Source organism: Enterobacter cloacae complex sp. 385G4 (assembly GCF_057320665.1).
The window spans coordinates 282,631-340,301 of sequence record NZ_JBXWDD010000004.1; the positions used below are offsets into that span (position 1 = coordinate 282,631).

Genomic DNA, 57,671 nt, shown 5'->3' on the forward strand with positions numbered 1-57,671 from the left:
AAGCGGATTTCTGATGTGAGTTTGCCGGGTGGCGGCTTCGCCTGACCCGGCCTACTTTTGCTACTGCGCCAATGTATTAAACACTTCCGCCACCGCGACCGCCCCCGGGTCCATTACCCCATCCAGATTCTCTTTATTCACATACGATGAGCGCCCTGCTCCGGCTTTCGCCATTTTCGCCGTTGCCTCCGCTCCCTGCTGCGCAGCCTGCGCTGCCGCCTGAAGATCTTTTTTCTTCAAGGCTTCCAGCGCCGGTTGCAGCGCATCGATCAGCGTACGATCGCCGAGATCTGCCCCGCCATACTGCTTCATCTGCGCCAGTCCGCTCAGCAATGCTTCAGGTAGCGGCTGTCCATCGTGAAGCTTTTGCCCCGCCGCCGTGAAGAAGATCGACATGAGTACACCGCTCGATCCGCCCATCACCGTGGCCAGTCGTTCCCCCACCAGCAACAGCAGCTTAGGCACGTCATTCAGCGGGAGAGTGTTTTCTTCCAGGCGCTGCGCAATATCCCGTGCACCTTGCGCAAACGTAGAGCCGGTATCGCCATCGCCCACTTTGGCATCCAGCGCATTCAGGCGGTTTTCAAGCTGTATGAGCGTCTTCGTCACCTGTGAAACAGACTCCTTCACCTGCGGATTGTCGGACGCGTCATATTCCACGCTATCGTGAATAGCGCTTTGCGGAACGGTACGCAGAGGGGCAAACGCCACAGGCTTCTGCCAGCCCAGCGTCTCGACCTCGGCGTGAATCGCCTTTTCAAAGTAATCGTTGAGCTTTAGCAGCGTCAGAGAAAAGCCCTTCATATCCAGCGCGCTCACCAGCGGCGCAGGGCCAATCAGGTACGCAATATTCTCTTTCAGCGCTGAATGTGCCAGCTCTTTGGTGAGCAGAGCCATCTCCAGCGCGGACACGCCGCCGAGGTTGTTGATCAGCACCGCGAAACGTCCCTCGCCCGCCTGCGCTTTGAGCGGCGACACCAGCGTGTCGATAATCGCTTTACTGTTTTGCGTATCAACCACCGAGGCACCCGGCTCCCCGTGGATCCCCAGCCCCAGCTCGACATGGTCCTGTTTGATGCGCCCCTCTTCATCGTCGCTGCCCGGCAGGTTGCAGGTTTGCATCGCAACGCCCAGGCTCCAGAGGTTATCGCAGGCCTGCTGCGCAATATCCCGCACCTCGCTCAGCGATTTTCCTTGCTCCGCTGCATAGCCCGCAATCTTGTGCACCAGCGCCGTGCCGGCAATGCCGCGCGGCTGCTTGTTGTCGGGCAGCGCGATATCGTCCGCCACAATCACCATCTCGACCTTCAGGCCGTAGCGTTTGGCCTTTTCTGCCGCCAGGCCAAAGTTAAGCCGGTCACCGGTATAGTTTTTGACGATCAGCAGGCAGCCGCGATCGCCCGTCACCGCCACAATAGCGTTCAGCACCGCATCCACGCTCGGGGAGGCGAACAGATCGCCACACACTGCCGCCGTCAGCATGCCTTTACCGACAAATCCGGCGTGCGCCGGTTCGTGCCCGGAGCCACCGCCGGAGATCACCGCCACGCGGCTTTTATCCCAGTCGCCGCGGGCGACAACCCTGATAGCTGGATCGATATCAAGTTTGACGAGATTCGCATGTGGCGCAGAAAGCAGTATGCCTTCAATGGCGTCATTGACCAGCTGTTTGCGATCGTTAAAGAAGAATCTGGACATTGTTTTCCACTATTTTATGAACCGTATGCAAAAGCATAGTCCGCGCTGGACAATGCGCCGCAAAGTCAGCAATTTACTCAACCATTTTGCCGTCAGGTTGCCTATACTCCACCCAGGACTAAGAGAGGAAGCGCATCATGAGTACACCATTGTTAATTGCCCGGACGCTGGAAAAAGAGCTGTATCTACTGCCCGCGATGGCGAACCGCCACGGTCTGATTACCGGCGCCACCGGCACAGGGAAAACAGTCACTCTCCAGAAGCTGGCGGAGTCACTTTCAGAGATTGGCGTGCCGGTCTTTATGGCTGACGTGAAGGGCGATTTAACCGGTGTGGCTCAGGAGGGTACAGCGTCAGAAAAACTGCTCGAGCGTCTGAAAAATATCGGTATCACGGACTGGACGCCACACGGCAACCCGGTGGTGGTCTGGGACATCTTCGGTGAGAAAGGCCACCCGGTACGCGCCACCGTTTCCGATCTCGGCCCGCTGCTGCTGGCCCGCCTGCTCAACCTCAACGACGTGCAGTCCGGGGTGCTGAATATTATCTTCCGTATCGCCGACGATCAGGGGTTGCTGCTGCTTGATTTCAAAGATCTGCGCGCCATCACCCAGTATATCGGCGATAACGCCAAATCTTTCCAGAACCAGTACGGCAATATCAGCAGCGCCTCTGTCGGTGCCATTCAGCGTGGGCTACTGACGCTGGAGCAGCAGGGCGCCGAACACTTCTTCGGCGAGCCGATGCTGGATATTAAAGACTGGATGCGCACCGACAGCAGCGGCAAAGGCATCATCAACATTCTGAGTTCAGAGAAGCTCTACCAGATGCCAAAGCTTTACGCCGCCAGCCTGCTGTGGATGCTCTCCGAACTGTACGAGCAGTTACCGGAAGCGGGCGATCTGGAAAAACCCAAACTGGTCTTCTTCTTTGACGAAGCACACCTGCTGTTTAACGACGCGCCGCAGGTGCTGCTGGATAAAATTGAACAGGTTATCCGCCTGATCCGCTCCAAAGGGGTCGGCGTCTGGTTTGTGTCGCAAAACCCGTCGGATATTCCTGACAATGTGCTGGGCCAGCTTGGTAACCGCGTGCAGCACGCCCTGCGCGCCTTTACGCCGAAGGATCAGAAAGCGGTGAAAGCCGCCGCGCAAACCATGCGTGCCAATCCGGCCTTTGATACCGAAGCCGCGATTCAGGCGCTGGGCACCGGTGAAGCGCTGATCTCGTTCCTGGATGCTAAGGGCAGCCCGTCCGTGGTGGAACGCGCAATGGTGATCGCGCCCTGCTCGCGCATGGGGCCGGTTACCGACGATGAACGTAACAGCCTGATTAATCACTCCCCGGTGTACGGCAAGTATGAAGACGAGGTGGATCGGGAGTCGGCGTTCGAGATGCTGCAAAAAGGGGTACAGGCAACCACCGAATCGCAGGATGCTCCACCCGCTAAGGGCCAGTCAGTCGCAGTGGATGACGGCATTCTCGGCGGGCTAAAAGACATTTTGTTTGGCACAACCGGACCGCGCGGCGGCAAGCGCGACGGCGTGGTACAGACTATGGCGAAAAGCGCCGCGCGGCAGGTCACCAATCAGATTGTGCGCGGCATGCTGGGGAGTCTGCTAGGCGGCCGCCGTCGATAGGCGGGGAACCCACGGGCGGCCCAGCGCCGAACCCTGTACGCCGTTTTCCTGAAGATAGCGGTCGATTTCCACCATCCCCGTCCACCGGTTCTCGCACCAGAGCGGTGCCAGAAGCGTTGGACGGCGGGCGCTGGCGGAGATGCGGTGGTAGACAATCTCCGGCGGCGTGTGGCGAATCATCTCTCCCGCCGTCACCGTATAGTCGTCGAGCTCGATACTGCTTAACCGCCCGGCTTCCCAGGCTTTCGCCATTATGCTTCCCTTCACGATATGCAGCGGGTGCAGCTTAATGCCGTCTACGCCGGTTTCCACGACTTTTTCCAGCGTCTCCAGGCCATGCTGCTGCCCTTCTCCGGGCAAGCCGACAATCAAATGCGAACAGACTTTCAGGCCACGCTCGCGGGCGAGACGCGTGGTGCGCTGGTAGCAGGCGAAATCATGCCCGCGATTGATACGGTGCAGGGTTTTATCGTGCGCGGTCTGCAGGCCCAGCTCCAGCCAGATCTCATAGCCCTTCTCTCTGTACTCGCTAAGTAAATCCAGCACCGCCTCCGGTACGCAGTCCGGGCGCGTACCCACGCACAGCCCGACAATGTTCGCCTGAGCAACCGCCTGCTGGTACATGGAACGCAGCACCTGCACCTCCGCCCACGTGCTGGTGTAGGCCTGGAAATAGGCCAGATACTGCTTCGCGCGGTTCACCAGGCTGGCCTGATGGGCGAGCTGTTCTGCGATGGATTTATGCTGCTGGGCTTCGTCAGCAAACGACGCAACGTTACAGAAGGTGCAGCCGCCGCGCCCGATGGTGCCGTCGCGATTCGGGCAGCTAAAGCCGCCGTGCAGCGTCAGCTTATGCACCTTTTGACCGTACCGCTGCAAAAGATCCCCACCAAACATATTGACTAATTTCTGTAACTGCATAATCTGATAGACCGTCCCGAAGAAAGGGGACAAGCCTGCCATTTTTAGCCTCTGTCGGCGATGACCTGGATCAATCGCCCTGGACGGCCTTTATCCATTTGAATAAATAGTCAAGATTACCGAGATTTCATTCACCCGCCACGTAATTACTTTTCCTTATGTTCTGATGGTTTTTTTCATTTATAGCGCCAGGACTGAAAAACAGTGATTTTATGCGGGTTCGAACACTGCACCAGATTATTATTCTGCCATAAATCCGCATTTCAGCACGCTGCATCAATAATACCGCTTTCATATAGTGAGTCAGATCACACTCCCCTACACCTTCCTGGCGCTTTCAGTGGTTGTAAAATTAGTCAAATAACCAATAAAAACAAAATGATAATTACGCTTTAGCACATTTTTGTATAAATAAGATTGCCATTTGACCTGTGTACCAATTCCCGATAAGTTGGAAATCCGCTGGAAGCTTTCTGGATGAGCGGCCTGCTCATCATATTTATGCAGTAATTGAGATTCCCTCTGAAGCAAGTCCTCAAACTTGTTTACCTGCGCGAAAGGATGAAAAAGAGGGCGAATGCGAGGTCCGCGTATGAAACGCTAACCCCGTCGCCATGCTCTTTCTGCGCCTGTGCGCCACGGTAAAGTTCAGTGGGAAGCCCGACGAGCCTGGGGAGGTTCACTGATATGTTGTACGATAAATCCCTTGAGAAGGATAACTGTGGTTTCGGCCTGATCGCCCACATAGAAGGCGAACCTAGCCACAAGGTAGTGCGTACCGCTATTCACGCACTGGCCCGTATGCAGCACCGTGGCGCCATCCTGGCCGATGGTAAAACCGGCGACGGTTGCGGCCTGCTGCTGCAAAAACCGGATCGTTTCTTCCGCATCGTGGCGGAAGAGCGCGGCTGGCGTTTAGCCAAAAACTACGCTGTCGGCATGCTGTTCCTGAATCAGGATCCTGAAAAGGCTGCCGCCTCACGCCGCATCGTTGAAGAAGAACTTCAGCGCGAAACCCTGTCGATTGTCGGCTGGCGCGATGTGCCAACCAACGAAGGGGTGCTCGGTGAAATCGCCCTCTCCTCGCTGCCTCGTATTGAACAGATTTTCGTTAATGCGCCTGCGGGCTGGCGTCCGCGTGATATGGAACGCCGTCTGTTTATCGCCCGCCGTCGCATTGAAAAACGTCTCCAGGACGATAAAGAGTTCTACGTCTGTAGCCTCTCCAACCTGGTGAACATCTATAAAGGTCTGTGTATGCCGGCTGACCTGCCGCGCTTCTACCTGGACCTGGCGGACCTGCGTCTGGAATCGGCCATTTGCCTGTTCCACCAGCGCTTCTCCACCAATACCGTTCCACGCTGGCCGCTGGCTCAGCCGTTCCGCTACCTGGCGCACAACGGCGAGATCAACACCATCACCGGTAACCGCCAGTGGGCCCGCGCCCGTACCTATAAGTTCCAGACGCCGCTGATCCCTGACCTGCACGATGCCGCGCCGTTCGTGAACGAAACCGGCTCTGACTCCAGCTCAATGGATAACATGCTGGAACTGCTGCTGGCAGGCGGAATGGACATCGTGCGCGCCATGCGTCTGCTTGTGCCACCGGCCTGGCAGAACAACCCGGATATGGACCCCGAGCTGCGCGCGTTCTTCGACTTTAACTCCATGCACATGGAGCCGTGGGACGGTCCGGCAGGTATCGTGATGTCCGACGGTCGCTTCGCTGCGTGTAACCTGGACCGTAACGGTCTGCGTCCGGCGCGCTACGTCATCACCAAAGATAAACTCATCACCTGCGCCTCTGAAGTGGGGATCTGGGATTACCAGCCTGACGAAGTGGTCGAGAAAGGCCGCGTCGGTCCGGGCGAGCTGATGGTGATCGATACCCGCGGCGGCCGTATTCTGCACTCTGCGGAAACCGATAACGATCTGAAAAGCCGCCATCCGTATAAAGAGTGGATGGCGAAAAACGTCCGTCGCCTGGTACCCTTCGAAGATCTGTCTGACGACGAAGTGGGCAGCCGCGAGATGGACGACGATACCCTCGCAAGCTTCCAGAAGCAGTTTAACTACAGCGCGGAAGAGCTGGACTCGGTTATTCGCGTGCTCGGCGAAAACGGCCAGGAAGCGGTCGGCTCGATGGGTGACGATACCCCGTTCGCCGTGCTCTCCAGCCAGCCACGCATTATTTACGACTATTTCCGTCAGCAGTTTGCGCAGGTGACCAACCCGCCAATCGATCCGCTGCGTGAAGCCCACGTGATGTCGCTGGCCACCAGCATCGGTCGCGAGATGAACGTCTTCTGCGAAGCCGAAGGCCAGGCGCACCGTCTGACCTTTAAATCGCCGATCCTGCTGTACTCTGATTTTAAACAGCTCACCACCATGACCGAGGAGCACTACCGCGCCGACACGCTCGATATCACCTTCGACGTGACCGAAACGAGCCTCGAAGAGACGGTGAATGCGCTGTGCGACAAAGCCGAGCAGATGGTGCGTAACGGCACCGTTCTGCTGGTGCTGTCTGACCGTAACATTGCGAAAAACCGTCTGCCGGTGCCTGCGCCAATGGCGGTGGGGGCTATCCAGACGCGTCTGGTCGACAAGAGCCTGCGCTGCGATGCCAACATCATTGTGGAAACCGCCAGCGCCCGCGATCCGCACCACTTTGCCGTGCTGTTAGGCTTTGGTGCGACGGCGATCTACCCGTACCTGGCCTACGAAACGCTGGCCCGCCTGGTAGACACCCGCGCCATCGACAAAGATTACCGCACGGTGATGCTGAACTACCGTAACGGCATCAACAAAGGCCTGTACAAGATCATGTCCAAAATGGGCATCTCGACCATTGCCTCTTACCGCTGCTCGAAGCTGTTTGAAGCGGTCGGCCTGCACGACGACGTCGCCAACCTCTGCTTCCAGGGCGTGGTCAGCCGTATCGGCGGGGCAGGTTTTGCTGACTTCCAGCAGGATCTGGTGAACCTGTCGAAGCGCGCCTGGCTGGCACGTAAGCCGCTGGAACAGGGCGGCCTGCTGAAATACGTTCACGGCGGCGAATATCACGCCTACAACCCGGACGTGGTGCGCACGCTGCAACAGGCGGTACAGAGCGGCGAGTACAGCGATTATCAGCAGTATGCCGAGCTGGTGAACAACCGTCCGGCAGCGACGCTGCGCGACCTTATTGCCCTCAATCCGGGCGATGAAGCGGTCAGCGTTGACGAAGTTGAGCCTGCATCCGAATTGTTCAAACGCTTCGATACCGCGGCGATGTCCATCGGCGCGCTGAGCCCGGAAGCGCACGAAGCGCTGGCGGAAGCCATGAACAGCATCGGCGGCAACTCCAACTCCGGCGAGGGCGGTGAAGATCCGGCCCGTTACGGCACCAACAAAGTGTCGCGCATCAAGCAGGTGGCGTCCGGCCGCTTTGGCGTAACCCCTGCCTACCTGGTTAACGCCGATGTGATCCAGATTAAGGTCGCTCAGGGTGCAAAACCGGGCGAAGGCGGTCAGCTGCCGGGTGATAAAGTCACCCCGTACATCGCCAAACTGCGCTACTCGGTGCCGGGCGTGACGCTGATTTCCCCGCCGCCGCACCACGATATCTACTCTATCGAGGATCTGGCGCAGCTCATTTTCGACCTGAAGCAGGTCAACCCGAAAGCGATGATTTCCGTGAAGCTGGTTTCCGAGCCGGGCGTCGGCACCATCGCCACCGGCGTGGCGAAAGCCTATGCGGATCTGATCACCATTGCCGGCTACGACGGCGGTACCGGCGCAAGCCCGCTCTCCTCCGTGAAATACGCGGGCTGCCCGTGGGAGCTTGGTCTGGTGGAAACCCAGCAGGCGCTGGTGGCTAACGGCCTGCGTCACAAGATCCGTTTGCAGGTAGACGGAGGTCTGAAAACCGGCCTCGACATCATCAAAGCGGCGATTCTGGGTGCGGAAAGCTTCGGCTTCGGTACCGGCCCGATGGTTGCGCTCGGCTGTAAATACCTGCGTATTTGCCACCTGAACAACTGCGCAACCGGCGTTGCAACCCAGGACGAGAAGCTGCGTAAGAATCACTATCACGGCCTGCCGTTCAAAGTGACCAACTACTTTGACTTCATCGCCCGTGAAACCCGCGAGCTGATGGCGCAGCTGGGCGTGAAGCGTCTGGTGGATCTGATTGGCCGTACCGACCTGCTGAAAGAGCTGGAAGGCTTCACCGCCAAGCAGCAGAAGCTGGAGCTGTCTAAGCTGCTGGAAACGGCTGAGCCGCATCCTGGCAAAGCGGTTTACTGCACCGAGAACAACCCGCCGTTCGACAACGGCGTGCTGAACGCGCAGCTGCTGCAACAGGCGAAGCCGTACGTGGACGAGAAGCAGAGCAAAACGTTCTGGTTTGATATCCGCAACACCGACCGTTCTGTCGGCGCGTCCCTCTCCGGCTACATCGCGCAAACGCACGGTGACCAGGGGCTGGCGTCGGATCCGATTACCGCGCACTTCAGCGGTACCGCGGGCCAGAGCTTCGGCGTGTGGAATGCCGGCGGCGTTGAGTTATACCTGACCGGCGATGCCAACGACTACGTCGGCAAAGGCATGGCGGGCGGTCTGCTGGCGGTGCGTCCTCCGGTCGGTTCAGCCTTCCGCAGTCATGAAGCCAGCATCATCGGCAACACCTGTCTGTACGGTGCGACCGGCGGTCGTCTGTTTGCCGCGGGCCGTGCGGGCGAGCGTTTTGCGGTGCGTAACTCCGGTGCCATCACCGTGGTGGAAGGCATCGGCGATAACGGCTGCGAATACATGACGGGCGGAATTGTGTGCGTCCTGGGTAAAACCGGCGTGAACTTTGGCGCCGGCATGACGGGCGGTTTTGCCTACGTGCTGGATGAAGACGGTGAGTTCCGCAAGCGCGTGAACCCGGAACTGGTGGAAGTGCTGGACGTTGATTCGCTGGCCATTCATGAAGAACATCTGCGCGGTTTGATTACCGAACACGTGCAGCATACCGGTTCTTCGCGCGGCGAAGAGATCCTGGCGAACTGGCCGGCGTTCTCTGCGAAATTCGCCCTGGTTAAGCCGAAGTCCAGCGATGTTAAAGCCCTGTTGGGTCACCGTAGTCGTAGCGCAGCAGAGCTGCGCGTGCAGGCGCAGTAAGGAATTCAGATGAGCCAGAACGTATACCAGTTTATCGACCTGCAGCGTGTTGATCCGCCAAAGAAACCGCTGAAGATCCGTAAAATTGAATTTGTTGAAATCTACGAGCCGTTTTCAGAAGGCCAGGCCAAAGCACAGGCAGACCGCTGCCTGTCCTGCGGTAACCCTTACTGCGAATGGAAATGTCCGGTCCATAACTACATTCCGAACTGGCTGAAGCTGGCCAACGAAGGGCGTATTTTTGAAGCCGCCGAGCTGTCTCACCAGACCAATACCCTGCCGGAAGTGTGCGGTCGCGTGTGTCCTCAGGATCGCCTGTGCGAAGGCTCCTGTACGCTGAACGACGAGTTTGGTGCGGTGACCATCGGCAACATCGAACGCTATATCAACGATAAAGCGTTCGAGATGGGCTGGCGTCCGGATATGACCGGCGTGAAGCAAACCGACAAGCGCGTGGCAATCGTCGGCGCGGGTCCGGCAGGCCTCGCCTGTGCCGACGTGCTGACACGCAACGGCGTGAAGGCGGTGGTTTTTGACCGTCACCCGGAAATCGGCGGTCTGCTGACCTTCGGTATCCCGGCCTTCAAGCTGGAAAAAGAGGTGATGACCCGCCGCCGTGAAATCTTCACCGGCATGGGCATTGAGTTCAAACTCAACACCGAAGTGGGCCGCGACGTGCAGCTCGACGATCTGCTGAAGGATTACGACGCCGTGTTCCTGGGCGTGGGTACCTATCAGTCCATGCGCGGTGGTCTGGAAAACGAAGACGCGCCGGGCGTTTACGACGCGCTGCCGTTCCTGATTGCTAACACCAAACAGCTGATGGGCTACGGAGAAACTGCCGACGAGCCGTTTGTCAGCATGGAAGGTAAACGCGTTGTCGTGCTGGGCGGCGGTGATACCGCGATGGACTGCGTGCGTACGTCCATTCGTCAGAACGCGGCGCACGTCATCTGTGCTTACCGTCGTGACGAAGAGAACATGCCCGGCTCTAAGCGCGAAGTAAAAAACGCGCGTGAAGAGGGCGTGGAGTTCCAGTTCAACATCCAGCCTCTGGGCATTGAAGTGAACGCCAACGGTAAGGTAAGCGGCGTGAAGATGGCGCGCACGGAGATGGGTGCGCCGGATGCAAAAGGCCGTCGTCGCGCGGAGATCGTGGCAGGCTCTGAGCACGTGATCCCGGCCGACGCCGTGGTGATGGCGTTTGGTTTCCGCCCTCACAGCATGGAGTGGCTGGCGAAGCACAGCGTAGAGCTGGACTCACAGGGCCGCGTGATTGCGCCGGAAGGCAGCGACAACGCCTTCCAGACCAGCAACCCGAAAATCTTCGCCGGTGGTGATATCGTTCGCGGTTCCGACCTGGTGGTTACCGCGATTGCCGAAGGACGTAAAGCGGCTGACGGGATCATGAACTTCCTGGAAGTGTAAGCCCCTCTGACTTCCCGGCAGAAGCATAAAGCGGAACGCCGGGGAGCCTGTTTTCAGTAACCTCCCCTTCTGTTAACGATACCCATTTCCCCACAAATGCAGTGTAAACCCCGGACGTAAACGTTTGCATTGATAAAAAAAATGGATATTATGCGGCGGATTTTTTGGCCAAAATTCAAGGAGGCGTTGTGTCGCAAGATAACAATTATAGCCAGGGCCCCGTCCCTCTGGCGGCGCGGAAAGGCGTGGTTCCACTCACTTTTGTGATGTTAGGGTTAACGTTTTTTTCCGCCAGTATGTGGACCGGAGGCACGCTCGGTACCGGTCTTTCCTATACTGATTTCTTCCTCGCAGTTCTCTTCGGCAATCTCCTCCTCGGTATTTACACTGCTTTTCTTGGCTACATTGGCGCAAAAACCGGCCTCTCAACCCATCTTCTTGCGCGTTACTCGTTCGGTATAAAAGGTTCCTGGCTTCCCTCCATGCTTTTAGGCGGTACGCAGGTAGGATGGTTTGGCGTCGGCGTAGCGATGTTTGCCATCCCGGTGAGTAAAGCCACGGGCATCGACGTGAACGTCCTGATTGCGGTTTCCGGCCTGTTGATGACGTTGACCATTTTTTTTGGCATCTCAGCACTGACGATTTTATCCATCATCGCCGTACCCGCTATCGTCATCCTGGGTAGCTACTCCGTCTGGCTGGCGGTGGACGGCGTGGGAGGGTTGGACCACCTCAAATCCATTGTGCCGCAGACGCCGCTCAACTTTTCCAGCGCGCTGGCGCTGGTTGTAGGTTCGTTTATCAGCGCAGGCACGCTGACCGCCGACTTCGTCCGCTTTGGCCGCAATGCTAAAGGTGCCGTTCTGGTGGCGATGGTGGCATTTTTCCTTGGCAACTCGCTGATGTTTATCTTCGGTGCGGCAGGCGCTGCCGCCGTAGGACAGGCCGATATTTCTGACGTGATGATCGCCCAGGGACTGTTGGTGCCGGCGATTGTCGTTCTCGGCCTGAATATCTGGACCACCAATGACAACGCGCTGTACGCCTCTGGTCTGGGTTTCGCCAATATTACTGGCCTTTCCAGCCGTACGCTGTCGGTGGTGAATGGCATTATCGGTACGCTGTGCGCGCTGTGGCTATACAACAACTTCGTTGGCTGGCTGACCTTTCTGTCGGCAGCGATTCCGCCGATTGGCGGGGTGATTATCGCCGACTACCTGATTAATCGCCGCCGCTATGCCAGCTTCGCCCCCGCAAATTTTGTGTCTGTTAACTGGATTGCCATTTTCTCGGTCGCCCTGGGCGTTGCTGCCGGGCATTATATTCCGGGAATTGTCCCCGTTAACGCAGTATTGGGTGGCGTCTTCAGCTATTTGGTGTTAAACCCATTCGCCAGACGCACCCTTGTCAATCCTTCGGAGGCTTCCCATGCAGAATAATTCCCTCACTATCCGTCAGGCCCGTTTGCAGGGGCAGGAGGGTTTATGGCAGATCACGATTGAGGACGGACGCTTCAGCCGTATCGATCCTCAGGAAACCGCCTCTGCGCCAGTCGGTCAGGTGTTGGACGCCGAATGCGGGCTGGTTATCCCTCCTTTCATCGAACCGCATATCCATCTGGATACAACGCAAACGGCGGGTGAACCGAACTGGAACCAGTCAGGCACCCTTTTCGAGGGAATCGAGCGCTGGGCCGAACGTAAGGCGATGCTCACCCACGAAGACGTTAAAGCTCGCGCGATGCAAACCCTGAAGTGGCAGATCGCCAACGGCATTCAGTACGTACGTACACATGTTGACGTCTCGGACCCCACGCTTACGGCACTGAAAGCCATGCTGGAGGTGAAGCAGGAAGTCGCCCCGTGGGTCGATATGCAAATTGTGGCATTCCCGCAGGAAGGCATTCTTTCTTATCCGAACGGTGAAGCACTGCTTGAGGAAGCCGTGCGTTTAGGGGCGGATGTCATCGGCGCAATTCCGCACTTTGAATTTACGCGTGAATATGGCGTGGAGTCGCTGCATAAAACGTTTTCCCTGGCCAGAAAGTACGACCGCCTGATCGATGTCCACTGTGACGAAATTGATGATGAACAATCGCGCTTCGTTGAAACCGTTGCCGCCCTGGCACATCGTGACGGAATGGGTTCGCGCGTGACCGCCAGCCATACCACGGCGATGCACTCCTATAATGGCGCGTATACGTCCCGGCTGTTCCGCCTGTTAAAAATGTCAGACATTAACTTCGTGGCAAACCCGCTGGTTAACACGCATTTGCAGGGCCGTTTCGATACCTATCCCAAACGCCGCGGCATTACACGCGTCAAAGAAATGCTGGAAGCGGAGATCAACGTCTGCTTCGGTCATGACGACGTTTTCGATCCGTGGTATCCGCTGGGAACCGCGAATATGCTTCAGGTTCTTCATATGGGACTGCACGTTTGCCAACTGATGGGGTACGGGCAGATAAACGATGGGCTTAACCTGATCACTACCCACAGCGCGAAAACGCTTAATTTGCAGGACTATGGTGTGCGCGTTGGGAATTCAGCAAACCTGGTGATCCTCCCGGCAGAGAATGGGTTTGATGCCGTTCGTCGCCAGACGCCGGCACGATACTCTGTTCGCCACGGCAAGGTGATTGCCGAGACGGTGCCCAGCCAGACAACCTTGCACCTGACGCAGCCGGAAGCGGTGACGTTTAAGCGCTAATTCTGGGTTGGAAACCGCGTGGCAAACGTCATCGCGTACATAAAGATATCCTCACGGCGGAGCTAACGCCCTGCCGCTTTTTCCAGCGGATTAACTTTTGCTTTTGGCTAAAGCGCTTTTATCGCCGCCAAACGGGACGGCTCCGCTGAAAGGTTTACCGTCGATGGCGTCGTGGGTTCGAATCGCCTCCGGCCGCAGCCAGCGCTGAACGCGGGACGGCATATCCAGTCCAATCAGCAGGATCACCACAAAGGTAAGGCCGAAGGAGAGCGATCCCAGGGCTGTGCCCAGCGCCATATTCTGCGACAGCAGCGCGCCAATCACCGGGGCGATCGCCCCGCCCAGCGCCCCGACGTTATAGGTAAAGCCCAGACCCGCCGCACGCTGGTCGGTGTCGAAATAACCGCCGATAAGTTTCGGTAAGATCCCCGAGATCCCCTGCCCCAGCATCTGCTGGAAAAAGAGCAGCAGGCCCAGCACCCAGACATTTGCGCCACCGATCGCAAAGACGGGAACGATCAGCAGCTGTGAGGCCAGCAGGCTACAGACGTAGGCCTTCCGGGTGCCCAACCAGTCGCCGAGAAAACCACCCACGCAGCAGCCTACAGCCGCGCCGAAGCCGCTAAAGAATAGCACCTTCGCCACCGTTGACGGATCATAGGCCAGGTCGGTTTTCAGATACGTGGGTAATAGCGCCTGAATCGGCCAGGAGTAGAGGAACGCGAAGAGCACGACAACCATCAGCGTGACGCCCGTAGGCCAGCGTTTACCGCTGCTTTGCACCATAAAGCTGATAAACACAATGGCGCACAGCAGGCCGAGAATAACCACCAGCCCGGCGTTGTTGAGTTCGCCGGCAAAGCAGAACCACAGCGCCGTGCCGGCAAACAGCGTCATCGCCATATTGATCAGGCGGTATTTGCCGCGATAAAGAATATCAACCATTGTACGTACCGGCGCCTGACCTTCGTGCTTCGCTTTCCAGTCTTCAGCCTCCGGAATATTTTTCCGCAGCCACAGGGCAAAGACGATGGGCAGGATGCCGATAAAGAACAGCGCTCGCCAGCCCCAGACGGGCACGACAAGGCTGTAGACCTGGGCCGCAACCACGGCACCGATGGAGAAGCCAGAAATCAGAAAACCACTCGCCTTATTGCGCAGGTGTTTCGGCCAGCTTTCGATGACGTAGGTTGCGCTGGAGCCGTATTCCCCCGCCATCCCCATACCAATCACCATGCGGGCGATAAACAGGGTGACGTAACCCGGTGCAAAACCGCAGGCCAGCGTACCGCAGGAGAAGAGTACGATGCTGGTTATCATTGCCAGCTTGCGGCCATAGCGGTCGCCCATGGCGCCCAGCAGCAGGCCGCCGAACCAGCGCGAAATAAAGGCCGCCGAAATGAGGCTCGCCGCTTCAACGGTCGTGAGGCCAAATTCACTTTTAATTTCTGTCAGGACTAAGGCAATCAGAACAAAATCGAAGCCATCAAGCAGATATCCCAGCCAGGCGGCGGAGAAGGCGCGCCACTGAGGGCGGCTTAGATGGCGGTACCACGGGATGCTTTGGGTAGACTTACTCATTTCACTCTCCCGACGATTTCTCTGTCGTTTTGCCGGATGACGGCTGCGCCTTATCCGGCCTACGTATCGCGTTTTTGTAGGCCGGATAAGCGACGCGCCATCCGGCAGTGCGTTAGCGTTTTTCCGCCATTAACTGCTCCGCCAGCGCCTTCAGCGCCGGCACGAATCTCTCGTCTACAGGGGCAAACGGTTTACGGCACAGCGGCACGGACACCACGTCCATGTAGTGCAGAACCGTTTTCAGACCACGGAAGACCCCGGCTTTAATCAGCAGGTCGATGACCTTGTTGCATTCGCTTTGCAGGCGCTGTGCGGTGGCGTTATCCCCCTCACGAACCGCGTTGGCGATAGCCCGGTAGCGCCAGCCCATAATGTTGTAGGTGCTGCCGATCCCCCCGTCCGCGCCGGCCAGCAGGCCGGAGGCAAAGATTTCGTCATAGCCGTTGTAGAGCACCAGATCCGGATGCTCACGGCGGATCTGCTCCATCTGGAACAGATCGCCGGAGGTTTGTTTTAACGCGCCGACGCCGGGCAGCGTCACCAGAGTGTTGACCTGATCCAGGCTTAGCTTCACGCCGCTTAACGCCGGGATGTTGTAGACCACCATCGGCAGACCATCCGCCGAATCAATAATTGCACGGTAGTGATCGCAATGTTCTTCAAAGCTAAAGGGGTAATAAAACGGCGTGACGGCGGACACGGCGTCAAAGCCCAGGCGGGCTGCGGCGGTGGCCAGCTGCTGGCTTTCCGCAGTGCTCACGCAGCCAACGTGGGCAATGAGCGTGATTTTTCCTTTCGCCTCCTCCGCCACGATCTCCATCACCAGCTCGCGTTCAGAAAGGCTTTGGACAAAGGCTTCCCCCGTTGAACCGCCGACATAAAGCCCGTCGATGCCCTGCGCAATATTGAACTGCACCAGACGGCGCAGGCTCTCCTTATCCAGCGCCTGCTGTTGGGTAAACGGAGTCAGAAGGGCGGCCATTACGCCGCGGAGTTGCGTTGCCATAGATACCTCAATCATTCGTGTGTTTGTTATAGCGATATACCTTTATACCTGTTATACCAGATCAATTAAGCAGCAGTGGAATACAGAACGCTTATATTGCGATCTGCTTCACTAAAGGATCGTTACTTTTTAACTTTTGAATGCTGGCCGAAGGCGTGCCAGGTAGCGGAAACGCTGTTGAGGTGAGTTTGCAACGCCCGATCGGCTTCATCGGGATCGCGGCGGCGGATCGCGTCAACGATCGCGATATGCTGGCGATAGCTGGCTTCGTTATGCTGATAAAGCTCAGCGTCCGGCACTGTAGGACGCGCCGCGATTAGCCAGTCGAGCAGCGCAACGTGGATCGCGTTGAAGATTGGGTTGCCGGGGATCTCCGCCAGCACGCGGTGAAAATCGACGTCGGATCGAATGAACAGCGCGTTGTCATCCAGGGACTGGCTGTTGATCTCCAGCGCTTTCGTCAGCCGCGCAATCTGATCGTCCGTGGCGTACTCTGCGGCATAACGCACGAGGCTGGATTCAAAGAACAGACGGAGCTGCTCAAAATGGGCAATACCACCGGGCTGGGTCAGAAAATCTTTCGCCATCCCCGACAGCTCGCTGATGATGGTATCGGCAGACGGCAGGGTGACGCGGGCGCGTTCACCGTTGTTAATCTGTACCAGACCTTTACGCTTCAGCGCCGCCAGCGCTTCGCGCACCGAGGGGCGACCCACGTTGAAGAACGCCATCAGCTCGCGCTCGGAGGGCAGTTGCTCTCCCTGGGCAAATTCCTTCCGGCGGATCATCTGCTCCAGCTCTTCTTCCACCATATCCGACAGCTTTTTGCGCGTCAGCGGTCGGCGACGCAGGCTGCGGCCAAGGGTTTCATCTGAGTTTTCAGCGTTACGATCGGTCGAATTCATTGCAGTCCGGTGCCATTGAAGGAAAACGCTGCATCATAACACAGGAAATTAGAGGGGGCGAAAAGGGGCAGAAAGCAAAACAGGCCCGTCGGGCCTGTTTGTTTATTTCACAACGCGCAGTGCGGGACGACCACCGCGCGGTGGCGGTTCATCATCGGGACCCTCGTCGTCGTCCTGACGATCGGGCTTGTCGCCATCAATCACAGACATTACCGGGTCGCTTTCGCGTTCATCGGATGCCTCATCGTCATTCAGGCTGGCAACCTCTTCATCATACGCCGCTTCCGGCTCGAACATGGTGCCTGCACCGTTTTCACGGGCGTAGATAGCCAGAACCGCAGCCAGCGGAACGGAAACCTGACGCGGCACGCCGCCGAAACGCGCATTAAAGCGCACTTCGTCGTTTGCCAGCTCCAGGTTACCCACTGCACGTGGCGCAATATTCAGTACAATCTGTCCGTCGCGTGCGTATTCCATTGGAACCTGCACGCCCGGCAACGTCACATCCACAACCAGGTGCGGCGTGAGCTGGTTATCCAGCAGCCATTCATAGAAGGCGCGCAGCAGATACGGACGGCGTGGGGTAAGTTGTGACATTTCCACAGTCATTAGCCTCGGCCGAGACGCATTTCACGTTCCGGTTCAGTTAAAGATGCCAGGAAAGAGTCGCGCTCAAATACGCGAGTCATATAGCCTTTCAGCTCTTTTGCGCCAGGGCCGCTGAACTCAACGCCCAGAATTGGCAGACGCCACAGCAGCGGGGCCAGATAGCAATCCACCAGGCTGAACTCGTCGCTCAGGAAGAACGGTTTCTGACCAAACACAGGGGCAATTGCCAGCAGCTCTTCACGCAGTTGCTTACGCGCAGCGTCGGCTTCAGAAGCGGAGCCGCTGGTAATGACGTTCATCAGCGAGTACCAGTCTTTTTCGATACGCTGCATGTACAGGCGGCTTTCACCACGTGCAACAGGGTAAACAGGCATCAGCGGCGGATGCGGGAAACGCTCATCCAGATATTCCATAATGATACGGGATTCCCACAGGGTCAGCTCGCGATCCACCAGCGTCGGTACGCTTTGGCTCGGGTTGAGATCGATCAGATCCTGAGGCGGGTTATCCTTTTCCACATGCTCGATCTCAAAACTGACACCCTTCTCGGCCAGCACGATACGAACCTGATGGCTATAAATGTCAGTAGGACCAGAAAACAGCGTCATTACCGAACGTTTGTTGGCAGCGACAGCCATGAAAACCTCCAGGTATATTCAGAATTTTTACTGCTACCAGCCCAACGGGGCCAGCCAGATGAAGTATCGCCCATCCCAGAGAAGACACATTGTTCAAGAATCGAACAAAAATCGAGTATTCACCGATATTTGGGCAGAAAATTGGATGATAGTTTACCAGATTTTGATGGCTTTGTGGTGAGGGGATGCCGGAAATGTGGAAAAAGAGAAGATATATGAAATGTTACTGTGGATAACCTGCGCATTATCCATAAAAAAACCCGCCGAAGCGGGTTTTTCGCCAATCGTTCTGCGTAAGCAGAATGGATTAACGTTTGGAGAACTGTGGACGACGACGTGCTTTACGCAGACCCACTTTCTTACGTTCAACCTGACGAGCGTCACGAGTAACGAAGCCAGCTTTACGCAGTTCAGAACGCAGGGATTCGTCGTACTCCATCAGAGCGCGGGTGATACCGTGACGGATCGCACCTGCCTGACCGGAGATACCACCACCTTTAACGGTGATGTACAGATCCAGTTTTTCTACCATATCAACCAGTTCCAGCGGCTGGCGAACTACCATGCGGGCAGTTTCGCGACCGAAGTACTGTTCCAGAGAACGCTGGTTGATTACGATTTTACCACTGCCCGGTTTGATGAAAACGCGAGCTGCGGAACTTTTGCGGCGACCAGTGCCGTAGTATTGATTTTCAGCCATTGCCTATAATCCCGATTAGATGTCAAGAACTTGCGGTTGCTGTGCCGCGTGGTTGTGCTCGTTGCCTGCGTAAACTTTCAGTTTACGGAACATAGCACGACCCAGTGGGCCTTTTGGCAGCATGCCTTTAACCGCGATTTCAATCACACGCTCAGGACGGCGGGCAATCATCTCTTCAAAGGTCGCTTCTTTGATACCACCGATGTGGCCGGTGTGGTGGTAGTACACTTTGTCAGTACGCTTGTTGCCGGTAACAGCAACTTTGTCAGCGTTCAGAACGATGATGTAATCACCGGTATCAACGTGCGGAGTGTATTCCGCTTTATGCTTACCGCGCAGGCGACGAGCCAGTTCAGTAGCCAGACGGCCCAGAGTTTTACCGGTCGCGTCAACAACATACCAGTCGCGCTGTACGGTTTCTGGTTTAGCTGTAAAAGTTTTCATTAAAAGCTTACCCAAATAATAAGTTACACGTTGGTGAACACCCAAACGTTTAGTCAGTTGAGGTTCACACGACAAAGTCCGGCAAACCTACCCCTTCGAATAGCACATGCCGACACATAGAAAGTTTCGGGAAAAAAACCTTCTCGTAACGTGGGGTCGCAAGATTATAGAGAAGTTGAGGTCAAAGATCGACCCTTAAATGTGATTTGGAATGGGTTTTTCGGGGGGCGCGTTTGTGCGGTCTGGTGCCCTCACTCCCAGCCCCTCTCCCAGTGGGAGAGAGGAGCATTGATTAGGGCATATGCTCACGCTTGAGATACTCTTCGCTCTGCATCTCTTGCAGGCGCGAGAGGCAGCGCTGGAACTCAAACTTCAGCCGCTCGCCCTGGTAGATCTCATATAAAGGCACCTCGGCGCTGACGACAAGCTTGACGTGGCGCTCGTAAAACTCGTCCACCAGCGCAATGAAGCGCCGCGCTTCGCTCTCCATCAGCCGCGTCATCACCGGCACATCCAGCATCATCACGGTGTGGAACAGGCGCGAAAGTGCAATATAGTCATGCTGGCTGCGGGCATCCACGCAGAGCGTCGCAAAAGAGACCGCCAGCGTCTGGTTTTCTACGCCAAGGGTGGGTAACGGGCGATGGTTAATCTCCAGCGTCGGTGCGTTTTCGCGTTTTGCGCCCGCCAGCGCCAGCCAGAGTTTATCCATCTCGCGAGCGGTATCGGCGTTTAACGGCGAAAGCCACAGGTGCGCCTGCGTTAACGTGCGCAGACGATAATCGACACCGGCATCGACATTCATGATGTCGCAATGCTGTTTGATAGCATCAATGGCCGGCAGGAAACGCGCCCGCTGCAGGCCGTTGCGATAGAGTTCATCCGGCGGGATATTCGACGTGGCAACGAGCGTGATCCCGCGGGCAAACAGCGCTTTCATCAGTCCGCCTAACAGCATGGCGTCGGTAATGTCAGAAACAAAAAACTCATCGAAGCAGAGCACGTCCGTTTCCGCCTTGAACCTGTCAGCCACAATCTCCAGCGGATCGCTTTTGCCCTGCAGCGCTGTCAGCTCTTCATGCACCCGCAGCATAAAGCGATGGAAGTGGAGGCGCTGTTTACGCTCCCCCGGCAGGCTGAGATAAAACAGATCCATCAGCCAGGTTTTTCCGCGACCGACGCCGCCCCACATATATAAACCGCGCACCGGAGCCTGAGCCTGCGGCGCTTTTTTGCCGAGCAGTCGGCCAAACGCCGCTTTGAGCCCACCACTCTGTTCTACTTCAGCAGGTTTTGCCGTGAGCGCCTGATAAATCATCTCCAGACGGTTTACCGCCTCACGTTGAACGTCATCAGGCTGATGAGTACCCTCATTCAGGGCCAGTTGATATCGCGATGCAGGGGACAGGATTTGCATAATCTTATTGTTATTCCTTCAATTAATGCTCATCAGCAGGCGTGACTGATGAAAAAAAGGCCGTTCTACACTACGCGATGATACGTCAGGATTCCACTTCTGCGGAAATAGCGGTTATAGTGGCATTATCAGGCACAGGCAGGAGCCGAGCCAACACCCTACGGAACAACAAGACAACGGGAGAAGTTCATGACCTGGGAATATGCGCTAATCGGTTTAGTCGTCGGCATCGTGATCGGTGCTGTGGCCATGCGTTTCGGTAACCGCAAATTGCGTCAGCAGCAGTCACTGCAGTACGAACTGGAAAAGAATAAAGCAGAGCTGGAAGAGTATCGCGAAGAGCTGGTCAGCCACTTTGCCCGTAGCGCTGAGCTGCTGGACAACATGGCGACCGACTACCGTCAGCTGTATCAGCATATGGCGAAAAGCTCCAGCAGCCTGCTGCCGGAAATGACCGCGGAGACTAACCCGTTCCGCAACCGTCTGGCCGACTCAGAAGCGGGTAACGATCAGGCTCCGGTTCAGATGCCACGCGACTACTCTGACGGCGCGTCCGGCCTGCTGCGCGGTGGCGCAAAACGCGATTAATCGCACAACATAAATATATTTTACGGGCGCATCTCTTGCGCCCGTCCTTTCTTCCCGTCCCCAGCTATTATTTAGTCAAACACCTCATTGTTCAGCGGTATAAAATTCAATAACATCATCATGATTTTGGGCCGTTCTTCTTTCATTCCAGGATACGAGAGTCAGCATCAATGAAGAAAAAAAACCAGCTGTTGAGCGCTATAGCGTTAAGTGTCGGGTTATCTCTCTCGGCGTCCTTCCCTGCCGGTGCGGCGCTGCCTTCGCAGGTGCCGGGACAGGCAGCCACTCCCAGCCTCGCGCCGATGCTGGAAAAAGTGTTGCCCGCGGTCGTGAGCGTTCAGGTAGAAGGCACGGCGGTTCAAAGCCAGCGCGTACCGGAAGAACTGAAAAAATATTTTGGCGATGAGTCCCCCAGCCAGCAGGCTCAGCCTTTTGAAGGCCTGGGCTCTGGCGTCATCATTGATGCGGCTAAAGGCTATATCCTGACCAATAATCATGTCATCAGCCAGGCCGATAAAATCAGCGTCCAGCTGAACGATGGTCGTGAATTTGATGCCAAACTGATTGGCGGCGATGATCAGAGCGACATCGCGCTATTGCAGGTGCAGAACCCGAGCAACCTGACCCAGATTGCCATTGCGGATTCCGACAAGCTGCGCGTCGGTGATTTTGCCGTCGCCGTGGGCAACCCCTTTGGTTTAGGTCAAACTGCCACCTCCGGCATAGTCTCGGCGCTGGGACGCAGTGGCCTGAATCTGGAAGGTCTGGAAAACTTCATCCAGACCGATGCCTCAATCAACCGGGGCAACTCCGGCGGGGCATTACTCAACCTTAACGGCGAGCTGATTGGCATTAACACGGCAATTCTGGCTCCGGGCGGCGGCAGCATTGGGATTGGCTTTGCGATCCCGAGCAATATGGCTAAAACGCTGGCGCAGCAGCTAATCCAGTTCGGCGAAGTCAAACGTGGACTGCTGGGTATTAAAGGCATGGAGATGAGCGCGGATATCGCGAAAGCGTTCAATATCAACGTGCAGCGCGGTGCGTTTGTCAGTGAAGTGCTGCCAAACTCCGGCTCGGCAAAAGCAGGCATCAAATCGGGCGATGTGATCGTCAGCCTTAACGACAAGCCGCTGAGTAGCTTTGCTGAACTGCGTTCGCGTATCGCCACCACCGAACCGGGGGCCAAAGTGAAGCTGGGCCTGATCCGTGACGGTAAGCCGCTGAACGTCGAAGTGACGCTGGATAAAAGCACCTCGTCCTCTGCCAGCGCGGAGCTTATCGCCCCGGCGCTGCAGGGGGCAACGCTAAGCGATGGGCAGTTGAAAGACGGTACGAAAGGCATTCGCCTGGACACCGTCGAGAAGAGCAGCCCTGCCGCGCAGGCCGGATTGCATCAGGAAGATGTCATCATTGGCGTGAACCGCAATCGCGTGCAGTCCATTGCCGAACTGCGCAAGGTGCTGGAGAGCAAACCGGCGGTCATTGCCCTGCAGGTCATGCGTGGCAATGAGTCTATCTACATTCTGTTGCGCTAAGCATTTGCGATCCCGGACATCACCGCTGCGTGTGATGTCCGGATAACTCATGTTATGCTGCAAATCGTTCCTTTTTTCACGACACGCGCATCATGCTTTTAAAGCTCTTACGTTCCATTGTCATCGGTTTGATTGTCGCTGGCCTGCTGCTGCTGGCGATGCCGTCTTTGCGTCAGTTTAATAAGCTGTCTGCCCCCCAGTTCGACAGCACGGATGAAACGCCGGCGACCTATAACCAGGCCGTTCGCCGTGCCGCCCCTGCCGTGGTTAACGTTTATAACCGCGGCCTCAACAGCTCAGCACATAACCAGCTTGAGATCCGCACCCTTGGCTCCGGGGTGATTATGGACGAGCGCGGCTACATTATTACGAACAAACACGTGATCAACGATGCCGACCAGATCATCGTCGCCCTGCAGGATGGCCGCGTGTTTGAGGCGTTGCTTGTGGGTTCAGACAGCCTGACCGATCTGGCCGTGCTGAAGATTAACGCCACGGGCGGATTGCCGGTCATTCCGATCAACCGTAAACGTACGCCGCACATCGGCGATGTGGTGCTGGCGATCGGTAACCCGTACAACCTGGGCCAGACCATCACGCAGGGAATTATCAGCGCGACCGGTCGAATCGGCCTCAACCCGTCAGGACGGCAGAACTTCCTGCAGACGGATGCATCAATCAACCACGGCAACTCCGGCGGCGCGCTGGTCAACTCGCTGGGCGAACTGATGGGCATCAACACCCTCTCGTTCGATAAAAGCAACGACGGCGAGACGCCGGAAGGGATCGGCTTTGCTATTCCGTTCCAGCTGGCGACCAAGATTATGGATAAGCTGATCCGCGACGGACGCGTGATCCGCGGCTATATCGGTATCGGCGGGCGCGAAATTGCGCCAATGCATACTCAGGGCGGCGGTATCGATCAGATTCAGGGCATCGTCGTCAACGAGGTGGCACCGGGTGGCCCGGCGGCTAACGCGGGGATTCAGGTTAATGATGTCATCGTGTCGGTTAACGGCACGCCGGCAGTCTCTGCCCTGGAGACGATGGACCAGGTGGCCGAAATTCGCCCTGGCTCGATCATCCCTGTGGAAATCATGCGCAACGATAAGAAAATGACGCTGCACGTGACGATTCAGGAATACCCGGCAACAAATTAGCCCATAAAAAAACCGAAGCACTTACTGGCTTCGGTTTTTTTGCCGGGTGGCGCTAACGCTTACCCGGCCTACGGGAGACACTTCGTTTTACTTGTTAACGAACTCTTCACCCAGAGTGATATCTTTCTTCAGCGTGTCCAGCATGCCTTCCATCGCGTTTTGCTCAAACGCGCTCAGCGTACCGATAGGCTTACGCTCTTCAATACCGTTTTTGCCCAGCAGCAGCGGCTGAGAGAAGAAGCGAGCATGTTCGCCGTCGCCTTCAACGTAAGCGCATTCAACAACGCCTTTCTCGCCCTGCAGGGCGCGAACCAGTGACAGACCGAAACGTGCAGCCGCCTGGCCCATAGACAGGGTTGCAGAACCGCCACCCGCCTTCGCTTCCACCACTTCGGTGCCCGCGTTCTGGATTCGTTTGGTCAGGTCAGCCACTTCCTGCTCGGTGAAGCTCACGCCCGGGATCTGGGACAGCAGAGGCAGAATAGTCACGCCAGAGTGGCCGCCGATAACCGGCACTTCCACTTCTGTTGGCTGTTTGCCTTTCAGCTCAGCAACGAAGGTGTTGGAACGGATGATATCCAGCGTGGTCACGCCGAACAGTTTGTTTTTGTCGTACACACCCGCTTTCTTCAGCACTTCGGCTGCGATAGCAACGGTGGTGTTCACCGGGTTAGTGATGATACCGATGCATGCTTTCGGGCACACTTCAGCGATCTGCTGCACCAGGTTTTTCACGATGCCCGCGTTGACGTTGAACAGGTCTGAACGATCCATGCCTGGCTTACGCGCCACGCCTGCAGAAATCAGGACCACGTCAGCACCCTGCAGCGCAGGACGCGCATCTTCACCGGAGAAGCCTTTGATTTTTACAGCGGTCGGGATGTGGCTCAGGTCAACCGCCACGCCTGGGGTTACCGGAGCAATATCGTACAGGGAGAGTTCTGAGCCTGAAGGCAGTTGGGTTTTCAGTAGTAGGGCAAGCGCCTGGCCGATACCACCAGCAGCGCCGAGGACTGCGACTTTCATCCTAAACTCCTTATTATGGTTAACTTAAGTATCTGTAAATCCGTTGCCGCGACCTTAAATCAGCATGTCTTTAATTACAATTTTCGAAGCTAAAGAATTTGAGGTCACACGACTTTATCTCTCACCAGAAAGCTATCTGACGACAGATGGCAACGAATTAAGAGGTGGTTACAATACACCCTGCCACGCCACCAAAACAACATCATTTTGATAACATTTAATTTACTTTTAAGCTTATTTGCGCGGCGTGACCCAGGCATGTTTTCTGATAACGAAATCTGATAAAATCACTCCCTTTCATAACATTATTTCAGCCTGCCGTTGAGCAGATAATTTGCATAAAAATTCATCCACATGCATAATAATGTTGTTTCTTTCGTCATATTCCGGGTGACTTATGCGAAGCTCGTCTAAGCAAGAAGAATTGGTAAAAGCGTTTAAGGCGCTACTTAAAGAAGAGAAATTCAGTTCTCAGGGAGAAATTGTTCAGGCGCTGCAGGAACAAGGCTTCGATAACATCAACCAGTCGAAAGTCTCCCGCATGTTAACCAAGTTTGGCGCGGTGCGTACCCGCAACGCCAAGATGGAGATGGTCTATTGCCTGCCGGCTGAACTTGGCGTGCCGACCACCTCCAGCCCGCTCAAGAATTTGGTTCTGGATATCGACTATAACGACGCCGTTGTGGTCATCCACACAAGCCCGGGTGCCGCGCAGCTGATTGCCCGCATGCTGGACTCGTTAGGTAAAACAGAGGGTATTCTCGGCACCATTGCCGGTGATGACACCATCTTTACCACCCCGGCTAGCGGTTTCTCCGTGAAGGATCTCCACGAAGCGATTCTGGTTCTGTTCGAACAGGAACTGTAATTCGCCCTCCCCCGTAGCGCCGCTGCGGGGATCATTCTGCTCTCGCATCATTTCCCCCTTTATTTCACTGCCCTTGCTTTGACGATTAGTGCTTTTTACCACTCATTAACATTCATCCAGTGAATAGCAATCCCGTAAATCGCACAAAAAATCAAAAAGCATTATCCCTATGATTTTCTTATAAATACCAGCACAAATTGCTCACAAAACACCCAACATTATGCAATTAGGTTATAAAAAAAAGCGTGTTTAACACGTAATAACAAGGGAAACCATTAGTCTGGTATTAATTTTTTACGTTATTAGTGTATACTTGATTTTGTGATGAGGGTCACGAAACAAGACCCCACTAAAAAATTCGACGAGGTAAGAATCATGAAAATCAAAACTACTGTAGCGGCGCTGAGCGTCCTGTCTGTCCTGTCCTTCGGTGCTTTCGCGGCTGACGCTATTAATGCTGACCAGGCGCAATCCCGTGAGGCAATCGGTACGGTTTCTGTCGGCGCTGTTGGCACGTCTCCAATGGACATGCATGAGATGCTGAACAAAAAAGCGGAAGAAAAAGGTGCGTCATCCTATCGCATTATCGAAGCACGTTCCGGTGACCACTGGCACGCTACCGCCGAGCTGTACAAATAAGTTTAAGTAATCACTGAAGACATAACTCTCCACTCAACGGCACCAGGCATAAAAATAGCAGTTCAACCCTTCTCGCCGTTGAGCAAAAACCTGTTCAGGAGTAAAGACTATGAAAACCAAATTGATCATCGCAACCCTGGGTCTGGCATCCGCTCTCTCTTTCGGCGCAAGCGCAGCCGTACAGCAAGTGAATGCCGATCAGGCACAAAATCTGCAGCCAATGGGCAGCGTCTCCGTAACGTCAGTCACCGGCTCCCCGATGGACATTCGTCAGGAACTTGCCGCCAAAGCTGAAAAAGCAGGCGCCAGCAGCTATCGCGTCACCGAACTGAATCAGGGTGACCACTGGCACGCCACGGCTGAACTGTATAAATAAACCCTCGTCGTATCTCATCATACGACTTGCCCCTGGCCTCGTGGTCAGGGGCTTTTTTCATTTAATGCCGCGCGTTAAAGCGAAGCTGTCCTTCAAGCTCTTCCTCCGCTTCATCGAAGAGTAATATCAGCGCGCCGAAACGTCTGCGCAGCTTATCGGGCAGATGGATAAACTCAATCTCCAGCGGTAGCGGCAGCATGCTGCCGGTGACCACGTCCCACAGCGTATCCAGATTGGTCACGCTTTCCCGTTCAAGATTAAACGCCCGGATAAATTCCCGATAAAAGTCTTCCTGACTGTCGATTTCGTCAAAATCAAAAGTATAGGTTTTCATTGCCAGCCACCCAGTCCAGGCGGGCGGCAGATGCCGCCCAGTCTATTATAATCCCCCGATATGCAGGGTTTTAACTTCCAGATACTCTTCCAGCCCCAGCACGGATCCCTCACGTCCAAGACCGGACTCTTTTACTCCGCCGAAAGGCCCCAGCTCGGTGGAAACGGCGCACTCGTTAATGCCAATCATCCCGCTCTCGATGGCCTGTGAAACGCGGAAAACCCGGGAAAGGTTCTGGGTGTAGAAGTAAGCCGCCAGCCCATAAGGCGTGTTATTCGCACGCTGGATAACTTCATCTTCCGAGGTGAAGCGGAAACACGCCGCAACCGGACCAAACGTCTCTTCTTCTGCCAGCTTCATGCCTTCGTGACAGTCGCCCAGCACGGTTGGCATCCAGAAATTACCGCCCAGCGGATGGGGTTTGCCGCCCGCCAGCACGGTCGCCCCTCGTGTGACAGCATCTTCAACATGCTCACGGACCTTGTCGACCGCGGCGGATTCAATCAGCGGCCCGACGACGACGCCGTCCTCAAGGCCATTCCCCACCTTAAGGGCATTAACCGCATCTGCGAGCTTATTCACAAACTTGTCGTAGACGGTTTCCTGAATGTAGAAGCGGTTCACGCTGACGCAGACCTGCCCGGCATTGCGGAATTTATTGGCAATTGCGCCTTTTACCGCAGCCTCGATGTCGGCATCCTCAAAGACGATATACGGAGCATTTCCCCCCAGCTCCATCGAGACTTTTTTCATGGTTTCTGCGGCGTTGCGCACCAGCGTTTTGCCGACGGAGGTCGAACCGGTAAAGGAGATTTTACGCACATCGTGGCTGGCCATGATCGCATCGCTGATTTCATGGGTATTTCCGGCCACCGCGTTGAGCACACCGTCGGGCACGCCCGCCTGTTTTGCCAGCGTCAGCAGCGCAAAGGCGCTGAGCGGCGTGTTATTGGCCGGTTTGATGACACCGGTACACCCGGCTGCCAGCGCCGGGCCTAGCTTGCGGGTGAGCATCGCCATCGGGAAGTTCCACGGCGTGATGGCCGCGACCACGCCGATGGGCTCACGGGTCGCCAGAATGCGCGAGCCGGGCTTGATTGGCGGAATAATCTCACCGTTCGCGCGCTTGGCCTCTTCGGCAAACCACTGGATAAAGCTGGCGGCATACTCCACTTCCCCTTCCGCCTCTTTCAGGGGCTTGCCCTGCTCGGTGGTCATTAACCGCCCGAGCCAGCTTTTATTTTCAATAATCAGTTCGTACCAGCGGTACAGAATCGCCGAACGCTCTTTCGCGGTTTTGGCACGCCATGCCGGGAAGGCTTTGGTGGCCGCTGCGATCGCTTCTTCGGTTTGCGCTTTCCCCGCTTTCGCAACTTTAGCGATGACCTCACCGGTCGCGGGGTTCAGCACATCAAACGTTGTGTCCAGCGTTTTCCAGATGCCGTCGACCAGATAGCCGGTCTGAAAAAGGGTGTTGTCCTGAAGCGCCTGAGTCGTCATGTGTCCTCCCTTCCTGAATGTAAGTACGTGCTGGAATAAGTATAGCCACAAAAAAACCGGCGCTTTTGGCGTCGGTTTTTTTACTTCAGTCAGTTATCCGTGAGGGCATTCTGGTAGCGATGCAGCATAAACACCAGCCGCCCTACCGGCTCGGTCACCTGTGGCGGCGCTTGCCAGTGCTTGAGTTTTTCCTGATAAATATCCAGTTCTTCAAGCAGTTGGGTAAAGTAACGACGGCGTTTGTCGTCACTGCTGGCGGAAAGCACATGGTCGGCGGTACGACGCAGCTGACGGTGGAAGGCCGAGAGATCGTCGTTGATCGGCACCGGCGCGTTGCGCAGACGCTGGTGCGCGATGATCATGGTTAACGCCAGGCGGAACTTCGCTATGTCGCCCGGGAACTTGTTCAGCAGTAAAAACAGCTGCTGGTAGAGCGCGGGCAGGTGGTTCTCTTTACGACGCGCGGTATTGGTAGTCATCGACGACACGGCAGCCGATACAAACTGGTTCAGCAATACGCGCCCCGTCCGCGCCTGCGAGTTATCCCGGACCAGCAGAATCACCATCATCGCCAGGAAGCAGCCCACCAGCTGACCCAGCGCGCTGTCGAGGAACTGGCTGAAGTGGAAGGTCATCGGGTTATCCAGCACGATGATGTTAATCGTACTCGCCAGCGCCCCCAGCGATCCCAGGCGGCGCTTTTGCACTTCAATGCCGATAAAGAACGCCATCACTGCCAGGCTAATACAGAGCAGCAGCATGCTCTGCTGCGTCGACGGGATGATGACCAGGAAATAGAGCGCGCCTATCGGCAGCGCGGCGATGGTGCCGTAGAGGAAATCAATGGCGACCATGCGCGGGTTAGGCAGACGCATCGCCAGTGCGGTCACGACGGCAATCATCACCATCGCGCCGCTGCCGGACGTCCAGCCCGTCCACAGCCAGAACAGCGTGCCGAGCATACAGGCAAGCGTGGTACGCCAGAAGTTGACCATCGCGTGATGGCGCTCGGCAGACTCCGCCTTGATCACCACTTCGCCCTGGAGCACCTCTTCTTCCGCCGCGCTGATTTTGGTGTTACCGATCACGCCGCGCTTAAGCAGCAGATAGCGCGTTGCGGCCCCAACCCAGGTGTAGATCGTCACCGGCGTCTCGCGCTCCCCGGTCCAGGCAATCACCCGGCGCATGCGCTTAAGCTGCTTATGCACGTCCTGTACGGTCTCTACCGGCTCGGCAAACAGCTCACGGAACGTGTCGGTGACCGCTTCCGGGCGGGTGTTCTGGATAAGATAGGTTTCGCAGGCCTGGGTAATCAGCGTTAAGGAGACGGTATTCAGGGCTTTAAGGCGACGATTCGCCCGCGCCCAGCGAGACGACTCCATATTGAGGTTGCTGCGCATCCCTTCCAGCGCCTGCGTACGACGAACCAGCCCGCTCCAGGCTTTATCCACCTCTTCGCTGTCGCCGTGTTTAATGCACAGCTGCATCAGCTGGTACTGGGCAACGATCAGCGCGTCCAGCTCGCGATCCACCTCTTGCTTGATCGAGCGCGGGGAGAAAAGCAGGTCAGCCACGATCGCGCAGACAATACCAATCACAATCTCGCTGCAGCGCTCCACGGCAAACTGCGGCGCGAGCAGCGGTTCGCTTTGGATGGTGATGACAATGATCAGCGCGGTATAGCCCGCCAGCCCCCAGGCGTAGGAGTTCTCCACTTTTACCAGAGACGAGACCCAGGTGCAGAAGCCTGCCCAGATGCAGCACACCATTAGCATCAGCAGCGGCGTGCGGATCATCAGAATAATAATGGTCAGCGCCGCGAAACAGCCGATAAACGTCCCGATGATACGCAGCATCCCGCGATAGCGGATCGCACCAGAGTAGGGTTCTCCACCCGCGGCGAAGGCAGGGCCCGCCGCGACAATCGCGGCGGTCAGCACCGCCCAGCGAGGGGTTTCAAGCTGGAAGTGGAAGCCAACGAACAGCGCCAGCACGATGGCGCACGCCAGCTTCACGGCGAAGCGAATGTGCTGGCTGGCGATGGAAAAGATACCCATGGCGATTAACCAAACTCGCGCAGGCGATGGGCAATTTTACGGAAGAGGGAGTCCTGGCTGGCATCCCGATCTTTTTCTCCGGTGATCACCACCGTCGCCGTGGTACCCGCTGGCCACAGGTTGCCCTGCTGCTCATCCAGATGAATACGTACCGGCACGCGTTGCGCCAGACGCACCCACTCCAGGTTAGAATCCACCGTCGCCATCCCTTTGGCATCGTTAGAGCTGCTGGAGTTGGTTACCCCTGCGGCAACGCTGTCGACGGTACCTTTAAAGACGCGGTTGCTGCCAAGCGGCGTGACTTCTGCGCGATAACCCGGACGAACGCCCTCCAGCTTGGTCTCTTCCATATAGGCGAGCACGTAGAAGGAGTTCTGTTTAACCAGCGCCACGGCGGTTGAGCCACGGGTGATAAACTCCCCGGCATAGACGTTCAGGTTGGTCACCCAGCCATCGGCCGGCGCGCGGATCACGGTACGCTCTAGGTCGAGCTTCGCCAGATCGCGCGTTGCCTGCGCTTTCGCTAACTGGTGCAGCACGGTTTGCAGCACGTTGTTGGACTGGTCAATCTCTTCGCGGGACATGGCCTGAACGCCAAGCTGGTTACGACGGCCTGCCTCACGGCGTTTCTCTGCGGCCAGCGCCTGGTAATAGGCCACGTCTGCTTCTGCTTCCTCCAGCGCCTTCTGGTAACGAGGCTGGTCGATGGTGAACAGGACCTGATCTTTCTTCACCAGCTGGTTATCGTGAACGTTAACCGCCGTGATAAGGCCGGCCACGTCGGGGGCAATTGCCACCACATCGGCGCTAAAGCGCGCGTCACGCGTCCACGGTGATTCGGTGTAATAAACCCAGGCGCGAAAAATAGCGATGAACGCGAGGATAACCAGCGCCATGGTAATGGCGGTGCGGGAGATTTTTCTTGTTAGCGTTTTCACATCAACCTCAGACAAACATGCGCGATATCAGGTAAAACAGGCAGCAATACAGCGCGGTATTGAACAATGCAGGGTGCCAGACGAAATCGTAGATCCCGGTAGGGACCAGCACCTTGCGCACCAGCCAGAAGATCGCCAGTGATAAAAGAAGCTCGAAAAATATCGGTGGGAACGACAGACCGAACACCACGATAACGGGAAACAGACTCATGTTGACCTTGATAAGAGAGAGTGCAGGCTTCAGAATTTTTTAGCGCACGCCACCGCAGGAGAGCAAGAAACGCCGGGCGAGAATGGCGCAGCCGTTATGTAATTAATAATATATTAACGTAACTGTTATGCTGTTATCTATCATATGTGATCTAAATCACTTTTAAGCCAGAGTGAACAATGGAACGTTTAAAACGCATGTCCGTCTTCGCCAAAGTGGTTGAACTCGGCTCATTTACCGCCGCTGCGCGCCAGCTTCAGATGAGCGTCTCATCCATCAGCCAGACGGTGTCCAAACTGGAAGATGAGCTTCAGGTTAAGCTGCTCAACCGCAGCACCCGCAGCATCGGGTTGACGGAAGCCGGTAAAATTTACTATCAGGGCTGTCGCCGCATGCTGCATGAAGTGCAGGATGTTCACGAACAACTCTATGCCTTTAACAACACGCCCATCGGCACGCTGCGTATAGGGTGTTCTTCAACTATGGCACAAAATGTTCTCGCTGCCATGACGGCGGACATGCTGAAAGAGTACCCTGGGCTTACCGTCAATCTGGTGACGGGCATCCCTGCCCCAGACCTGATCGCCGATGGATTAGACGTGGTGATCCGCGTTGGCGCGTTGCAGGACTCCAGCCTGTTCTCACGTCGCCTCGGAAGCATGCCGATGGTGGTCTGTGCCTCGAAGAGCTATCTGGCGCAGTACGGTGTGCCGGAGAAACCTGCCGATCTCGCTAACCACTCCTGGCTGGAGTACAGCGTCCGCCCCGATAATGAATTTGAACTGATTGCTCCGGAAGGGATCTCCACCAGGCTGCTGCCGGAAGGCCGGTTCGTCACCAACGATCCGATGACCATTTCGCGCTGGCTGGTGGCCGGCGCCGGGATCGCCTACGTGCCGCTGATGTGGGTGATCAATGAGATCAACAGCGGCGTGCTGGAGATCCTCTTCCCGCGCTATCAGTCCGATCCACGCCCGGTCTACGCCCTGTATACCGAGAAGGACAAGCTGCCCCTCAAAGTACAGGTGTGTATTAACTATCTGACCGACTATTTTGTCGACGTAGCAGAGCTGTTTCAGGGAATGCGCGGAAGAAGAAAGGAATAAGTAATTAATTTCTGAAATATCCGCGCCATTAATATTTCAGGATGAAGCCGGCCTTCATCCAGGAATATTCTTTAGCTTCTATCAGGAATAGCGAATTGACACTGCCGCCGCCTGCCCTTTACCTTATAAACAGTCTGGCATTCAGACTGTTATTATTTTGTTGCTGATTTGAATAATAAAATGTATTTCGCAGGATGACGTTAAACAAGGAAACGAAATGAATCTATTTGAACAAACACCGCCGTCACGCAGGCGCTACGGACTCGCCGCGTTCATTGGCTTAATTGCAGGAATTGTCTCCGCGTTTGTCAAATGGGGAGCCGAGGTACCACTCCCGCCACGCAGTCCCACCGATTTATTTACCGGCGCATGCGGCCCTGAGCAATTAATAAGAGCCGCAGGCCAAATAGATTGCTCCCGCAATTTTTTAAATCCACCCTATGTTTTTTTACGCGACTGGCTGGGCGTAGTTGATCCTAACGCAGCAGTTTATACCTTTGCCGGACATATATTTAACTGGGTCGGCGTCACGCATATTATTTTCTCAATCGTCTTCGCGGTTGGGTATTGTGTCGTTGCTGAAGTCTTCCCGAAAATTAAACTCTGGCAGGGTTTGCTGGCGGGTGCATTGGCACAGCTTTTTGTTCACATGCTCTCCTTCCCGCTGATGGGGCTGACGCCACCGCTGTTTGATCTGCCCTGGTATGAACACGTGTCAGAGATCGTGGGTCATCTGGTCTGGTTCTGGTCGATCGAAATCATTCGACGTGACTTGCGTAACCGCATTACTCACGAGCCGGATCCGGAGATCCCGCTGGGTAACTTACGTTAAAAAAATGGCGCTACATCTGTAGCGCCATTTTTTATGTTTGCTCAGGTCAGGCCGTGCCGCCCACCGTCAGATTATCCACTTTCAGCGTTGGCTGACCCACACCAACCGGCAGGCTCTGGCCTTCTTTACCGCAAACACCCACGCCGTTATCCAGCTTCAGATCGTTACCGACCATGGAAATCTGCTGCATCGCTTCAATGCCGGAGCCAATCAGCGTCGCGCCCTTCACCGCTTTGGTCACTTTGCCCTTCTCAATCAGGTACGCTTCTGAAGTCGAGAAGACAAACTTACCGGATGTGATATCCACCTGGCCGCCGCCAAAGTTTGGCGCAAAGATACCGTAATCCACGGATTCGATAATCTCCTGCGGCGTGGATTTGCCCGGCAGCATATAAGTGTTGGTCATGCGCGGCATCGGCAGGTGCGCGTAAGATTCACGGCGGCCGTTACCCGTTGGCGCTACGCCCATCAGGCGCGCGTTGAGTTTGTCCTGCATGTAGCCTTTCAGAACGCCGTTTTCGATCAGCACGTTGTACTGGCCTGGCGTACCTTCATCGTCGATAGAAATCGAGCCGCGGCGGTCAAGCATGGTGCCATCATCTACTACGGTGCAAAGCTCAGAGGAGACGAGCTGTCCGATCTGGCCGCTGAACACGGACGTCCCACGACGGTTAAAATCGCCTTCCAGACCGTGGCCCACCGCTTCGTGCAGCAGCACGCCCGGCCAGCCTGCGCCCAGCACCACCGGGAATGTCCCGGCCGGCGCCGCAACAGCATTAAGATTCACCAGCGCCATGCGCACGGCTTCTTTAGCCCACGCGTCAGCGCGCGCTTCGCCGTCAACATCACCCAGGAACCAGTCATAGCCGAAACGACCGCCGCCGCCGCTTGAGCCGCGCTCGCGTTTGCCGTTGTCATCGACCTGCACGCTGATGGAGAGACGCACCAGCGGACGCACATCGGCCGCCAGCGTACCGTCCGTTGCCGCCACCAGAATCAGTTCATACACACCGCTCAGGCTGGCGGAGACTTCCTGAACACGTTTGTCGGCGGCGCGGGCCACTTTGTCCACGCGGCGCAGGATGTCCAGCTTCTCTTCACGGCTCATGCTCTGCAGCGGGTCGATGCTGGTATAAAGCGCGGAGTGCTGCACTTCACCCAGGGTTTTCACGCGACCGTCGCCGGCATCGCGCACAATGGTACGCGCGGCCTGAGCGCTCTGCTCAAGCGCGGCCAGGCTAATCTGGTCGGCATAGGCAAAACCGGTTTTTTCGCCGCTGATGGCGCGCACGCCGACGCCCTGGTCAATGTTATATGAGCCATCTTTGATGATGCTGTCTTCTAAAACCCAGGATTCGTGATAGCTCGACTGGAAATAGAGATCGCCGTAGTCGAGACGGCGTTCGGTCAGTTGACCAAGAATGGAGAACAGGTCCTGATGGCTCAGGCCGTTCGCTGCGAGCAAATGTTCACTTACCAGGTTCAGACTCATCGTATTGCTACTCGTTCGTTGCCGCCCGTGGCGGTATAAAGATCGTATTTATTGAGAGTGAGGCAATTACCAGCCCACGTCAAATCATTGCTGTGCATCTTTGCGCGGCTGGCGCAGCACCTCGTTAATCTGCGGTTTATCCACCGGACCGGTAATGCGGTAGCGCAGAATGGAGACCTTGCTCCACAGCGGCCCCAGCACTTTACTGGCGGCAAACACCGCCGCACCGACAATCGGGTTAACCACAAAGGCCGCCGCCACGCCCACGCTGGCGGAAATTTCCGGCGCCACCACGGCTTCCATATCCAGCTCGCGACGCACGAGGTTGACTGAGCCTTTCATGGCGATGTCCGCTTCCAGCCCATCCACCAGCGTGTCGTCCGTGTGCAGAACGCCGTCCTTGATCCACGCCGTACTGCGGATGGAATCGTAATAGAAACCTTCGCTGAAGGTGTCGCTGAAATCGAAGCGCAGCTTGCGCAGCAGCGCATCAAAGCTGAGGAGGCGCAGGATCTGCCCGGCGCGCCCCGTGCTCACATCGGCGATTTCACCTTTGCCAAAGTGTGTTTTCAGAATACCGTTCAGTGACGCTTCGTCCGGTGTCCACGGTGCGGCACGCCAGTGAAGATCGTAATTAACGTTAAACGAGGAGCCGCGCAGCGGCGTGCTGATGCCAAAGAAGTTGGCTGCCGCATCCAGCTTGTTGCCTTTAATGTCGCCCTTCAGGGACGTGCGCTGCTCGCCCGGGTTATTCACCCACTCTCCACCCGCCGTCATGCGGCCAAAGCCGGTGTCGATCAATCCGCCGGAGAGCTTGAGCGTATTCCCCTGGATGGCAAAATCACCGTCGATACGGCCATATTTTTGCCCCCACAGCCAGCACTCCGCGCAGCGCAGCTGCAGATCGGGCCAGCCGCTAAAATCGACGCGAGTAGTATTACTCAGCGGCGATGTATTCGCCGGTTTATCTTTACTCGCAGCAGCCGGGTTGTAGTAGAGATAGCGGATCGCTGCCTGCCACGGCGCGTTATTGCGCATGGTCAGCGTGCCGTTGATTTCCCGGCCCTGCGCCTCCACTTTTGAGCCGTTAGCGGTTGGCTGGGAGACAATGCTCAGATTGTTCCACTGCTGTCCGCCCAGCATCAGCGACGGCGTGCGTACGGTAATGGTCTGCGGGAACTGGGCGGCCTCATCAACGTTTTGCCCAACGCCTTTCTGGAACAGCGCCAGCCACTCTGCGCCGTCCATCGGCGGGAGATTCAGCTCAACGCCCGCATGCTCAGGCAACGGCGGCGTGGTTTTGCTGTCCGTCGTCCAGATGGCTTTGTCGAGGGTAAGCTTGCGGTTAAGCAGCCAGCGGCTGTTAAAGTGGTTTGTTCCGCCCGCGCTTCCGGTCAGCGCGAAGCTGTCCAGATTGCCATCCACGTTAAGCTTCACCGGCAGCGGCTGTCCGGCCTGTTTATCCAGCGGCGCAGGCAGCTGGCTTTGAAGATTCTTCAGGTCACCCGTAATGTCGACCTTATAGTGTGCACCCGCGTGATAAGGCAGGTCGATTGCCACTTTGCCCTGCCAGGCGACCGCGCCCGCTACTGACGCCTCAATCGGCTTCGGCAGGACGTCCATACGCGACGGCTGCCAGTTGCCGTCCAGATTAACGGCCACCTGATAAGCCTTTTGCCCCTCGGCTGTTGAGAAGTCGATATTCACCGGCTGATTAAACCAGCTGGCGGTCAGCGGTTCGCTTTTCAAATTACCGTTCACAAAGCTGAACTGTCCGCTGAGGTCTTTCAGGGTGCTATCAAGCGGTTTAATGTACAGGCTGTTGTTCTTCAGACGGACGTCACCTTTGGCGGTTGTCATTTCACCGTCCAGCGGGATATCCAGATGTAAGCGAGCATTCACATCGCCATCGAGCTGGAGCTGCTGAAGGGTCGCCGCCAGCGACTCTTTGAGTGGCGTCTCCTCAAAGTACGGCCCCACCGCTTTCCCCGGGCCGTTGATGTCGGCATCAATCAGCAGCTTCTCTTTTGAGTAGTCCGGGATGTTGGCCGTCAGGTTGCTGGCCGTTACGCCTCCCAGCGCAACGCTGTCCGCCCTCATCCATAATCCGTCGTTGAGGAAGTTAAGCTCGATATCCAGGTTTTTCAGCGCGGGCCAGCCCGGCTGGAACGCGAAGGTGGCGTCGTGCAGCGGCACCAGCACCTGGAACTGCCCCTCATTATGTTTGTACGGGAAAAGATGCGGGTTACCGCCGTAGACCAGCGTGGCGTTTTCCGCCTGACCGCCCTGAATTGCGCCGCTCAGATAGTCGACCAGCGCTTTACCCATCAGATTTTCCGGGAAATAGCGCCAGGCCTGAGAACCGTCATCGGTACTGATCCCGGCCAGAATGCCCAGCCACGGTTCGTCACCCTGCGGCTGTAAATAGCGGAAGTCACCCCGCGCGTGTACCGCTTTGGCTTTGACGTCGATATGGCGACCATCAAGCTGGAAGCCCTTATCGTTACGGAGCCAGTTAAGCACCGCGCTGCCCTGTTCAATTTCCAGCGGCGCGCGGAAGACCGTCTCGTAAGGCATTTTAGCGTTGTGCATATCGGCCGTGAGCCTGCCGTTCTCCACGCTGCCTTCCAGCTTGCCGCTGAAATGCTCCGCGCCCGGCAGCATCTTCCACTGCTTCCAGGCAAGATCTTTCCATGTTGCCTGGAAACGGGTTTTTTCCGTCGCCTGAAGCGGGATATCCAGCGCCAGAGAATCAATTTTTCCGCTCGGCTGCGTTGCCAGCCAGATCTCGCCCAGGTCCGGAGAGAGCTTTGCCGCCATGGAGCGCAGGCCTTCAATGGCCGCCAGATCCAGGTTACTGGCGCGGATGCGCAGCTCATCGCTGCGTTTGCTCGCCGCACCGCCCACGTCCTGCTCCGGCATCCAGGCCAGCGTCAGCGCACCGCGCGGCCACGGCTTGCCGTCCATCGTGATGCGCGTATCCGGGATGGCGAACTGCCAGCCCTCTTTTTCCTGCGTCACGTGCGCGGTGAGGTTATCGACGGAAAGCTGATGCTGCTGTCTTTCCCCCTTCCAGCTCGCGCCCCCTTGCTTCAGCCAGATATCGCCGCTGGCAAATTTCCCTTTCGTCAGGGTCATCCAGCCCTCAAGGCTGAAACGGGCGGTTTCCAGCTGCATGTTTTGCTGCAGCCAGTCGCCGAGCCAGGGCTTTACATCCACATCGTCGGCCTGCAGCCAGACTTTGCCGTTGTTTAACAGGCCGTCATCGTCACGCAAGTCCATACGCACCTGCATGACGCCGTGCTGGCCGTTCAGGCTGGAAAGATTGACCTGCCCCTCGGCGCGGTGCCGATCCTTACCGTTGAGCCAGGTCAGCTGTGGGATCGCCAGCTCGGCGCGCTGACCGGAAAGGGTAATAAAGCTCACTTCGCTGTCGCGCAGATCGAAATGATCGAACTGGCGGAGGAAGAGATCGCTGAAGCGGTTGGCTTCCAGGCCCTGATTGTTATCACCGCCAGTCAGCGGCGTATTGGTCAGAAACTGGAGTTGATAAAAGGTGAGATCGCGAAACTGCCAGCGCAGATGCAGCAGGCTTTGCCAGACGTCCAGCGCCAGGGTTACGCGTTTGATTTTGAGATGACCGCCATCTTTCAGGCTGGCGTTGATGTCACGGACATCCAGCGTCGGGCCAAAATTCTGCCAGCTGGCGCTAACCTGGCTTACGTCGACCGGCACGCCGGTGGTGGATTCGATTTTCGCCAGCAGCTGCGGACGCCAGCTGTCCAGATGCGGTAAAACGAGGCGTAGCCCGCTCACGAGCAACGCGACAATCACGACCAGCGTTGCCCCTGTAAGCACTAAAATCCCCGGCAATCGCCTCACGCATCTCTCCTTGTCAGCTTTCGTCACGCAGCGTACTGCGTTTTACATCATTACGACGTCAAACTGCTCCTGGTTATAGAGCGGTTCAATTTGTACTTTTACCTGTTTGCCGACAAAGATTTCCACTTCCGCCAGCGCGTGCGACTCTTCGCCTTTCAGGGCTTCAGCCACCGCAGGGGAAGCATAGACCAGAAAACGGTCTGAGTCGTAGGCATGATGGACACGGACAATTTCACGCATGATCTCGTAGCAGACCGTCTCCACCGTCTTTACCGTTCCGCGTCCATGGCAGGTTGGACACTCATTACACAGGACATGTTCCACGCTTTCGCGGGTCCGTTTCCGGGTCATTTCCACCAGGCCGAGCTGCGAGAAGCCGTTGATGCTGGTCTTCACGCGATCTTTACTCAGCGCCTGTTCCAGCGAGTGCAGCACACGACGACGATGGTCTTCATTACTCATATCGATAAAGTCGATGATGATAATGCCGCCGAGGTTGCGCAAACGAAGCTGACGCGCAATCGCCTGCGTGGCTTCGATGTTGGTGTTGAAGATGGTGTCGTCCAGATTGCGATGACCGACAAACGCGCCGGTGTTGATATCGACGGTGGTCATCGCTTCGGTCTGATCGATGATCAGATAGCCGCCGGACTTCAGCTCAACCTTACGCTCCAGGGCTCGCTGGATCTCGTTTTCGACATCATAGAGATCGAAGATCGGCTGACGCCCGGTGTAATGCTCCAGCAGGCCCGGCATTTCCGGGATGTATTCAGCGGTAAACTCCAGCAGCGCTTCATATGTCAGGCGAGAGTCCACGCGGATGCGGTCGAGCTGCGCGTCGGCAAAATCACGCAGCACGCGCTGCGCAAGCGCCAGCTCACCGTACAGCTGGTAGCGAGTCTGGTTGCGTTTTTTACGCTCCATCACTTTGGTCCAGACGCGCTTCAGGTAAGCCGCATCCGACGCCAGGTCTTCTTCGCTGATCCCTTCTGCAGCGGTACGGATAATAAACCCGCCCTGTTCATCGCAGTAGGCGCTGACCACTTTCTTCAGCCGCTCGCGCTCGCTTTCGCTCTCAATACGCTGCGAAACGCCCACGTGTGACGCGCCGGGCATAAAGACCAGATAGCGGGAAGGTAAGGTAATGTCGGTGGTCAGACGGGCACCTTTGGTGCCAAGGGGATCTTTCACCACCTGCACCATTAAGTCCTGGCCCTGACGCACCAGCTCGGAAATGTCGCGCACGGCAAACTGCTTTTGCTCTTCGCCCGCGACGCACTCGGTGTGCGGCATGATGTCGGAGGCATGTAAAAATGCCGCCTTATCCAGTCCAATATCTACAAAAGCCGCCTGCATACCCGGCAGTACACGACTGACACGACCTTTGTAGATATTGCCTACTATTCCGCGCCGCGCTTCACGCTCAATATGAATTTCCTGAAGAATGCCACCGTCAATATAGGCCACACGGGTTTCCGATGGCGTTACGTTTACCAACAATTCAGCCGTCATAATTATCCCTTCCCTCACGCAGTGAGTTAAAATTGCTCAGCAACTCATACGTTTCCACCAGCGGTAAGCCGACTACGGCGTGATAGCTGCCATTAATCTTCCTGACAAAACAGCCACCCAACCCTTGAATACCGTATGCACCTGCTTTATCCATCGGTTCACCGCTGGCAATATAAGCGGCGATCTCGTCGTCGGTAATCACTCTGAACGTGACATCCGTAACCACCAGGCAATCCAGCACGTGCTGGCTGTCCGCCAGCGCGACGGCCGTCATCACCTGGTGCGTTTGCCCGGACATCTTGCGCAGCATGCGCGCCGCATGGCCGGCGTCATGCGGTTTCTCGAGGACTTCACCGTTAAGGATAACGATGGTATCTGCTCCCAGCACGGGCAGATCGCGCGGCACACAGGCCACGCCCGCCTGCGCTTTCTCGCGTGCCAGGCGAGACACGTACTGCTGAGCACTTTCGCCCTCAGCACGTTTTTCTTCAATGCCGGTCACGATGCGTTCAAAAGAGACCCCTAACTGCGTCAGGAGTTCCTGACGGCGCGGGGAGCCGGAAGCAAGATACAGAGACGTCATAGAAACCTTTTATTGCACAGCAAACTGCTGGCGAACCTTACGCATCAGCAGGAATAGCCACGGCCAGAGCACACCGTTTACTACACTACTCCAGAACACTTCCGGTCGGAAAGAGACGTTGATCACTAAAAACTCTGCCCAGAAAACAACGATATCCGCAGCAAGCGACAACAGCATCACGACCAGGGCCTGTTGCCAGAGCGCGAGGTTACGGAAGAGCTGGAATTTCAGTGCGACGAGGTACGCAATAATGCTCATGGACAGGGCGCGCACGCCCAGCGTAGAGCCACTAATGAGATCCAGTATGGCACCCATCACAAAACCCGTGCCGACATTTACGCGATGCGGCAGGGCAAGGATCCAGTAAAGTAAAATGAGCAAGACCCAGTTTGGCCGGAAAACGAGAATGTTATCCGGCCAGGGCATAATCTGCAGCAACAGTGCAATGAGGAACGAGAGCCAGATGACCCAGCGTCCCTGGCTACGATAGCTTGCCACTACTGCCCTCCCGAAGAGAGTTTAGGCGGTGGCGGCGCATCAGGCTGCGGCTGCGTTAACCCGGTTGCCGGCGCAGGCACGGGCGCAGGCGGCCCCATAGAGTCCGCTGGCGGAAGAACCTGCGGCATCATCTGCATCAGGCGTTCGTTCGCCACGCGATGCACCTCTTCAGGCGTCATCGGGTTAGCACCGTTACGATCGGCCCCCCAGAGCAGCAGCAGGTAGCGCAGACGCTGTAAACCGGCGGTTGGACGGGCCTGAATCACGGTGTATGCACGCTGCGTATCCAGCTTAACCGAAGAGACCACCGCAACCGGGTAACCTTCAGGGAAGCGTCCACCGAGACCGGACGTCACCAGCACGTCGCCGACACGGATGTCCGTGTTAGCAGGCAGATGTTCCAGCTGCAGATCGTCCGTGCAGCCGTTACCGGCCGCAATCACGCGGATATCGTTACGCAGGACCTGGATCGGCAGTGCGTGGGTGGCGTCGCAAATCAGCAGCACGCGGCTGGTCAGTTTGGCGACGGCAACGACCTGGCCTACTACGCCCTTATCACTAATGACGGGCTGACCTTCATACACCCCGTTCACGCTCCCTTTGTCGATCACAACCTGATCGCTGTAAGGGTCGTTCACGGTGGAGATCACCTGGGTAACCATCTTCTGCTCGTCCTGACGCAGCGGCGAGCCGAGCAGTTCACGCAGACGCGCGTTTTCCTGCTTGTATTGCCCCAGCATCAGCAGTTCGCTGTTTTTCAGCAGCAATTCCTGGCGTAATGCCCGGTTTTCAAGTTCGAGCTGGTCTCGTGAAGACAGCGTTTGAGAAACGGAGTCGAGCAGTTCACGGGGACCATTTGATATAAAGTAGAAAGGACTGACGGCGGTATCCATGTACGTTCGGATCTGGCTGAACGTACCGAGGCGGCTATCGGCAATAATGACGCCAAGCGCAACCAGAACCGCCAGAATGAGGCGAAACTGTAGCGATGGGCCACGGCTAAAAATTGGCTTCATAGGCTATGCGTATTCTCGTGTCAGAGAGAAAGGGTAGCGATTCGCTACCCTTTCACCATGACTACTCTTCGCTGAACAAGTCGCCGCCGTGCATGTCGATCATTTCCAGCGCCTTGCCACCACCGCGGGCGACGCAAGTCAGTGGATCTTCTGCAACTACGACAGGAATACCTGTCTCTTCCATCAACAGGCGGTCGAGGTTACGCAGCAGCGCACCACCACCGGTCAGAACCATACCGCGCTCGGAGATGTCGGACGCCAGCTCTGGTGGGCACTGTTCCAGCGCAACCATTACCGCGCTCACGATGCCCGTCAGTGGTTCCTGCAGTGCTTCCAGAATTTCGTTGGAGTTCAGGGTAAAGCCGCGTGGAACACCTTCCGCCAGGTTACGGCCACGCACTTCGATCTCACGCACTTCATCGCCCGGATATGCAGAACCGATTTCGTGTTTGATACGCTCTGCGGTGGCTTCACCGATCAGAGAGCCGTAGTTACGGCGCACGTAATTGATGATGGCTTCATCGAAGCGGTCACCACCGATACGTACGGAGGAGGAGTACACCACGCCGTTCAGTGAGATAACGGCCACTTCAGTGGTACCACCACCGATATCCACCACCATAGAACCGGTGGCTTCAGAAACTGGCAGACCCGCACCGATTGCCGCAGCCATTGGCTCTTCAATCAGGAACACTTCACGTGCGCCTGCACCCTGGGCAGATTCACGGATTGCGCGACGTTCTACCTGGGTTGCGCCAACCGGCACACACACCAGAACACGCGGGCTTGGGCGCATGAAGCTGTTGCTGTGAACCTGCTTGATGAAGTGCTGAAGCATTTTTTCAGTCACGAAGAAATCAGCGATAACGCCGTCTTTCATTGGGCGAATAGCGGCGATGTTGCCAGGGGTACGACCCAGCATCTGCTTCGCGTCATGACCCACTGCGGCCACGCTTTTCGGCGAGCCTGCACGATCCTGACGAATGGCCACAACAGAAGGCTCATTCAATACGATGCCTTGTCCTTTTACATAAATAAGGGTATTCGCGGTACCCAGGTCAATGGACAGGTCATTGGAAAACATGCCACGAAATTTTTTCAACATACTAAGGGATAATCCTGAAAGCTGGGGCGGAAAACAAAATCCGCTTACTTTACCAACCACACGCAGCAGCGACAAGGCGCAAAAATCATCTGCAACGGTGAAAATTTGTGCAGTACGTTTCCTGTTGTTACAAATTCATCCCCTGACTCCCTCAGGGCTGAGTAAACAGTCGTGTTCCTCACTGATATTTGTAACCCATTAAAGGTCGTTCACTGGCTTTTTGCTCGACATACTCAAAGCTACAGGCGCGATATTCTACGTGAAAACAACGTAAACGGCAGGTCAAACAGAGTATCTTTGCAAATATTTTTTCACGTTTGTGTCAAGCGGCTGAGAGGCGGCAAAAAAATCGCCCTGACCGCCCGTCACTCCGCGCTCTGTTAACATCTGCCATTCGCCTCTGGAGCGCACGCCTGCGGCAAATACCTGTGTTCGCGTTCCCTTACACGCTTCAACCAGACTCTGAACCAGCAGCTGGTTTTCCGTGCGCTTCTCAATATTCCTTACCAGCCCCGGATGTAGCTTTAATAGCTCCACATCCAGCTCCTTGATCCAGCTGGTACTGACCAGCGTTAAACCCGCCTGCGTTACCGCGACACGGGCACCGAGCGCGTTGATCAAACGGACCACCGGACGCAACCGGCTGATGTGTTGACCCACATCCGCCTCAGCAAGTTCAAAAATAATGCGTTTGCGTTGCGATTTTTCGCATTGCATTAATGTATCACGCAGCCAGCGCTGAAAACGCGGGCGTATTAATGACTCAACGGTAACCTGTAACGCCAGATTCTCTTCAGGCCAGAATGATAAAAATGGAATCAGGCGTGTAATTTGCTGGCGGTCATACTCTTCGGAGAGCCCAAATTGCAGAACCATCGGCAGATATTCCGCAGAAATAACCTCTTCCGTCCCGTCGAAAATACGGCACATCAATTCCCGGTGGTGGACAAAACCGTTCTTCATGACCGCCGGTTTTTGATAAATACGCGGCCCGCCGCGACTCAGCATTTGCTCAATCAAAGTACGCCAGCGCACGTTTCCACGCCCTTTTTCAGGCAGCGAATCATCATAGACCGCCCATCCGTTCGCCCCTTGCAATACCGCGTTGCGGGTGGCCGCTTCCGCATGCTCCATCACCTGCTCTGTCGACTGTCCGCCGCGCCAGGCGCAAATTCCCATATGGACCATATCGTCTCTGTCGAGCATTTTGCTCTGCGGCAGCGCGTCGACGGCCTTAAGTAGCTGGCTGGCAATGCTTTCTGATTCCTTCAACGTGCGATGCGGCAGCAATACGGCAAAGTCGCTGCGGTGGTAGCGGGCCAGCAGCGCCCCCGGATAGCGCATAATAAAGGTGGAGAGCAGGTTGATCAGCGTAAAGAGATTTTCTTCCGCCGCCCGCTGCCCCCATGTGTCGCGCAGCAGATCGAAATCGGGCAGGCGAATCATCATCACCACCCCGTGCGTGCCCACTTTTTCCGGGTCGTCGAGCAGCGTGGCGAGTTGATTGTCAAAGAAAAGGCGGTTGTTAAGGCCCGTTTTATTATCCTGCGCGGCATAAGAGCGGATCAGCGTATCCATTCGGCTGCGCTGGTCGCTGGCAAACTGGATCTCTGAGAGCAGCGTATCCAGCGCGCTGCTGGCGCGTGAGGGCCATTCATGGACCGAGCCGCGAACCTGCGGGCCGCGTTCACCGTTCAGGATACGCACGGAACGGATCTCCAGCAGTTCCTGGCCTGAAAGCTGGCGGCGCAGCCAGCGGACCGCGAGAAAAATCAGCAAAATAATGAAGGCGACGGCAACAGTAAGCGGCGCGGTGGTCATCATAGAACGGAAATAGCTGGCCATCGGATCGAGGTAGACCATGTGTATGGTCATCCCCGGATTTTTGAGGGAGTGCACCGTTACTTCCCGATACTGGCTCACCACGCCCGCAGGTCGATAGCTGTCCTGTCGTTCATGGCTTAAAACCGGATGCTTTCCCTGCTGGATGTCGACCTGAATAATATCAACCGGCACCATCAACTCATCCAGCTCCCGGGATAGCTCAGGAAGTGGAGTGGTCAGCAGACGCGTATCAATGACCGACGCAACGGACTGCACCCGGTTGACCAGTTTGTCCTGAATGGCGTTATAAAAGCTCAGAGAGCAACCAAGAAGCGTGACAAAGATGGTAAGCCCCGTCAGCAGGGTGATAAAAGCCGAGAACTTCGTCGTTAATCGCATCCTTGAGATTACTCCGTGGGTTGATGGGGTAGCGAGTAAGCGCTAACTTGCATTTCAAATGCGGCATACTACCAAACCTGGCGTATCTGGCAATTTATTGCGTTAAATCGGCATTGCTTTACCCTGAGCGAGTATAGTCTTCAGGAACTCTTTTCCAATCATCTGAGCCGTGAGGACCCCGTATGCAGGCTTTAATCTTAGAACAGCAGGACGGCAAAACGCTTGCCTCAGTACAGGCCGTAGAAGAGACTCGCCTGCCGGAAGGCGACGTCACCGTCGACATCGACTGGTCCAGTTTAAATTATAAAGATGCGCTGGCGATCACCGGCAAGGGTAAAATCATCCGAAATTTCCCTATGGTGCCGGGTATTGATTTTGCTGGCCGGGTTCATAGCAGCGAAGATCCCCGTTTTCATGCGGGCCAGCAGGTGCTGCTCACCGGCTGGGGCGTGGGCGAAAATCACTGGGGCGGGCTGGCAACGCAGGCGCGCGTGAAGGGCGACTGGCTGGTGCCTATGCCGAAAGGCATAGATGGCCGCAAAGCGATGATCGTGGGTACCGCAGGCTTTACCGCCATGCTGTGCGTGATGACGCTGGAAGAGGCGGGTGTTCGCCCCGAGTCGGGTGAAATTGTTGTGACCGGGGCCAGCGGTGGCGTGGGCAGCACGGCGGTCACGCTGCTGCACAAGCTGGGTTATCAGGTTGCGGCGGTTTCCGGCCGTGAAAGCACGCATGATTATCTGCGCCAGCTCGGCGCCAGCCGCATTCTTGGCCGCGATGAGTTTGCCGAGACCCGCCCGCTGGAAAAACAGGTCTGGGCAGGTGCGGTGGATACCGTCGGTGATAAAGTGCTGGCAAAAGTCCTGGCGCAGATGAACTACGGCGGCTGCGTGGCAGCCTGCGGCCTGGCGGGCGGATTTGCCCTGCCAACGACCGTCATGCCATTTATTCTGCGTAACGTCCGCCTGCAGGGCGTGGATTCCGTGATGACGCCTGCGGCTCGCCGCGCAGAGGCATGGGAGCGTCTGGTGCGCGATTTGCCGGAATCGTTCTATACCCAGAGCGCTACCGAAATTACGCTCAGCCAGGCACCTGAATATGCCAGTAAGATCATGGATAACCAGTTCCACGGCCGCGCGCTGGTGAAAATCGCCTAATCTTCAAATTTTCGTGACATATTCGCGCTAACGCTTCTCCTCCGTCATGCTTAGAAAAACGCATGACGGAGGATGCCATGAAAAACCGAAAACTGACGGAAGCCGACGTAACGTCTGAATCTGTCTTTATGTTACAGCGCCGCCAGATCCTGAAAATGCTTGGCATCAGCGCCACGGCACTGACGCTCTCTCCAGCGGCACACGCCGACCTGCTCGGCTGGTTTAAAGGCAACGATCGCCCTAAGGCGCCTTCCGGTGCCCCGCTTACCTTTACCAAACCCGCCGAATGGCAAAACACGCTGGCGCTCACGCCGGAAGATAAAGTCACCGGCTACAACAACTTCTACGAATTTGGTCTGGATAAAGCCGATCCTGCCGCCAATGCCGGCAGCATGAAAACCGATCCGTGGACGCTGAAAATCGACGGTGAAGTGGCAAAACCTCTGACGCTGGACCATCACGATCTGACCACCCGCTTCCCGCTTGAGGAGCGTATCTATCGCATGCGCTGCGTAGAGGCCTGGTCGATGGTGGTCCCCTGGGTAGGCTTCCCGCTGCATAAGCTGCTGGCGATGGTTGAACCCACCAGCAACGCAAAATACGTCGCCTTCCAGACGCGCTACGCCCCGGACGAGATGCCGGGCCAGAAAGACCGGTTCATCGGCGGCGGGCTGGAGTATCCATACGTTGAAGGGTTACGTCTTGACGAAGCCATGCATCCCCTTACCCTCCTGACCGTCGGCGTTTACGGCAAGGCGCTTCCGCCGCAGAACGGTGCCCCCATCCGTTTAACCGTGCCGTGGAAATACGGTTTCAAAGGGATTAAATCGATCGTCAGCATTAAGTTGACCCGCGAACGTCCGCCGACGACATGGAACCTGGCGGCGCCGGGTGAATACGGCTTCTTCGCCAACGTGAACCCGCATGTGGATCATCCCCGCTGGTCGCAGGCGACGGAACGCTTTATTGGCTCCGGCGGCGCGCTGGACGTGAAGCGCCAGCCCACGCTGCTGTTTAACGGGTATGCGGATGAAGTGGCGTCCCTTTACCGTGGCCTCAATTTACGGGAGAACTTCTGAGTGCGTTTAACGGCAAAGCAGATTACCTGGCTGAAAGTACTGCTGCATTTAGCCGGGATACTTCCTTTTATCTGGCTGTTCTGGGCGGCCAGCCAGGGCCTCTTTAGCGCCGATCCGGCAAAGGATATCCAGCATTTTACCGGTCGGATGGCTCTGAAATTTTTGCTGGCCACCTTGCTCGTCTCACCGCTGGCACGCTACGCTAAACAGCCATTATTGATACGCACCCGTCGGCTTTTGGGGCTATGGTGTTTTGCCTGGGCGACCCTGCACCTCACCAGTTACGCCCTGCTGGAACTGGGAATTAACAATCTGACACTGCTTGGCCGCGAGCTGGTAACACGCCCTTACCTGATGCTGGGCATTGTTAGCTGGCTGATCCTGCTGGCGTTAGCGCTGACATCCACGCAATATGCGCAGCGAAAGCTGGGCCGTCGCTGGCAGTTGCTGCACAACTTCGTCTATCTTGTCGCGATCCTCGCCCCCATTCATTATCTGTGGTCGGTGAAGATCCTCTCTCCGCAGCCGGTCCTTTACGCGCTGGCAGCCGTGGCGCTTTTAGCATGGCGTTACAAGAAGTTCCGCCAGTGGTTACGATAGTTCGCGAAACTGTGCGTTTTCCCGCAGATTACCTCTCAACCGCAAATCTTTTTTGGATTGCGGTTGATAATCTTCCCTGATAAGACCAGTATTTAGCTGCCAAATGCTACGAAATCGTTATAATGTGCGACCTTGGTTCGCCTGACAGCGGTTTTGGGCCTCTGAAAAGGTGACATTTGCGCTTCGACGGTATATTTTGTTTTTTACCCGAAAATCGCAGGAGATAGCGGCATAATGACTGATAAGTTCCACATCTTAGTTTTAAACGGACCGAACCTGAACATGCTCGGCACCCGTGAGCCAGAGAAGTACGGCACGCTGACATTGAGCGAAATTGTTAACCGTCTGAGCACGGAAGCAGCCTCGCTGAATGTGGATTTGGATCATTTTCAGTCAAACGCGGAGTACGCAATCATCGACCGTATTCATCAGGCTAAAGACACTGTGGACTATATCCTGATCAATCCGGCCGCGTTTACGCACACCAGTGTTGCTATCCGCGACGCACTGCTCGCGGTGAGTATCCCGTTTATCGAGATCCACCTGAGTAACGTGCACGCCCGAGAGCCGTTCCGCCACCATTCGTATCTGTCGGATATCGCTGCTGGCGTTATCTGCGGACTGGGCGCAGACGGCTATTCATACGCTTTACAGACAGCGGTAAAACGCTTGTCACAATCACACTAAACAAGAGTACGGAACCCACTCATGGATATTCGTAAGATAAAAAAACTGATCGAGCTGGTTGAAGAATCAGGCATCTCCGAACTGGAAATTTCTGAAGGCGAAGAGTCTGTACGCATCAGCCGTACAGCCCCAGCCGCTAGCTTCCCGGTAATGCAGCAAGCTTACGCTGCGCCAGTGCAGCAGCCTGCGCTTTCCGCAGCCGTTGCGCCAGCAGCAGCTGAAGCCGCACCTGCCGCTGCAGCAGAAATCAGTGGTCACATCGTACGTTCCCCAATGGTTGGTACTTTCTACCGCACCCCGAGCCCGGACGCGAAGGCGTTCATCGAAGTGGGTCAGAAAGTCAACGTAGGCGATACCCTGTGCATCGTTGAAGCGATGAAAATGATGAACCAGATCGAAGCTGACAAGTCAGGTACTGTGAAAGCGATTCTGGTCGAAAGTGGTCAGCCGGTTGAATTTGACGAGCCGCTGGTCGTCATCGAGTAACGAGGCGAACATGCTGGATAAAATTGTTATCGCCAACCGTGGCGAGATTGCACTGCGTATTCTTCGTGCCTGTAAAGAACTGGGCATCAAGACCGTGGCCGTGCACTCAAGCGCGGATCGCGATTTAAAACACGTATTGCTGGCGGATGAGACGGTCTGTATTGGCCCGGCTCCGTCCGTAAAAAGCTATCTGAACATCCCGGCTATCATCAGCGCCGCTGAAATCACCGGCGCGGTGGCAATTCATCCGGGTTACGGCTTCCTCTCTGAGAACGCCAACTTTGCTGAGCAGGTTGAACGCTCTGGCTTTATCTTCATCGGTCCGAAAGCCGACACCATTCGCCTGATGGGCGACAAAGTGTCTGCAATCACCGCAATGAAAAAAGCTGGTGTTCCAACCGTGCCAGGCTCTGACGGCCCTCTGACCGACGACATGGATGCTAACCGTGCTCATGCTAAACGCATTGGCTACCCGGTTATCATCAAGGCGTCCGGCGGCGGCGGCGGTCGCGGTATGCGCGTTGTGCGCAGCGATGCTGAACTGGCGCAGTCCATCTCCATGACCAAAGCGGAAGCGAAAGCGGCTTTCAGCAATGACATGGTGTACATGGAAAAATACCTGGAAAACCCACGCCACATCGAAATTCAGGTGCTGGCTGACGGTCAGGGTAACGCGATCTATCTGGCAGAACGTGACTGCTCCATGCAGCGTCGTCACCAGAAAGTGGTCGAAGAAGCGCCAGCGCCGGGCATTACCCCGGAACTGCGTCGCTACATCGGCGAGCGTTGCGCCAAAGCGTGCGTCGATATCGGCTATCGCGGGGCGGGTACCTTTGAGTTCCTGTTCGAAAACGGCGAGTTCTACTTCATTGAGATGAACACCCGTATTCAGGTTGAACACCCGGTTACCGAAATGATCACCGGCGTTGACCTGATCAAAGAGCAGCTGCGTATCGCAGCCGGTCAGCCTCTGTCCATCAAGCAGGAAGAAGTTGTGGTGAAAGGCCATGCGGTAGAGTGCCGTATCAACGCCGAAGACCCGAACACCTTCCTGCCAAGCCCAGGTAAAATCACGCGTTTCCACGCGCCGGGTGGCTTTGGTGTGCGCTGGGAGTCTCATATCTACGCTGGCTACACCGTACCTCCGTACTATGACTCAATGATCGGTAAGCTGATCTGCTACGGCGAAAACCGTGACGTGGCGATTGCCCGCATGAAGAACGCCCTGCAGGAGCTGATCATCGACGGTATTAAAACCAACGTTGATCTGCAGATGCGTATCATGAGCGACGAGCACTTCCAGAATGGTGGAACGAATATCCACTACCTGGAGAAAAAACTCGGCCTGAACGAGAAGTAAGAGAGCTGTGTTGCTAAAAGGCCGGATTATCCGGCCTTTTTTTATTTCTGGGGATCGCAAAGCCCCATCATGTACAATCCCCGCTTTCTGCATCCACAAGGGACAAAAAATGGACAAACGTTTTGTTCAGGCCCATAAAGAAGCGCGCTGGGCGCTGTGGCTGACCCTTCTCTATCTTGCCGCATGGTTAGTAACTGCTTACTTACCTGACTCCGCTATTGGCATCACCGGCCTGCCGCACTGGTTCGAAATGGCCTGCCTGCTGGTACCGCTGGTGTTTATCCTGCTGTGCTGGGCAATGGTGAAATTTATCTACCGGGATATTCCGCTGGAGGACGATGATGCAGCTTGAAGTCATTCTGCCGCTTGTCGCATACCTGCTGGTCGTGTTTGGTTTATCCATTTACGCCATGCGCAAAAGAACGACCGGTGCTTTTCTGAACGAGTATTTCCTCGGCAGCCGTTCGATGGGCGGCGTTGTGCTGGCAATGACGCTGACCGCGACCTATATCAGCGCCAGCTCGTTTATTGGCGGCCCCGGTGCGGCCTACAAGTACGGGTTAGGCTGGGTTTTGCTGGCGATGATCCAGCTGCCTGCCGTCTGGCTCTCCCTCGGTATTCTTGGTAAGAAATTTGCCATTCTGGCGCGCCGCTATAATGCCGTCACGCTCAACGATATGCTCTTTGCCCGTTACCAGAGCCGCCTACTGGTGTGGCTGGCGAGCTTAAGCCTGCTGGTGGCCTTTATTGGCGCGATGACGGTACAGTTTATCGGCGGGGCACGCCTGCTGGAAACGGCGGCCGGGATCCCTTACGAGACAGGCCTCATCATCTTCGGGGTAAGCATCGCGCTCTATACCGCGTTTGGCGGGTTCCGCGCCAGCGTGCTGAACGATACGCTGCAGGGAATGGTCATGCTCATCGGCACGATTGTTCTGCTGGTGGGGATTGTTCATGCCGCGGGTGGACTCACTCATGCGGTGGAAACCCTGGAAGCGATTGACCCGAAACTGATTTCACCGCAGGGCGCGGATGATATCCTCTCGCCGACCTTTATGACCTCGTTCTGGGTGTTAGTCTGCTTCGGGGTGATTGGTCTGCCGCATACCGCTGTGCGCTGTATCTCCTATAAAGACAGTAAAGCCGTTCACAAGGGCATCATCATCGGGACGATTGTGGTCGCGGTCCTGATGTTTGGTATGCACCTGGCAGGTGCATTAGGGCGCGCGGTGATCCCCGACCTTACCGTGCCGGATCTGGTGATCCCGACGCTGATGGTTAAAGTGCTGCCGCCCTTCGCCGCCGGAATTTTCCTCGCAGCGCCAATGGCCGCCATTATGTCGACCATTAACGCCCAGTTACTGCAAAGTTCCGCTACGATCATTAAAGATCTCTATCTGAACCTGCGCCCTGAGCAGGTTGAAAATGAACGTCGCCTGAAGCGGATGTCTGCCGTCATTACGCTGGTGTTAGGAGCTTTGCTGATGTTAGCTGCATGGCGTCCGCCGGAGATGATCATCTGGCTGAACCTGCTGGCGTTTGGCGGTCTTGAAGCCGTTTTCCTGTGGCCGCTGGTACTAGGTCTTTACTGGGAACGCGCGAACGCTGCAGGCGCGCTGAGCGCGATGATTGTTGGCGGTGTGCTGTATGCCATCCTTGCGACATTTAAGATTCAGTATCTGGGCTTCCATCCGATTGTGCCTTCGTTACTGCTAAGTTTACTGGCGTTTGTGGTGGGGAACCGTTTCGGTCAGCCCGCCCCACAACCCGCTATGATTTCTACTGATAAATAAAGAGTTTTGCCATGCCGTGGATCCAACTAAAACTGAACACAACCGGCGCGAACGCCGAAGAGCTAAGCGATGCGCTGATGGAAGCCGGCTCTGTCTCCATCACCTTTCAGGACACGCACGACACGCCGGTCTTTGAACCGCTGCCGGGCGAAACGCGCCTGTGGGGTGATACCGACGTGATCGGCCTGTTCGATGCCGAAACCGACATGAAAGAGGTGGTGGCGATTCTGGAAAACCATCCGCTGCTGGGCGCAGGCTTCGCGCATAAAATCGAACAGCTGGAAGACAAAGACTGGGAACGCGAGTGGATGGACAACTTCCACCCGATGCAGTTCGGCAAACGTCTGTGGATCTGCCCAAGCTGGCGCGAGGTTCCCGATGAAAACGCGGTGAACGTGATGCTTGACCCAGGCCTGGCGTTTGGCACCGGCACCCATCCAACCACGTCTCTGTGCCTGCAGTGGCTGGATGGTCTCGATCTGGATGGTAAGACGGTGATCGACTTCGGCTGCGGTTCCGGGATCCTCGCGATTGCCGCGCTGAAACTGGGCGCGGCGAAAGCCATCGGGATCGATATCGATCCGCAGGCCATTCAGGCCAGCCGCGATAATGCCGAGCGTAACGGCGTCTCCGATCGTCTGGAGCTTTACCTGCCGGAAGCGCAGCCAGAAGCCATGAAAGCCGATGTGGTGGTCGCAAACATTCTCGCGGGCCCACTGCGTGAACTGGCGCCATTAATCAGCGTGCTGCCGGTTGAGGGTGGCCTGCTGGGTCTGTCCGGCATCCTGGCAAGCCAGGCGGAGAGCGTTTGCGAAGCCTACGCCGATCTCTTTGCGCTCGACCCGGTTGTAGAGAAAGAAGAGTGGTGCCGCATTACCGGTCGTAAAAAATAAGTATTTGGCGTGGTCCTCTGACCACGCCTTTTCTCCTCGAATATTCCTCCCGCCCCTGGCCTGCCTCCGGTAAAATAACCCTACAAATCATATTGATAAATTTTGATTTGGATAATAAAAATTCACGGGAAGAATATTATGAAACACGTTTATAGCAAGGCAGCGCTGTTAGCGCTGAGCATGATCTCGGCTTCAGCATGCGCATCACACTGGAGCTACAAAGGAGAAAGCTCACCGGAGCACTGGGGTGAGCTGGATGAAGCGTACAAGACCTGTAACAGTGGAATGAACCAGTCTCCCATTGATATTGATTCAACCGCTAACGCCCATCTCTTCCCGCTGCAAACGCACTACGTTGACGGCCCTGTGTCGCTGACAAACAATGGCCATACTATTCAGGCAAGCGAGCAGGCCGACACTCGCGACACTATCACGCTGGATAAGCAAACCTGGACATTACAGCAGTTCCACTTCCACGCGCCGAGCGAAAACACCGTGCACGGCAAGCATTACGCGATGGAGATGCACCTTGTGCATAAAAATGCGAAGGGGGAACTGGCGGTGGTCGCGGTCATGTTCGACAAAGGGGCAGAGAACCGTGAGCTTGATAAACTGTGGGACGTTATGCCTCAGCAGGCTGAGCTGAACGTCTCCATCAAGCAGGAGCTCAACCTGAATAAGCTGCTGCCGGAAGATAAAACGTACTGGCGCTTTAGCGGCTCGCTGACAACGCCACCGTGTTCAGAAGGCGTTACCTGGATCGTGCTTAAGCATCCTCTGACGGTCTCCGCCGGGCAGCTCGAGAAATTCACCCACACAATGCATCACGATAATAACCGGCCGGTCCAGTCCCTCCATGGTCGTGTTATCCTCGAATAACGTCTATTTTTTGCCCTGAGATCATGTTCTAAAATGCGACGCAGATCGCAAAGAAGTGGGGAAATCTGCTGTTAAAAACAGCAGATTATCCCGCTCATCTGTCGCATTTATTCAGAAATGATGAGAAGTTACGGGAAATTGTAAGCGCACATAAAATAGCCATCATCGCATAACTCAATGATTTAAATAATGAATAATTTTAAACGAAAAGATTGCGCGGCGATTCCTTGATCTACAACAGTGGATTGTTCAAAGTTTGGCCTTTCATCTCGTGCAAAAAATGCGTAATATACGCCGCCTTGCAGTCACAGTATGGTCATTTCTTAACTCATGCGCATCGGACACCACCAGCTTAGAAATCGCCTGATCGCAGCCCCAATGGCAGGTATTACCGACCGGCCGTTCAGGACGCTGTGCTATGAGATGGGAGCCGGTTTAACCGTATCCGAGATGATGTCGTCTAACCCGCAGGTTTGGGAAAGCGATAAATCCCGCCTTCGGATGGTGCACATTGATGAACCAGGTATTCGCACCGTGCAAATTGCCGGAAGCGTGCCTGAAGAGATGGCAGATGCCGCGCGTATTAACGTGGAAAGTGGTGCCCAGATTATTGATATCAATATGGGTTGCCCGGCCAAAAAGGTGAATCGCAAGCTTGCAGGTTCAGCCCTTCTGCAATACCCCGACCAGGTGAAAGCTATCCTGACGGCGGTTGTCAGCGCAGTGGACGTTCCTGTTACGTTGAAGATTCGCACGGGTTGGTCGCCGGAACACCGTAACTGTGTAGAGATTGCCCAACTGGCCGAAGATTGTGGTATTCAGGCCCTGACCATCCACGGACGCACTCGCGCCTGTTTGTTCAATGGTGAAGCTGAATACGACAGCATTCGGGCAGTTAAGCAGAAGGTTTCCATTCCGATTATCGCGAATGGCGACATAACTGACCCGCTTAAAGCCAGGGCTGTACTCGACTATACGGGAGCTGATGCTCTGATGATAGGACGTGCAGCTCAGGGAAGACCCTGGATCTTCCGGGAAATCCAGCATTATCTGGACACTGGGGAGCTGCTTGCCCCACTGCCTCTGGCAGAGGTAAAGCGCTTGCTTTGTTCGCATGTTCGGGAACTGCATGACCACTACGGTCAGGCAAAAGGGTACCGAATTGCGCGTAAACACGTCTCCTGGTATCTCCAGGAGCACGCTCCAGATGACCAGTTTCGGCGCACATTCAACGCCATTGAGGATGCCAGCGAACAGCTGGAGGCGTTGGAGGCATACTTCGAAAATCTTGCGTAATGAAATAAAGAGCTGACAGAACTATGTTCGAACAACGCGTAAATTCTGACGTACTGACCGTTTCTACCGTTAACTCTCAGGATCAGGTAACTCAAAAGCCCCTGCGTGACTCGGTTAAACAGGCACTGAAGAACTATTTTGCTCAACTGAATGGTCAGGATGTTAATGACCTGTATGAGCTGGTACTGGCTGAAGTTGAACAGCCACTGTTGGACATGGTGATGCAATACACCCGCGGTAACCAGACCCGCGCTGCGCTGATGATGGGTATCAACCGTGGTACTCTGCGTAAGAAACTGAAAAAATACGGCATGAACTGATACTAATCAGTTAAATGCTTGTTTAAAAAGGCGCTACCTGGCATGGGGATGCGCCTTTTTTATTGTCTTATTCTTTCACCGTCAACGCTTTGTAAACCTTTGCTTATCCCGCTTTTAAACCGCTTCTTTTCGTGTATATTTCCACCACTTCAGTGGCTCTCTTCTCGCGGAATGACACAATGATTCGTAAATACTGGTGGCTGGTCGTCTTTGCAATCTCCGTTTTTCTATTCGATGCCCTCCTGATGCAGTGGATTGAACTGATGAGTACCGAAACCGACAAGTGCCGCAATATGAACTCCGTCAATCCGCTGAAATTAGTGAACTGTTCAGAACTCGATTAACACCCTGCCGTCACCAACCTCCCCGTATTACCCACTAAAAACGGGGATTTAAATCCCTTTGAGCCGTTACCTGACGGTGATAATGTCTCGCCCTTCTCAACCTCTCCTGCGTAACGTCATACTCGAGTAGAACCGACCATGCTGGTTAGCCAATACAACCCTATCCTTGTAGCCCTCTCCTTTGCTGTTGCCATCCTTGCTGCTTACACCGCGCTGAATATGGCTGCACGCGTCGCCGGGAGTCAGGGCGTCGCAGCGCGCGTCTGGCTGGCGGGAGGCGGTGTTGCGATGGGCATTGGCGTATGGGCCATGCACTTTATCGGCATGCTGGCGATGGATCTCTCCATGAGCATGAGCTACAACGCGACCCTGACGATTTTATCTATGGTCATCGCCGTGGGGTCGTCACTGTTTGCGCTATGGCTCGTCAGCTGTGAACAACTGCGCAT

General features: G+C 55.9%; 52 protein-coding genes (2 of these 52 only partly in view). 28 read left to right on the forward strand and 24 right to left on the reverse strand.

Going from position 1 to position 57,671, the window contains the following annotated elements; all coding sequences use genetic code 11:
• Positions 1-14, forward strand: partial view of an NADPH-dependent aldehyde reductase Ahr gene (gene ahr, locus AC2FAJ_RS14235; protein WP_060572038.1) — the 3' end only. Its footprint begins 1,006 nt before the window's first position; only the last 14 of its 1,020 coding nucleotides appear in the window; its start codon lies beyond the left edge, outside the window; its stop codon occupies positions 12-14.
• A gap of 46 nt (positions 15-60) precedes the next feature.
• Here the strand turns inward: ahr and AC2FAJ_RS14240 are convergent, their stop codons facing one another.
• Complete coding sequence (locus AC2FAJ_RS14240; protein WP_485454251.1) at positions 61-1,698, reverse strand: glycerone kinase; 1,638 nt, start codon at positions 1,696-1,698, stop codon at positions 61-63.
• Positions 1,699-1,835: 137 nt separating this feature from the next.
• Between AC2FAJ_RS14240 and AC2FAJ_RS14245 the strand changes: the two genes are divergently transcribed.
• Entirely contained in the window at positions 1,836-3,338 is a 1,503-nt protein-coding gene (locus tag AC2FAJ_RS14245; protein ID WP_041907858.1) for a helicase HerA-like C-terminal domain-containing protein, read from the forward strand.
• On the opposite strand, the gene mnmL is transcribed toward AC2FAJ_RS14245, so the two are convergent.
• Positions 3,318-4,259, reverse strand: coding sequence for a tRNA modification radical SAM protein MnmL/YtqA (gene mnmL / locus AC2FAJ_RS14250; protein ID WP_102863688.1), 942 nt, complete (start codon positions 4,257-4,259; stop codon positions 3,318-3,320). The two genes, AC2FAJ_RS14245 and mnmL, sit on opposite strands and share 21 nt — an antisense overlap.
• A gap of 687 nt (positions 4,260-4,946) precedes the next feature.
• Here mnmL and gltB point away from each other — a divergent pair.
• The 4 genes from gltB to AC2FAJ_RS14270 all read left to right on the forward strand — a co-directional run bounded on the left by gltB (position 4,947) and on the right by AC2FAJ_RS14270 (position 13,544).
• Positions 4,947-9,407, forward strand: coding sequence for a glutamate synthase large subunit (gltB, locus tag AC2FAJ_RS14255; RefSeq protein WP_047367043.1), 4,461 nt, complete (start codon positions 4,947-4,949; stop codon positions 9,405-9,407).
• Positions 9,408-9,416: 9 nt separating this feature from the next.
• Complete coding sequence (gltD, locus tag AC2FAJ_RS14260) at positions 9,417-10,835, forward strand: glutamate synthase subunit GltD (RefSeq protein ID WP_041907852.1); 1,419 nt, start codon at positions 9,417-9,419, stop codon at positions 10,833-10,835.
• Between the two features lie 188 nt (positions 10,836-11,023).
• A complete protein-coding gene (codB, locus tag AC2FAJ_RS14265; RefSeq protein ID WP_485454252.1) occupies positions 11,024-12,274 on the forward strand; it encodes a cytosine permease in 1,251 nt (416 codons plus the stop codon).
• Entirely contained in the window at positions 12,264-13,544 is a 1,281-nt protein-coding gene (locus tag AC2FAJ_RS14270; protein ID WP_324660648.1) for a cytosine deaminase, read from the forward strand. The genes codB and AC2FAJ_RS14270 overlap by 11 nt, the downstream gene beginning before the upstream one ends.
• Positions 13,545-13,634: 90 nt before the next feature.
• Here AC2FAJ_RS14270 and AC2FAJ_RS14275 read toward each other — a convergent pair whose 3' ends face one another.
• From AC2FAJ_RS14275 to zapE, 8 genes are all read right to left on the reverse strand, one after another.
• Positions 13,635-15,125: an MFS transporter gene (locus tag AC2FAJ_RS14275; protein WP_048999219.1), complete on the reverse strand. Its 1,491-nt coding sequence runs from the start codon at positions 15,123-15,125 to the stop codon at positions 13,635-13,637.
• Between the two features lie 112 nt (positions 15,126-15,237).
• Entirely contained in the window at positions 15,238-16,131 is an 894-nt protein-coding gene (gene nanA / locus AC2FAJ_RS14280; protein WP_447087682.1) for an N-acetylneuraminate lyase, read from the reverse strand.
• 122 nt (positions 16,132-16,253) lie between these two features.
• The gene (nanR, locus tag AC2FAJ_RS14285; RefSeq protein WP_280029669.1) at positions 16,254-17,036 is read right to left on the reverse strand and encodes a transcriptional regulator NanR; all 783 of its coding nucleotides are present in this window, start codon (positions 17,034-17,036) and stop codon (positions 16,254-16,256) included.
• A 102-nt stretch (positions 17,037-17,138) separates the two neighbouring features.
• Positions 17,139-17,639, reverse strand: coding sequence for a ClpXP protease specificity-enhancing factor (gene sspB / locus AC2FAJ_RS14290; RefSeq protein ID WP_028014588.1), 501 nt, complete (start codon positions 17,637-17,639; stop codon positions 17,139-17,141).
• A gap of 5 nt (positions 17,640-17,644) precedes the next feature.
• A complete protein-coding gene (gene sspA, locus AC2FAJ_RS14295) occupies positions 17,645-18,283 on the reverse strand; it encodes a stringent starvation protein SspA (RefSeq protein WP_028014589.1) in 639 nt (212 codons plus the stop codon).
• Between the two features lie 307 nt (positions 18,284-18,590).
• The gene (gene rpsI / locus AC2FAJ_RS14300; protein ID WP_003860436.1) at positions 18,591-18,983 is read right to left on the reverse strand and encodes a 30S ribosomal protein S9; all 393 of its coding nucleotides are present in this window, start codon (positions 18,981-18,983) and stop codon (positions 18,591-18,593) included.
• 15 nt (positions 18,984-18,998) lie between these two features.
• Positions 18,999-19,427: a 50S ribosomal protein L13 gene (rplM, locus tag AC2FAJ_RS14305; RefSeq protein ID WP_006178824.1), complete on the reverse strand. Its 429-nt coding sequence runs from the start codon at positions 19,425-19,427 to the stop codon at positions 18,999-19,001.
• A gap of 292 nt (positions 19,428-19,719) precedes the next feature.
• Entirely contained in the window at positions 19,720-20,844 is a 1,125-nt protein-coding gene (gene zapE / locus AC2FAJ_RS14310; protein WP_041907841.1) for a cell division protein ZapE, read from the reverse strand.
• A gap of 189 nt (positions 20,845-21,033) precedes the next feature.
• On the opposite strand from zapE, the gene zapG reads away from it, so the two are divergent.
• From zapG to degS, 3 genes are all read left to right on the forward strand, one after another.
• On the forward strand, positions 21,034-21,432 hold the full coding sequence (gene zapG / locus AC2FAJ_RS14315; RefSeq protein ID WP_010436126.1) for a Z-ring associated protein ZapG: 399 nt from the start codon (positions 21,034-21,036) through the stop codon (positions 21,430-21,432).
• A gap of 170 nt (positions 21,433-21,602) precedes the next feature.
• Positions 21,603-22,970: a serine endoprotease DegQ gene (degQ, locus tag AC2FAJ_RS14320; protein WP_047364739.1), complete on the forward strand. Its 1,368-nt coding sequence runs from the start codon at positions 21,603-21,605 to the stop codon at positions 22,968-22,970.
• A gap of 92 nt (positions 22,971-23,062) precedes the next feature.
• Positions 23,063-24,130: an outer membrane-stress sensor serine endopeptidase DegS gene (degS, locus tag AC2FAJ_RS14325; RefSeq protein ID WP_028014593.1), complete on the forward strand. Its 1,068-nt coding sequence runs from the start codon at positions 23,063-23,065 to the stop codon at positions 24,128-24,130.
• A gap of 87 nt (positions 24,131-24,217) precedes the next feature.
• On the opposite strand, the gene mdh is transcribed toward degS, so the two are convergent.
• On the reverse strand, positions 24,218-25,156 hold the full coding sequence (gene mdh, locus AC2FAJ_RS14330) for a malate dehydrogenase (protein ID WP_028014594.1): 939 nt from the start codon (positions 25,154-25,156) through the stop codon (positions 24,218-24,220).
• Positions 25,157-25,553: 397 nt separating this feature from the next.
• On the opposite strand from mdh, the gene argR reads away from it, so the two are divergent.
• From argR to yhcN (AC2FAJ_RS14345), 3 genes are all read left to right on the forward strand, one after another.
• Positions 25,554-26,024, forward strand: a complete 471-nt coding sequence (gene argR / locus AC2FAJ_RS14335; protein ID WP_008502836.1) for a transcriptional regulator ArgR — start codon at positions 25,554-25,556, stop codon at positions 26,022-26,024.
• Positions 26,025-26,399: 375 nt separating this feature from the next.
• Positions 26,400-26,663, forward strand: coding sequence for a peroxide/acid stress response protein YhcN (gene yhcN / locus AC2FAJ_RS14340; RefSeq protein ID WP_014885423.1), 264 nt, complete (start codon positions 26,400-26,402; stop codon positions 26,661-26,663).
• A gap of 109 nt (positions 26,664-26,772) precedes the next feature.
• Positions 26,773-27,039, forward strand: a complete 267-nt coding sequence (gene yhcN, locus AC2FAJ_RS14345; RefSeq protein WP_028014595.1) for a peroxide/acid stress response protein YhcN — start codon at positions 26,773-26,775, stop codon at positions 27,037-27,039.
• 61 nt (positions 27,040-27,100) lie between these two features.
• On the opposite strand, the gene AC2FAJ_RS14350 is transcribed toward yhcN (AC2FAJ_RS14345), so the two are convergent.
• From AC2FAJ_RS14350 to aaeX, 5 genes are all read right to left on the reverse strand, one after another.
• Entirely contained in the window at positions 27,101-27,373 is a 273-nt protein-coding gene (locus tag AC2FAJ_RS14350) for a barstar family protein (RefSeq protein ID WP_485454253.1), read from the reverse strand.
• 45 nt (positions 27,374-27,418) lie between these two features.
• Positions 27,419-28,873, reverse strand: a complete 1,455-nt coding sequence (locus tag AC2FAJ_RS14355; protein WP_028014597.1) for an NAD-dependent succinate-semialdehyde dehydrogenase — start codon at positions 28,871-28,873, stop codon at positions 27,419-27,421.
• Between the two features lie 89 nt (positions 28,874-28,962).
• Positions 28,963-30,930 carry a p-hydroxybenzoic acid efflux pump subunit AaeB gene (gene aaeB / locus AC2FAJ_RS14360; protein WP_047364742.1) on the reverse strand — a complete coding sequence of 656 codons (1,968 nt, stop codon included), beginning with the start codon at positions 30,928-30,930 and terminating at the stop codon, positions 28,963-28,965.
• 5 nt (positions 30,931-30,935) lie between these two features.
• Positions 30,936-31,868 (reverse strand): p-hydroxybenzoic acid efflux pump subunit AaeA, encoded by a 933-nt coding sequence (aaeA, locus tag AC2FAJ_RS14365; protein WP_028014599.1) that lies wholly within the window; start codon positions 31,866-31,868, stop codon positions 30,936-30,938.
• Positions 31,869-31,875: 7 nt separating this feature from the next.
• A complete protein-coding gene (aaeX, locus tag AC2FAJ_RS14370) occupies positions 31,876-32,079 on the reverse strand; it encodes a p-hydroxybenzoic acid efflux pump operon protein AaeX (protein WP_003860416.1) in 204 nt (67 codons plus the stop codon).
• Between the two features lie 179 nt (positions 32,080-32,258).
• Here aaeX and aaeR point away from each other — a divergent pair, with 179 nt between their 5' ends.
• A complete protein-coding gene (gene aaeR, locus AC2FAJ_RS14375) occupies positions 32,259-33,185 on the forward strand; it encodes an HTH-type transcriptional activator AaeR (protein WP_028014600.1) in 927 nt (308 codons plus the stop codon).
• Positions 33,186-33,402: 217 nt separating this feature from the next.
• Positions 33,403-34,017, forward strand: coding sequence for a YagU family protein (locus AC2FAJ_RS14380; protein WP_032644925.1), 615 nt, complete (start codon positions 33,403-33,405; stop codon positions 34,015-34,017).
• Positions 34,018-34,063: 46 nt separating this feature from the next.
• On the opposite strand, the gene tldD is transcribed toward AC2FAJ_RS14380, so the two are convergent.
• From tldD to csrD, 8 genes are all read right to left on the reverse strand, one after another.
• On the reverse strand, positions 34,064-35,509 hold the full coding sequence (gene tldD / locus AC2FAJ_RS14385) for a metalloprotease TldD (protein ID WP_028014602.1): 1,446 nt from the start codon (positions 35,507-35,509) through the stop codon (positions 34,064-34,066).
• Between the two features lie 84 nt (positions 35,510-35,593).
• A complete protein-coding gene (gene yhdP / locus AC2FAJ_RS14390) occupies positions 35,594-39,391 on the reverse strand; it encodes an AsmA2 domain-containing protein YhdP (protein WP_485454254.1) in 3,798 nt (1,265 codons plus the stop codon).
• A gap of 42 nt (positions 39,392-39,433) precedes the next feature.
• Complete coding sequence (gene rng / locus AC2FAJ_RS14395) at positions 39,434-40,903, reverse strand: ribonuclease G (protein ID WP_008502847.1); 1,470 nt, start codon at positions 40,901-40,903, stop codon at positions 39,434-39,436.
• On the reverse strand, positions 40,893-41,486 hold the full coding sequence (locus AC2FAJ_RS14400) for a Maf family protein (RefSeq protein ID WP_041907832.1): 594 nt from the start codon (positions 41,484-41,486) through the stop codon (positions 40,893-40,895). The genes rng and AC2FAJ_RS14400 overlap by 11 nt, the downstream gene beginning before the upstream one ends.
• Positions 41,487-41,495: 9 nt before the next feature.
• Positions 41,496-41,984 (reverse strand): rod shape-determining protein MreD, encoded by a 489-nt coding sequence (mreD, locus tag AC2FAJ_RS14405; RefSeq protein WP_008502849.1) that lies wholly within the window; start codon positions 41,982-41,984, stop codon positions 41,496-41,498.
• Positions 41,984-43,000, reverse strand: a complete 1,017-nt coding sequence (mreC, locus tag AC2FAJ_RS14410) for a rod shape-determining protein MreC (RefSeq protein WP_028014605.1) — start codon at positions 42,998-43,000, stop codon at positions 41,984-41,986. Before mreC ends, mreD begins: the two co-directional genes overlap by 1 nt.
• A gap of 61 nt (positions 43,001-43,061) precedes the next feature.
• On the reverse strand, positions 43,062-44,105 hold the full coding sequence (gene mreB / locus AC2FAJ_RS14415) for a rod shape-determining protein MreB (RefSeq protein WP_000913396.1): 1,044 nt from the start codon (positions 44,103-44,105) through the stop codon (positions 43,062-43,064).
• A 282-nt stretch (positions 44,106-44,387) separates the two neighbouring features.
• Positions 44,388-46,328, reverse strand: a complete 1,941-nt coding sequence (csrD, locus tag AC2FAJ_RS14420) for an RNase E specificity factor CsrD (RefSeq protein ID WP_041907831.1) — start codon at positions 46,326-46,328, stop codon at positions 44,388-44,390.
• A gap of 182 nt (positions 46,329-46,510) precedes the next feature.
• On the opposite strand from csrD, the gene acuI reads away from it, so the two are divergent.
• From acuI to AC2FAJ_RS14490, 14 genes are all read left to right on the forward strand, one after another.
• Positions 46,511-47,485, forward strand: a complete 975-nt coding sequence (acuI, locus tag AC2FAJ_RS14425) for an acrylyl-CoA reductase (NADPH) (RefSeq protein ID WP_485454255.1) — start codon at positions 46,511-46,513, stop codon at positions 47,483-47,485.
• A 77-nt stretch (positions 47,486-47,562) separates the two neighbouring features.
• Positions 47,563-48,564: a protein-methionine-sulfoxide reductase catalytic subunit MsrP gene (gene msrP, locus AC2FAJ_RS14430; protein ID WP_060572029.1), complete on the forward strand. Its 1,002-nt coding sequence runs from the start codon at positions 47,563-47,565 to the stop codon at positions 48,562-48,564.
• The gene (msrQ, locus tag AC2FAJ_RS14435) at positions 48,565-49,164 is read left to right on the forward strand and encodes a protein-methionine-sulfoxide reductase heme-binding subunit MsrQ (protein ID WP_028014609.1); all 600 of its coding nucleotides are present in this window, start codon (positions 48,565-48,567) and stop codon (positions 49,162-49,164) included.
• A 234-nt stretch (positions 49,165-49,398) separates the two neighbouring features.
• Entirely contained in the window at positions 49,399-49,851 is a 453-nt protein-coding gene (aroQ, locus tag AC2FAJ_RS14440; protein ID WP_028014610.1) for a type II 3-dehydroquinate dehydratase, read from the forward strand.
• A 21-nt stretch (positions 49,852-49,872) separates the two neighbouring features.
• Positions 49,873-50,337, forward strand: a complete 465-nt coding sequence (accB, locus tag AC2FAJ_RS14445) for an acetyl-CoA carboxylase biotin carboxyl carrier protein (RefSeq protein WP_485454256.1) — start codon at positions 49,873-49,875, stop codon at positions 50,335-50,337.
• 10 nt (positions 50,338-50,347) lie between these two features.
• Complete coding sequence (gene accC, locus AC2FAJ_RS14450; RefSeq protein ID WP_003860388.1) at positions 50,348-51,697, forward strand: acetyl-CoA carboxylase biotin carboxylase subunit; 1,350 nt, start codon at positions 50,348-50,350, stop codon at positions 51,695-51,697.
• 109 nt (positions 51,698-51,806) lie between these two features.
• On the forward strand, positions 51,807-52,049 hold the full coding sequence (locus tag AC2FAJ_RS14455) for a YhdT family protein (protein ID WP_006178860.1): 243 nt from the start codon (positions 51,807-51,809) through the stop codon (positions 52,047-52,049).
• Positions 52,039-53,490, forward strand: a complete 1,452-nt coding sequence (panF, locus tag AC2FAJ_RS14460; protein ID WP_041907819.1) for a sodium/pantothenate symporter — start codon at positions 52,039-52,041, stop codon at positions 53,488-53,490. The genes AC2FAJ_RS14455 and panF overlap by 11 nt, the downstream gene beginning before the upstream one ends.
• Before the next feature lie 11 nt (positions 53,491-53,501).
• On the forward strand, positions 53,502-54,383 hold the full coding sequence (gene prmA, locus AC2FAJ_RS14465) for a 50S ribosomal protein L11 methyltransferase (RefSeq protein WP_041907816.1): 882 nt from the start codon (positions 53,502-53,504) through the stop codon (positions 54,381-54,383).
• 138 nt (positions 54,384-54,521) lie between these two features.
• Entirely contained in the window at positions 54,522-55,262 is a 741-nt protein-coding gene (locus AC2FAJ_RS14470) for a carbonic anhydrase (protein WP_485454257.1), read from the forward strand.
• A gap of 330 nt (positions 55,263-55,592) precedes the next feature.
• Positions 55,593-56,558: a tRNA dihydrouridine synthase DusB gene (dusB, locus tag AC2FAJ_RS14475; RefSeq protein WP_008502861.1), complete on the forward strand. Its 966-nt coding sequence runs from the start codon at positions 55,593-55,595 to the stop codon at positions 56,556-56,558.
• A 23-nt stretch (positions 56,559-56,581) separates the two neighbouring features.
• On the forward strand, positions 56,582-56,878 hold the full coding sequence (gene fis / locus AC2FAJ_RS14480) for a DNA-binding transcriptional regulator Fis (RefSeq protein WP_000462905.1): 297 nt from the start codon (positions 56,582-56,584) through the stop codon (positions 56,876-56,878).
• A 179-nt stretch (positions 56,879-57,057) separates the two neighbouring features.
• Positions 57,058-57,222, forward strand: coding sequence for a DUF2556 family protein (locus tag AC2FAJ_RS14485; protein ID WP_014885446.1), 165 nt, complete (start codon positions 57,058-57,060; stop codon positions 57,220-57,222).
• A 138-nt stretch (positions 57,223-57,360) separates the two neighbouring features.
• Positions 57,361-57,671: the 5' end (the start) of a putative bifunctional diguanylate cyclase/phosphodiesterase gene (locus AC2FAJ_RS14490; RefSeq protein ID WP_485454258.1), read on the forward strand. Its footprint extends 1,771 nt past the window's final position; 311 of the gene's 2,082 nt are visible here — the first part of the coding sequence; its start codon is at positions 57,361-57,363; its stop codon lies beyond the right edge, outside the window.

Excerpts from the sequence above, each read along its gene's own strand:
- AC2FAJ_RS14240 (WP_485454251.1), bottom strand. The coding sequence starts at position 1,698 with ATGTCCAGATTCTTCTTTAACGATCGCAAACAGCTGGTCAATGACGCC.
- AC2FAJ_RS14245 (WP_041907858.1), top strand. The coding sequence starts at position 1,836 with ATGAGTACACCATTGTTAATTGCCCGGACGCTGGAAAAAGAGCTGTAT.
- mnmL (WP_102863688.1), bottom strand. The coding sequence starts at position 4,259 with ATGCAGTTACAGAAATTAGTCAATATGTTTGGTGGGGATCTTTTGCAG.
- gltB (WP_047367043.1), top strand. The coding sequence starts at position 4,947 with ATGTTGTACGATAAATCCCTTGAGAAGGATAACTGTGGTTTCGGCCTG.
- gltD (WP_041907852.1), top strand. The coding sequence starts at position 9,417 with ATGAGCCAGAACGTATACCAGTTTATCGACCTGCAGCGTGTTGATCCG.
- AC2FAJ_RS14270 (WP_324660648.1), top strand. The coding sequence starts at position 12,264 with ATGCAGAATAATTCCCTCACTATCCGTCAGGCCCGTTTGCAGGGGCAG.
- AC2FAJ_RS14275 (WP_048999219.1), bottom strand. The coding sequence starts at position 15,125 with ATGAGTAAGTCTACCCAAAGCATCCCGTGGTACCGCCATCTAAGCCGC.
- nanA (WP_447087682.1), bottom strand. The coding sequence starts at position 16,131 with ATGGCAACGCAACTCCGCGGCGTAATGGCCGCCCTTCTGACTCCGTTT.
- nanR (WP_280029669.1), bottom strand. The coding sequence starts at position 17,036 with ATGAATTCGACCGATCGTAACGCTGAAAACTCAGATGAAACCCTTGGC.
- sspA (WP_028014589.1), bottom strand. The coding sequence starts at position 18,283 with ATGGCTGTCGCTGCCAACAAACGTTCGGTAATGACGCTGTTTTCTGGT.
- rpsI (WP_003860436.1), bottom strand. The coding sequence starts at position 18,983 with ATGGCTGAAAATCAATACTACGGCACTGGTCGCCGCAAAAGTTCCGCA.
- rplM (WP_006178824.1), bottom strand. The coding sequence starts at position 19,427 with ATGAAAACTTTTACAGCTAAACCAGAAACCGTACAGCGCGACTGGTAT.
- zapE (WP_041907841.1), bottom strand. The coding sequence starts at position 20,844 with ATGCAAATCCTGTCCCCTGCATCGCGATATCAACTGGCCCTGAATGAG.
- zapG (WP_010436126.1), top strand. The coding sequence starts at position 21,034 with ATGACCTGGGAATATGCGCTAATCGGTTTAGTCGTCGGCATCGTGATC.
- degQ (WP_047364739.1), top strand. The coding sequence starts at position 21,603 with ATGAAGAAAAAAAACCAGCTGTTGAGCGCTATAGCGTTAAGTGTCGGG.
- degS (WP_028014593.1), top strand. The coding sequence starts at position 23,063 with ATGCTTTTAAAGCTCTTACGTTCCATTGTCATCGGTTTGATTGTCGCT.
- mdh (WP_028014594.1), bottom strand. The coding sequence starts at position 25,156 with ATGAAAGTCGCAGTCCTCGGCGCTGCTGGTGGTATCGGCCAGGCGCTT.
- argR (WP_008502836.1), top strand. The coding sequence starts at position 25,554 with ATGCGAAGCTCGTCTAAGCAAGAAGAATTGGTAAAAGCGTTTAAGGCG.
- yhcN (WP_014885423.1), top strand. The coding sequence starts at position 26,400 with ATGAAAATCAAAACTACTGTAGCGGCGCTGAGCGTCCTGTCTGTCCTG.
- yhcN (WP_028014595.1), top strand. The coding sequence starts at position 26,773 with ATGAAAACCAAATTGATCATCGCAACCCTGGGTCTGGCATCCGCTCTC.
- AC2FAJ_RS14350 (WP_485454253.1), bottom strand. The coding sequence starts at position 27,373 with ATGAAAACCTATACTTTTGATTTTGACGAAATCGACAGTCAGGAAGAC.
- AC2FAJ_RS14355 (WP_028014597.1), bottom strand. The coding sequence starts at position 28,873 with ATGACGACTCAGGCGCTTCAGGACAACACCCTTTTTCAGACCGGCTAT.
- aaeB (WP_047364742.1), bottom strand. The coding sequence starts at position 30,930 with ATGGGTATCTTTTCCATCGCCAGCCAGCACATTCGCTTCGCCGTGAAG.
- aaeX (WP_003860416.1), bottom strand. The coding sequence starts at position 32,079 with ATGAGTCTGTTTCCCGTTATCGTGGTGTTCGGTCTGTCGTTCCCACCG.
- aaeR (WP_028014600.1), top strand. The coding sequence starts at position 32,259 with ATGGAACGTTTAAAACGCATGTCCGTCTTCGCCAAAGTGGTTGAACTC.
- AC2FAJ_RS14380 (WP_032644925.1), top strand. The coding sequence starts at position 33,403 with ATGAATCTATTTGAACAAACACCGCCGTCACGCAGGCGCTACGGACTC.
- tldD (WP_028014602.1), bottom strand. The coding sequence starts at position 35,509 with ATGAGTCTGAACCTGGTAAGTGAACATTTGCTCGCAGCGAACGGCCTG.
- rng (WP_008502847.1), bottom strand. The coding sequence starts at position 40,903 with ATGACGGCTGAATTGTTGGTAAACGTAACGCCATCGGAAACCCGTGTG.
- AC2FAJ_RS14400 (WP_041907832.1), bottom strand. The coding sequence starts at position 41,486 with ATGACGTCTCTGTATCTTGCTTCCGGCTCCCCGCGCCGTCAGGAACTC.
- mreC (WP_028014605.1), bottom strand. The coding sequence starts at position 43,000 with ATGAAGCCAATTTTTAGCCGTGGCCCATCGCTACAGTTTCGCCTCATT.
- mreB (WP_000913396.1), bottom strand. The coding sequence starts at position 44,105 with ATGTTGAAAAAATTTCGTGGCATGTTTTCCAATGACCTGTCCATTGAC.
- csrD (WP_041907831.1), bottom strand. The coding sequence starts at position 46,328 with ATGCGATTAACGACGAAGTTCTCGGCTTTTATCACCCTGCTGACGGGG.
- acuI (WP_485454255.1), top strand. The coding sequence starts at position 46,511 with ATGCAGGCTTTAATCTTAGAACAGCAGGACGGCAAAACGCTTGCCTCA.
- msrP (WP_060572029.1), top strand. The coding sequence starts at position 47,563 with ATGAAAAACCGAAAACTGACGGAAGCCGACGTAACGTCTGAATCTGTC.
- aroQ (WP_028014610.1), top strand. The coding sequence starts at position 49,399 with ATGACTGATAAGTTCCACATCTTAGTTTTAAACGGACCGAACCTGAAC.
- accB (WP_485454256.1), top strand. The coding sequence starts at position 49,873 with ATGGATATTCGTAAGATAAAAAAACTGATCGAGCTGGTTGAAGAATCA.
- accC (WP_003860388.1), top strand. The coding sequence starts at position 50,348 with ATGCTGGATAAAATTGTTATCGCCAACCGTGGCGAGATTGCACTGCGT.
- AC2FAJ_RS14455 (WP_006178860.1), top strand. The coding sequence starts at position 51,807 with ATGGACAAACGTTTTGTTCAGGCCCATAAAGAAGCGCGCTGGGCGCTG.
- panF (WP_041907819.1), top strand. The coding sequence starts at position 52,039 with ATGCAGCTTGAAGTCATTCTGCCGCTTGTCGCATACCTGCTGGTCGTG.
- prmA (WP_041907816.1), top strand. The coding sequence starts at position 53,502 with ATGCCGTGGATCCAACTAAAACTGAACACAACCGGCGCGAACGCCGAA.
- AC2FAJ_RS14470 (WP_485454257.1), top strand. The coding sequence starts at position 54,522 with ATGAAACACGTTTATAGCAAGGCAGCGCTGTTAGCGCTGAGCATGATC.
- dusB (WP_008502861.1), top strand. The coding sequence starts at position 55,593 with ATGCGCATCGGACACCACCAGCTTAGAAATCGCCTGATCGCAGCCCCA.
- fis (WP_000462905.1), top strand. The coding sequence starts at position 56,582 with ATGTTCGAACAACGCGTAAATTCTGACGTACTGACCGTTTCTACCGTT.
- AC2FAJ_RS14485 (WP_014885446.1), top strand. The coding sequence starts at position 57,058 with ATGATTCGTAAATACTGGTGGCTGGTCGTCTTTGCAATCTCCGTTTTT.